General features: G+C 63.3%; 57 protein-coding genes and 1 pseudogene (2 of these 58 running past the window's edge). 24 read left to right on the forward strand and 34 right to left on the reverse strand.

Annotation, left to right across the window (positions count from 1 at the left end):
- The 5 genes from NKH42_RS20085 to NKH42_RS20105 form a co-directional block, all read left to right on the forward strand.
- On the forward strand, nucleotides 1–726 hold the 3' portion of the coding sequence (locus NKH42_RS20085; RefSeq protein WP_352507130.1) for an ABC transporter ATP-binding protein. The gene continues 369 nt to the left of window position 1, outside the view; only the last 726 of its 1095 coding nucleotides appear in the window; its start codon lies off the left edge, out of view; the stop codon is at nucleotides 724–726.
- Between the two features lie 67 nt (nucleotides 727–793).
- A complete protein-coding gene (locus NKH42_RS20090; protein WP_352507129.1) occupies nucleotides 794–1909 on the forward strand; it encodes an ABC transporter substrate-binding protein in 1116 nt (371 codons plus the stop codon).
- Nucleotides 1910–1933: 24 nt separating this feature from the next.
- The gene (locus NKH42_RS20095; protein ID WP_352507128.1) at nucleotides 1934–2767 is read left to right on the forward strand and encodes an ABC transporter permease; all 834 of its coding nucleotides are present in this window, start codon (nucleotides 1934–1936) and stop codon (nucleotides 2765–2767) included.
- Nucleotides 2768–2771: 4 nt separating this feature from the next.
- Nucleotides 2772–3578 (forward strand): ABC transporter permease, encoded by an 807-nt coding sequence (locus tag NKH42_RS20100; protein ID WP_352752716.1) that lies wholly within the window; start codon nucleotides 2772–2774, stop codon nucleotides 3576–3578.
- 88 nt (nucleotides 3579–3666) lie between these two features.
- Nucleotides 3667–3954: a DUF982 domain-containing protein gene (locus NKH42_RS20105; RefSeq protein ID WP_352475640.1), complete on the forward strand. Its 288-nt coding sequence runs from the start codon at nucleotides 3667–3669 to the stop codon at nucleotides 3952–3954.
- A gap of 43 nt (nucleotides 3955–3997) precedes the next feature.
- On the opposite strand, the gene NKH42_RS20110 is transcribed toward NKH42_RS20105, so the two are convergent.
- The 4 genes from NKH42_RS20110 to NKH42_RS20125 form a co-directional block, all read right to left on the reverse strand.
- Nucleotides 3998–4306, reverse strand: a complete 309-nt coding sequence (locus tag NKH42_RS20110; RefSeq protein WP_352507126.1) for a HigA family addiction module antitoxin — start codon at nucleotides 4304–4306, stop codon at nucleotides 3998–4000.
- A gap of 26 nt (nucleotides 4307–4332) precedes the next feature.
- Nucleotides 4333–4611, reverse strand: coding sequence for a type II toxin-antitoxin system RelE/ParE family toxin (locus tag NKH42_RS20115; RefSeq protein WP_352507177.1), 279 nt, complete (start codon nucleotides 4609–4611; stop codon nucleotides 4333–4335).
- 152 nt (nucleotides 4612–4763) lie between these two features.
- Nucleotides 4764–5831 (reverse strand): glycosyltransferase family 2 protein, encoded by a 1068-nt coding sequence (locus tag NKH42_RS20120; protein ID WP_352752718.1) that lies wholly within the window; start codon nucleotides 5829–5831, stop codon nucleotides 4764–4766.
- A 470-nt stretch (nucleotides 5832–6301) separates the two neighbouring features.
- Nucleotides 6302–7633, reverse strand: coding sequence for a dicarboxylate/amino acid:cation symporter (locus NKH42_RS20125; protein WP_254819444.1), 1332 nt, complete (start codon nucleotides 7631–7633; stop codon nucleotides 6302–6304).
- A 236-nt stretch (nucleotides 7634–7869) separates the two neighbouring features.
- On the opposite strand from NKH42_RS20125, the gene NKH42_RS20130 reads away from it, so the two are divergent.
- Nucleotides 7870–9729, forward strand: a complete 1860-nt coding sequence (locus tag NKH42_RS20130; protein ID WP_352507124.1) for a sensor histidine kinase — start codon at nucleotides 7870–7872, stop codon at nucleotides 9727–9729.
- A 6-nt stretch (nucleotides 9730–9735) separates the two neighbouring features.
- Entirely contained in the window at nucleotides 9736–11091 is a 1356-nt protein-coding gene (locus NKH42_RS20135) for a sigma-54-dependent transcriptional regulator (RefSeq protein WP_352690371.1), read from the forward strand.
- 28 nt (nucleotides 11092–11119) lie between these two features.
- Here the strand turns inward: NKH42_RS20135 and NKH42_RS20140 are convergent, their stop codons facing one another.
- Nucleotides 11120–11863, reverse strand: coding sequence for a 2OG-Fe(II) oxygenase (locus tag NKH42_RS20140; protein WP_352507122.1), 744 nt, complete (start codon nucleotides 11861–11863; stop codon nucleotides 11120–11122).
- Nucleotides 11864–12024: 161 nt separating this feature from the next.
- Here NKH42_RS20140 and NKH42_RS20145 point away from each other — a divergent pair, with 161 nt between their 5' ends.
- The 8 genes from NKH42_RS20145 (at nucleotide 12025) to NKH42_RS20180 (ending at nucleotide 19141) form a co-directional block, all read left to right on the forward strand.
- The gene (locus NKH42_RS20145) at nucleotides 12025–12750 is read left to right on the forward strand and encodes a 3-keto-5-aminohexanoate cleavage protein (protein ID WP_352507121.1); all 726 of its coding nucleotides are present in this window, start codon (nucleotides 12025–12027) and stop codon (nucleotides 12748–12750) included.
- Between the two features lie 215 nt (nucleotides 12751–12965).
- Entirely contained in the window at nucleotides 12966–14009 is a 1044-nt protein-coding gene (locus NKH42_RS20150) for an acyltransferase family protein (RefSeq protein WP_352507120.1), read from the forward strand.
- Between the two features lie 317 nt (nucleotides 14010–14326).
- On the forward strand, nucleotides 14327–14830 hold the full coding sequence (locus NKH42_RS20155; protein ID WP_352507119.1) for an Lrp/AsnC family transcriptional regulator: 504 nt from the start codon (nucleotides 14327–14329) through the stop codon (nucleotides 14828–14830).
- Complete coding sequence (locus NKH42_RS20160) at nucleotides 14827–15990, forward strand: saccharopine dehydrogenase family protein (RefSeq protein WP_352507118.1); 1164 nt, start codon at nucleotides 14827–14829, stop codon at nucleotides 15988–15990. The genes NKH42_RS20155 and NKH42_RS20160 overlap by 4 nt, the downstream gene beginning before the upstream one ends.
- A 109-nt stretch (nucleotides 15991–16099) precedes the next feature.
- The gene (locus tag NKH42_RS20165; RefSeq protein ID WP_352507117.1) at nucleotides 16100–16888 is read left to right on the forward strand and encodes an ABC transporter substrate-binding protein; all 789 of its coding nucleotides are present in this window, start codon (nucleotides 16100–16102) and stop codon (nucleotides 16886–16888) included.
- 152 nt (nucleotides 16889–17040) lie between these two features.
- The gene (locus tag NKH42_RS20170) at nucleotides 17041–17712 is read left to right on the forward strand and encodes an amino acid ABC transporter permease (RefSeq protein ID WP_352974371.1); all 672 of its coding nucleotides are present in this window, start codon (nucleotides 17041–17043) and stop codon (nucleotides 17710–17712) included.
- Nucleotides 17709–18383 carry an amino acid ABC transporter permease gene (locus NKH42_RS20175; protein ID WP_352455417.1) on the forward strand — a complete coding sequence of 225 codons (675 nt, stop codon included), beginning with the start codon at nucleotides 17709–17711 and terminating at the stop codon, nucleotides 18381–18383. Before NKH42_RS20170 ends, NKH42_RS20175 begins: the two co-directional genes overlap by 4 nt.
- 29 nt (nucleotides 18384–18412) lie before the next feature.
- Nucleotides 18413–19141, forward strand: a complete 729-nt coding sequence (locus tag NKH42_RS20180) for an amino acid ABC transporter ATP-binding protein (protein WP_352752723.1) — start codon at nucleotides 18413–18415, stop codon at nucleotides 19139–19141.
- A gap of 24 nt (nucleotides 19142–19165) precedes the next feature.
- On the opposite strand, the gene NKH42_RS20185 is transcribed toward NKH42_RS20180, so the two are convergent.
- The 6 genes and pseudogenes from NKH42_RS20185 to NKH42_RS20210 form a co-directional block, all read right to left on the reverse strand.
- Entirely contained in the window at nucleotides 19166–19597 is a 432-nt protein-coding gene (locus NKH42_RS20185) for a DUF6841 family protein (RefSeq protein ID WP_352507115.1), read from the reverse strand.
- A 246-nt stretch (nucleotides 19598–19843) separates the two neighbouring features.
- Nucleotides 19844–20200: a hypothetical protein gene (locus NKH42_RS20190; RefSeq protein ID WP_352507114.1), complete on the reverse strand. Its 357-nt coding sequence runs from the start codon at nucleotides 20198–20200 to the stop codon at nucleotides 19844–19846.
- Between the two features lie 207 nt (nucleotides 20201–20407).
- Nucleotides 20408–21466, reverse strand: a complete 1059-nt coding sequence (locus NKH42_RS20195) for a Gfo/Idh/MocA family protein (protein WP_352752725.1) — start codon at nucleotides 21464–21466, stop codon at nucleotides 20408–20410.
- A 55-nt stretch (nucleotides 21467–21521) separates the two neighbouring features.
- Nucleotides 21522–22307 carry a ThuA domain-containing protein gene (locus tag NKH42_RS20200; protein WP_352752726.1) on the reverse strand — a complete coding sequence of 262 codons (786 nt, stop codon included), beginning with the start codon at nucleotides 22305–22307 and terminating at the stop codon, nucleotides 21522–21524.
- A 359-nt stretch (nucleotides 22308–22666) separates the two neighbouring features.
- Entirely contained in the window at nucleotides 22667–24196 is a 1530-nt protein-coding gene (locus NKH42_RS20205) for a tlde1 domain-containing protein (RefSeq protein ID WP_352752728.1), read from the reverse strand.
- Nucleotides 24197–24765: 569 nt separating this feature from the next.
- Nucleotides 24766–25578: pseudogene (locus NKH42_RS20210) on the reverse strand (class I SAM-dependent methyltransferase).
- 187 nt (nucleotides 25579–25765) lie between these two features.
- On the opposite strand from NKH42_RS20210, the gene NKH42_RS20215 reads away from it, so the two are divergent.
- A complete protein-coding gene (locus tag NKH42_RS20215) occupies nucleotides 25766–26188 on the forward strand; it encodes a hypothetical protein (RefSeq protein ID WP_352507110.1) in 423 nt (140 codons plus the stop codon).
- Between the two features lie 301 nt (nucleotides 26189–26489).
- Here the strand turns inward: NKH42_RS20215 and NKH42_RS20220 are convergent, their stop codons facing one another.
- The 4 genes from NKH42_RS20220 to NKH42_RS20235 form a co-directional block, all read right to left on the reverse strand.
- Nucleotides 26490–27086 (reverse strand): cation efflux transmembrane domain-containing protein, encoded by a 597-nt coding sequence (locus NKH42_RS20220; protein WP_352507109.1) that lies wholly within the window; start codon nucleotides 27084–27086, stop codon nucleotides 26490–26492.
- A gap of 179 nt (nucleotides 27087–27265) precedes the next feature.
- On the reverse strand, nucleotides 27266–28486 hold the full coding sequence (locus tag NKH42_RS20225) for an NAD(P)/FAD-dependent oxidoreductase (protein WP_352752730.1): 1221 nt from the start codon (nucleotides 28484–28486) through the stop codon (nucleotides 27266–27268).
- Entirely contained in the window at nucleotides 28483–29196 is a 714-nt protein-coding gene (locus NKH42_RS20230) for a methyltransferase domain-containing protein (RefSeq protein ID WP_352752732.1), read from the reverse strand. Before NKH42_RS20230 ends, NKH42_RS20225 begins: the two co-directional genes overlap by 4 nt.
- On the reverse strand, nucleotides 29193–30260 hold the full coding sequence (locus NKH42_RS20235; RefSeq protein ID WP_352507106.1) for a type III polyketide synthase: 1068 nt from the start codon (nucleotides 30258–30260) through the stop codon (nucleotides 29193–29195). The genes NKH42_RS20230 and NKH42_RS20235 overlap by 4 nt, the downstream gene beginning before the upstream one ends.
- Nucleotides 30261–30514: 254 nt before the next feature.
- Between NKH42_RS20235 and cueR the strand changes: the two genes are divergently transcribed.
- Nucleotides 30515–30913, forward strand: coding sequence for a Cu(I)-responsive transcriptional regulator (gene cueR, locus NKH42_RS20240; protein WP_352452335.1), 399 nt, complete (start codon nucleotides 30515–30517; stop codon nucleotides 30911–30913).
- A gap of 42 nt (nucleotides 30914–30955) precedes the next feature.
- Here cueR and NKH42_RS20245 read toward each other — a convergent pair whose 3' ends face one another.
- Nucleotides 30956–31438, reverse strand: a complete 483-nt coding sequence (locus tag NKH42_RS20245; RefSeq protein ID WP_352452336.1) for a DUF2127 domain-containing protein — start codon at nucleotides 31436–31438, stop codon at nucleotides 30956–30958.
- Between the two features lie 41 nt (nucleotides 31439–31479).
- On the opposite strand from NKH42_RS20245, the gene NKH42_RS20250 reads away from it, so the two are divergent.
- Nucleotides 31480–32022 (forward strand): phosphatase PAP2 family protein, encoded by a 543-nt coding sequence (locus tag NKH42_RS20250; protein ID WP_352507104.1) that lies wholly within the window; start codon nucleotides 31480–31482, stop codon nucleotides 32020–32022.
- A 17-nt stretch (nucleotides 32023–32039) separates the two neighbouring features.
- A complete protein-coding gene (locus tag NKH42_RS20255) occupies nucleotides 32040–32630 on the forward strand; it encodes a cytochrome c (RefSeq protein WP_352974373.1) in 591 nt (196 codons plus the stop codon).
- On the opposite strand, the gene atzF is transcribed toward NKH42_RS20255, so the two are convergent.
- Genes atzF through NKH42_RS20295 form a run of 8 tightly spaced genes read right to left on the reverse strand, consistent with a single transcriptional unit; the run spans nucleotide 32602 to nucleotide 40869 of the window.
- Complete coding sequence (gene atzF, locus NKH42_RS20260) at nucleotides 32602–34410, reverse strand: allophanate hydrolase (RefSeq protein WP_352507102.1); 1809 nt, start codon at nucleotides 34408–34410, stop codon at nucleotides 32602–32604. The genes NKH42_RS20255 and atzF overlap by 29 nt on opposite strands.
- Nucleotides 34407–34757, reverse strand: a complete 351-nt coding sequence (locus NKH42_RS20265; protein ID WP_352475666.1) for a cupin domain-containing protein — start codon at nucleotides 34755–34757, stop codon at nucleotides 34407–34409. Before NKH42_RS20265 ends, atzF begins: the two co-directional genes overlap by 4 nt.
- The gene (locus NKH42_RS20270) at nucleotides 34750–35418 is read right to left on the reverse strand and encodes a cysteine hydrolase family protein (protein ID WP_352507101.1); all 669 of its coding nucleotides are present in this window, start codon (nucleotides 35416–35418) and stop codon (nucleotides 34750–34752) included. The genes NKH42_RS20265 and NKH42_RS20270 overlap by 8 nt, the downstream gene beginning before the upstream one ends.
- Nucleotides 35418–36902, reverse strand: coding sequence for an ABC transporter ATP-binding protein (locus NKH42_RS20275; RefSeq protein ID WP_352689630.1), 1485 nt, complete (start codon nucleotides 36900–36902; stop codon nucleotides 35418–35420). Before NKH42_RS20275 ends, NKH42_RS20270 begins: the two co-directional genes overlap by 1 nt.
- A gap of 52 nt (nucleotides 36903–36954) precedes the next feature.
- The gene (gene biuH, locus NKH42_RS20280) at nucleotides 36955–37656 is read right to left on the reverse strand and encodes a biuret amidohydrolase (protein ID WP_254819471.1); all 702 of its coding nucleotides are present in this window, start codon (nucleotides 37654–37656) and stop codon (nucleotides 36955–36957) included.
- Nucleotides 37657–37670: 14 nt separating this feature from the next.
- Nucleotides 37671–38597, reverse strand: a complete 927-nt coding sequence (locus tag NKH42_RS20285) for an ABC transporter permease (protein WP_352507100.1) — start codon at nucleotides 38595–38597, stop codon at nucleotides 37671–37673.
- Nucleotides 38597–39721 (reverse strand): ABC transporter permease, encoded by a 1125-nt coding sequence (locus NKH42_RS20290; protein ID WP_352507099.1) that lies wholly within the window; start codon nucleotides 39719–39721, stop codon nucleotides 38597–38599. The genes NKH42_RS20285 and NKH42_RS20290 overlap by 1 nt, the downstream gene beginning before the upstream one ends.
- Nucleotides 39722–39741: 20 nt before the next feature.
- Nucleotides 39742–40869 carry a BMP family ABC transporter substrate-binding protein gene (locus tag NKH42_RS20295; RefSeq protein ID WP_352507098.1) on the reverse strand — a complete coding sequence of 376 codons (1128 nt, stop codon included), beginning with the start codon at nucleotides 40867–40869 and terminating at the stop codon, nucleotides 39742–39744.
- 322 nt (nucleotides 40870–41191) lie between these two features.
- On the opposite strand from NKH42_RS20295, the gene NKH42_RS20300 reads away from it, so the two are divergent.
- Nucleotides 41192–41851, forward strand: coding sequence for a GntR family transcriptional regulator (locus tag NKH42_RS20300; protein ID WP_352507174.1), 660 nt, complete (start codon nucleotides 41192–41194; stop codon nucleotides 41849–41851).
- Between the two features lie 97 nt (nucleotides 41852–41948).
- On the opposite strand, the gene doeB is transcribed toward NKH42_RS20300, so the two are convergent.
- The 10 genes from doeB to ehuR form a co-directional block, all read right to left on the reverse strand.
- Nucleotides 41949–42950, reverse strand: coding sequence for a N(2)-acetyl-L-2,4-diaminobutanoate deacetylase DoeB (gene doeB / locus NKH42_RS20305; protein ID WP_352507097.1), 1002 nt, complete (start codon nucleotides 42948–42950; stop codon nucleotides 41949–41951).
- A gap of 5 nt (nucleotides 42951–42955) precedes the next feature.
- Nucleotides 42956–44134: an ectoine hydrolase DoeA gene (gene doeA / locus NKH42_RS20310; protein ID WP_352507096.1), complete on the reverse strand. Its 1179-nt coding sequence runs from the start codon at nucleotides 44132–44134 to the stop codon at nucleotides 42956–42958.
- A gap of 38 nt (nucleotides 44135–44172) precedes the next feature.
- Nucleotides 44173–45165, reverse strand: a complete 993-nt coding sequence (gene eutC / locus NKH42_RS20315; RefSeq protein WP_352689617.1) for an ectoine utilization protein EutC — start codon at nucleotides 45163–45165, stop codon at nucleotides 44173–44175.
- Complete coding sequence (eutB, locus tag NKH42_RS20320) at nucleotides 45162–46154, reverse strand: hydroxyectoine utilization dehydratase EutB (protein WP_352507094.1); 993 nt, start codon at nucleotides 46152–46154, stop codon at nucleotides 45162–45164. Before eutB ends, eutC begins: the two co-directional genes overlap by 4 nt.
- Before the next feature lie 10 nt (nucleotides 46155–46164).
- Nucleotides 46165–46938, reverse strand: a complete 774-nt coding sequence (eutA, locus tag NKH42_RS20325; protein WP_352507093.1) for an ectoine utilization protein EutA — start codon at nucleotides 46936–46938, stop codon at nucleotides 46165–46167.
- A complete protein-coding gene (gene ehuD / locus NKH42_RS20330) occupies nucleotides 46935–47594 on the reverse strand; it encodes an ectoine/hydroxyectoine ABC transporter permease subunit EhuD (protein ID WP_254819480.1) in 660 nt (219 codons plus the stop codon). The genes eutA and ehuD overlap by 4 nt, the downstream gene beginning before the upstream one ends.
- A gap of 16 nt (nucleotides 47595–47610) precedes the next feature.
- Complete coding sequence (gene ehuC / locus NKH42_RS20335; RefSeq protein WP_254819481.1) at nucleotides 47611–48270, reverse strand: ectoine/hydroxyectoine ABC transporter permease subunit EhuC; 660 nt, start codon at nucleotides 48268–48270, stop codon at nucleotides 47611–47613.
- Nucleotides 48271–48456: 186 nt separating this feature from the next.
- Entirely contained in the window at nucleotides 48457–49308 is an 852-nt protein-coding gene (gene ehuB, locus NKH42_RS20340) for an ectoine/hydroxyectoine ABC transporter substrate-binding protein EhuB (RefSeq protein ID WP_352752735.1), read from the reverse strand.
- A gap of 65 nt (nucleotides 49309–49373) precedes the next feature.
- On the reverse strand, nucleotides 49374–50159 hold the full coding sequence (gene ehuA / locus NKH42_RS20345) for an ectoine/hydroxyectoine ABC transporter ATP-binding protein EhuA (protein ID WP_023677199.1): 786 nt from the start codon (nucleotides 50157–50159) through the stop codon (nucleotides 49374–49376).
- Nucleotides 50160–50281: 122 nt separating this feature from the next.
- Nucleotides 50282–51667: a MocR-like ectoine utilization transcription factor EhuR gene (ehuR, locus tag NKH42_RS20350; RefSeq protein ID WP_352752737.1), complete on the reverse strand. Its 1386-nt coding sequence runs from the start codon at nucleotides 51665–51667 to the stop codon at nucleotides 50282–50284.
- Nucleotides 51668–51749: 82 nt separating this feature from the next.
- Between ehuR and NKH42_RS20355 the strand changes: the two genes are divergently transcribed.
- From NKH42_RS20355 to NKH42_RS20370, 4 genes are all read left to right on the forward strand, one after another.
- Complete coding sequence (locus NKH42_RS20355) at nucleotides 51750–52241, forward strand: Lrp/AsnC family transcriptional regulator (protein WP_254819484.1); 492 nt, start codon at nucleotides 51750–51752, stop codon at nucleotides 52239–52241.
- A gap of 127 nt (nucleotides 52242–52368) precedes the next feature.
- A complete protein-coding gene (locus NKH42_RS20360; protein WP_352752739.1) occupies nucleotides 52369–53862 on the forward strand; it encodes an NAD-dependent succinate-semialdehyde dehydrogenase in 1494 nt (497 codons plus the stop codon).
- Between the two features lie 34 nt (nucleotides 53863–53896).
- Nucleotides 53897–55276, forward strand: coding sequence for an aspartate aminotransferase family protein (locus NKH42_RS20365; protein ID WP_352689619.1), 1380 nt, complete (start codon nucleotides 53897–53899; stop codon nucleotides 55274–55276).
- 9 nt (nucleotides 55277–55285) lie between these two features.
- Nucleotides 55286–55368, forward strand: partial view of an alcohol dehydrogenase family protein gene (locus tag NKH42_RS20370; RefSeq protein ID WP_352507185.1) — the 5' end (the start) only. Its footprint extends 1012 nt past the window's final position; the window shows 83 of its 1095 coding nt (coding positions 1–83); it begins with the start codon at nucleotides 55286–55288; its stop codon lies beyond the right edge, outside the window.

Below are 55368 nucleotides of genomic sequence, written 5' to 3' on the forward strand. Positions count from 1 at the left end.
ATCGAGCGCGTCGGGCTCAAGGGCCACGAAAAGAAACTGCCGTCGCAATTGTCCGGTGGGCAGCAGCAGCGGGTGGCGCTGGCGCGGGCGCTGGTCTTCGAGCCGGGCGTGCTTTTGCTTGACGAGCCGTTTTCGGCGCTCGACAAGGGCCTGCGCGGCCAGATGCAGGCCGAGATGAAGCGGCTGCACCAGGAGACCGGCACCACCTTCGTCTTCGTCACCCATGACCAGAGCGAGGCGCTGGCTTTGTCGTCTCGCGTCGCCATCTTCAACCATGGCAAATTGCTGCAGGTCGGCGCGCCCGACGAGGTCTACGACCGGCCCGACAACCGCTTCGTCGCCGAGTTCCTGGGTGAGATCAACATGCTGCCGTTGAAGGGCGTGCGCCCGGCCGACAATGGCTCGACCGGCCTCTGCGAAGACCGCGCGATCAGCATGCGCTGCAAGGCCGAGAAGGTCCGTGGCGACGCCATCCTGGCGATCCGGCCCGAATACATGTCGATCGCACGCGAGGCGGCAGCGGGCGAGAACGGTATTGCCGCGACTGCCGTCGCCTCGACCTATCTCGGCGCTGCGACGCGGCTCGATCTGACGACGCACCAAGGCGCCAAGGTCACGGTCTCGGTGCCGAACGAGGTTGCCGCTTCCGCGCTCAGCAAGGGCAATTCCGTGTGGCTGACTTGGCCGGCGGAGAAAGGCTTCCTCCTTCCGGACGGAGGACAATGACGATCGGCGTGGCGAATTCGCCAAGCTGACTTTCAGGAAACACCAACAACAAAAAAGGGGAACTGACATGACAAATCAAACCAAGAAAAATTCCATCGAGGCGCTGTCCGCCAGGGCAGTGCGCGGCGAGATTTCGCGCCGGCAGTTCACGCAACTGGCCGCACTGGTGCTGGCCGGCACGCCGATGCTGCTACGCTCGACCGGCGCCTTTGCCGCGGCTAAGGAACTGGTGCTGGTCAACTGGGGCGGCGACGCCATCACCGCCTACGACGCAGCTTATGGCCAAGCCTTCACCAAGGAGACCGGCATCACCGTCAAGATGGACGGCTCCGGCCCGACCGAAGGCGCGATCGCGGCGCAGTTCAAGAGCGGCGCGCCGACCTGGGACCTGGTCGACGTCGATCCGTTCTCGGCCATCACGCTCGGCGCGCAAGGCATGCTCGAGCCGATCGATTATTCGATCGTCGACAAGAAGAAGATGCGGCCGGGATTCGGCTGGGAATACGCGGCCTCGACCTATTTCTTCTCCTATGTCATCGCCTACGATGCCGAGAAATACGGCAGTCAGGCACCGACCGGCATGGCCGACTTCTTCGACGTGGCAAAATTCCCCGGCAAGCGCTCGCTCTACAAATGGGGCGTGTCGAGCTGGGAAGCGGCACTGCTTGCCGACGGCATCGCGCCGGCCTCGCTCTATCCGCTCGACCTCAAGCGCGCGCATGACAAGATCGCTGCCTTCAAGGAGAACGTCGTAGCCTATTGGGGTGGCGGCGCCGAAAGCCAGAGCGTGCTGCTCAATGGCGAGGCCTCGATGGCGATCGTCTGGTCGACCCGGGCTTCGCTCATCGAGCAGGATTCCGGCGGCAAGATCAAGTTCATCTGGGACCAGGGCCTGATCTCGCCCGGCGCGCTCGCCGTGCTCAAGGGCAATCCCGGCGGCAAGGACGCGGCGATGAAGTTCATCGCCAGCACCCAGGACCCGGAGAAGGAACTCATCATGTTCGACAAGCTCGGCCAAGGTCCGGCCAACCCGGCCGCCGACGCGCTGATCCCCGCCGACAAGAAGCGAATCAACCCCGTCGATCCCGAGAACATGAAAAAGCAGATCCCGCTCGACATGGATTGGTACGCCAAGAACTACGGGGCAGCACTCGACGAATACACGAAGATCATCTCCGCCTGACAAGCCGGGATAGCCAGGGGCGAGATGAGAGCACACCTCTCCGACAGGATGGGCGCGGCGCTGCTGATGGCGCCGCTGCTCCTCTTTCTTGTGCTGGCTTACGCCTGGCCATTCCTCGGCGTGGTCAAATGGAGCTTCACCCTGCCTACGCCGGGGCTGGGGCAGTACAATGCGCTGCTCACGGATCAGCTGGTGCAGTCGGTCTTCATCCGCACACTGCGCATCGCCGCGATCGTCACCATCGTTTCGGTTGCCGCCGCCTACGCCATTACCGTTGTCTGGGTGCGCGGCACGCCGGTGCAGCGCGTCGTGGCCGAGTTCTGCATCCTGGTGCCGTTCTGGATCTCGGTGCTGACGCGCGCCTTCGGCTGGGTGGCGCTTTTGTCCAATCGCGGCCTGATCAACACTTGGCTGCAGGCGGTCGGCTTCATCTCGGAGCCGCTGGCTCTGGTGCGCAACGAGTTCGGCGTTATCGTCGGCATGACGCATTTCCTCATCCCCTTCGCGGTGTTTCCACTGGCCTCTTCGATGCGAAGCCTCGACGACCGTGTGCTGCTGGCGGCGCGCGGCCTCGGCTCCAGCCGCATGCGCACCTTCTGGTCGGTGTTCGTGCCGATGACCCGCTCCGGCATCATCGGCTCGGCGCTGATCGTCTTCGTCTTTTCGCTCGGCTTCTTCGTCACGCCGGCGATTCTCGGCGGCGGCCGCAGCGTGATGATCGCCGAGCTGATCTATCTCCGCATCTTCCAGAGCCCGGACTGGGGCCTGGGTGCGGCGATCAGCGTGGTGCTGGTGCTGTTCGTCGGCGCGCTGATGGCGCTGCTTTTCCGCTATATCAGGCCGAAGCAGTTGGTGTAGCGCGATGCCGACCTACCGCCCCGGTCCCGTCTCGCTGATCCTCGCCGCCCTGGTCGCGCTATTCCTGCTGTTGCCGTTGCTCGCCGTGATCCCGGTGTCGCTGACGCCGAGCCGCATGCTGGCGATGCCGTCGGGCGAACTGTCGCTGCGCCATTACCAGGCGCTGATCGAGGATCCGCGCTGGATCAATGCGATCCTGCTCTCGATCAGGATCGGCATAGTCAGCAGCGCCTTTTCCACGGTGCTGGCGCTGGGCTTCAGCCTCGGCGTCTGGATGTTCCAGCCGCGCTTCACCGCCGCTCTCGTCGGCTTCGTGCTGCTGCCGATGGTAGTGCCGCCGGTGGTGTCGGCAATCACGCTCTATTTCCTGCTGACCTCGGTCTCGGGGTTCTCGTCGTTCTTCGGCTATGACACCTGGCTGGGTGTCGCGATGGCGCATGCGGTGATGACGGTGCCCTTCGCCACGGTGCTGATCCTGGTGTCGCTCAGCCAGCTCGACCGCCGCATCGACCTCGCCGCCCGCGGCCTCGGCGCGACCGTATGGGAGCGCGCCACCCGCATCATCATGCCCAATATCAAGTTCGGCATCGTCACCGCAGCACTGCTCTCCTTCGTGCTGTCCTGGGAAGAGATCGGCGTCACCCTGTTCATCACCTCGGTCAACGCCATCACGCTGCCGCGGCTAATGTGGATGGGCCTGCGCGACAACATCGACCCGGCGATCGCAGCGCTCTCGGTGATCCTGATCGTCATCACCGTGCTGGTGCTTGTGGCGCGCAGCGTCGTGGTCAGGCTGCGCGCGGCGCAGTAGACGCGCCTCACGCCGTGGTGACTGGCGCAAATGAAACCTTGCGCTACGATTTTCGTTATAGGTAGTTCAACACGTCGAAGGCTTCGCCATGAACCAAGGATGGTTTTCCAAGCCGGTTGCGGTTGCGGTCGGCATCGTGGGAGATATCCGCAACATTTCCAATGCACGGCAGGCTGTCGAATTGCTGGAAGCCCACTGGCGCGACGCCGGCAGCGCCAAACACGGCTTGGCACTGCGCACATGCCGCCGCGCCATGAGCGACGATCGCTGGACCGAAGCCGCCAGGGACGCGTTCATCGAGGCCGCGCGGGAGGCGCATGTCCTGGTCGAGCGAGCCGTCGAACCGCAGGACCGGTCCAGGCAGGCGGGACCGTGATCGATTTATGAGAGCCTCGGTGGTTCGGCCGATCTATTGCATCTCAGGCAGCATGCAGCCTTGGAATGGCGCTGACGTCGACCTCGCGCTCCGCGTGCCACGCATCGTAAGCGGCCTGCATCCTGAGCCAGATCGCGGCGCCGTCGCCGAACATCTTTCCAAGGCGCGCCGCAACAGCCGGCGACACCGGCTTCTTTTCGCGGATGATGTCGTAAAGCTGCTGGCGCGAGATTCCGAGCAGATTGGCGATTTCCACCTTGGTCTTGCCGGTTGCCGGGATAATGTCGTCGAGCAACGCCCCGGGGTGGGATGGGCAGCGCTCCATCGGATGCATCGGCTCATACACGCTCATAATCGATTTCTCCAATCTAAGCCGTCTCAATGGTACTGTTCGAAATCGACGCGGACAGCATCATTGGCGTCGAATTCAAATGTGATGCACCACGGCCCGTTGACATGCACCGTGTAGCGGGTCGGGCTGAAGCCCTTTAATGCGTGGAAGTCGAAGCCGGGCAGGTCCATGTCGTCAGGTCTTGCCGTGACTTCCAAACGGTCAAGCCGGACAAGGATGCGCTTATGCATCTTGGCGTCGATCTTTCCGGTCTTTCCGGTTTGAAAGAGGTCCGCCAGCGCCTTGTGCTCGAACGACTTGATCATGCAGCATGTAAGCATATCGCTTACACGGGTCAAGCAGGTGTAAGCAAATGATTTACGGAATGGTCCGAGCCCATCGAAGGCAATAATACGCCCGCTGGACGCTGGGCCGGGCCAGCCGAATACCTGGCGGACCGATGTCACGGCATTATCCGCTAACCCATCGCCTGGCGGATTCTCTTGGACAGGCGGCTCAAAAATGCCGGTCTCGACGACGCATCAAGCTTCCACGACAGGACTGCGGTCGCCATTTTCCGCGGCAGCACCCCGACCGACAGGAACCAGGCGGCAAGGATGGCGCGCCGCCGCAGCGATGCGGTCATTTCAAGGCTGGCGACGGCGCCGGCCGCCCCGAGCGCCAGCCGGGAATCGTCGGCCACGGGGTGTCGGTCTCGGTCCGCGCAAAGCGACGCCAGCCGCTCTTCCAGGTGGACCGGATCGTGGCGGACAGCATCCGACGGCACGATGGTCAGGCCGATCCCGGAGGCCTGGTCCGACAGCGCCTGCATGCGGCGGAAATCGTGGGTCACCCGCCAGCGTGCCCGCTCGGCGAGCTTTTCACCGAAGACCGAATGATTGGCGCCGTGGATCCGGTAGGCGCCGAGGCATTCGTCGATGGACTGGACGTGCCCGTACATCGGCGCCAGCGTTGCCAGATAGCCGTCGGCGCCCTGGCGGAACTCCGGCTCCGGTATCGGCATGATCGATTCGAGCGTTGCGCGGTCAAAGGCGAGCCCGCTGGTCACGGTGGTCTGGTAGCGACCCTTGTGCAGGAGTTTCGGCATGACGTCGCCGCTGTCGAAAGGCAGTTCGGGCGGCGGAAAGACATCCTTGATGCGTTGCCCCTCGTAGACGATATGCAGTCTGGACTGGACCTGAGCGGTTGCCTCGTCCCAGGTGTCGACAATGGTGGAGACGGCGGTTGGATAAAGATAATCGTCGGCGTCGAGGAACAGGACGATCTTGCCCGAGCTCGCAGCGAAGCCGGTGTTGAATGCCGCCGCGTGTCCGCCATTTTGCGCTCGCGGGCATGCGAGGATCTCGTCGTGATACGATTCCATGATCGTCGTGGAATTGTCCTGCGATGCATCGTCGACGACGATGACCTCGACATCCGCGTAGTCCTGCTCGAGAGCGCTGTCGATGCTGCGTTTAAGGAACCGCGCATAGTTGTAGTTCGGGATGATGATGGATACCGGAAGCCGGTTTTGGACAGACTGCATCGCGTTTGACCTCGCATCTTGCTTTGGTTCGGCAAAAGCCCTCATGGGCTCGCCCTTCTTCAAGCGCCCCTCTTGACGCGCGACGAGTTCCCCGGAGGAGAAAGCTTGCGCTTTCCACGAGGAGACGGTCACGTTTCGCTTTGCGACTTCGTATTGAGGCCGCCATTGCCTTCAAGGGCTGCTGCCATGCGCAGAGGGTCGGCGGCAGCAAAAGCTCCGACGTTCGGCCAAGGTGATGTCGCAGCCGAGCCCGACGGAAATGTCTCGCCTCGCGATCAGGTCGGGAGCGAAGCGGACGGGTGCCCTGAAGACATGGCGGATAGTGGCCTGCAAATGCGGCTGGAACAAGCCCCGCGTCGAAAACAGGGCCACTTCAGGTTGCGTTTCAGGCGGCATGCCGCGACCGCCGGCGCTTTTGCCCCGGAGCCGGCGAACCGCCTCCGGGGCTTATGGTCATGTGGCCTAAACAGTCAGGCGGCCTGCAAACCCGGCAGCGACAGGTCGACTTCCTCCGGTAAGTCGCCGGCCATGGCGGCGGCGAACTTCGTCTGATCGAGTTCTCCTTCCCAGCGTGCCACCACGACCGTCGCCACCGCATTGCCGATGAAGTTGGTCAGCGCCCGGCATTCCGACATGAAGCGGTCGACGCCGAGGATCAGCGCCATGCCGGCGACCGGCACGGTGGGGACGACCGAAAGCGTCGCCGCCAGGGTGATGAAGCCGGCGCCGGTGATGCCGGCGGCACCCTTGGAGCTCAGCATGGCGACGGCGAGCAGCAGGATCTGGTCGCCGTAGGTGAGTGGCGTGTCGGTCGCCTGTGCGATGAACAGCGCGGCCAGCGTCATATAGATGTTGGTGCCGTCCAGATTGAAGGAATAGCCGGTCGGGATGACCAGGCCGACCACCGAGCGGTTGCAGCCGGCGCGCTCCATCTTGGCCATGAGGCCCGGCAATGCCGCTTCCGAGGACGAGGTGCCGAGCACCAGCAGCAGCTCCTCTTTGATGTAGCGGATCAGCGCCAGGATCGAGAAGCCGTTGTAGCGGGCAACCGCGCCGAGCACCACCAGCACGAACAGCAACGCGGTCAGGTAGAATGTGCCGATCAGCATGGCCAGGTTGGCGATCGAGCCGATGCCGTATTTGCCGATGGTGAAGGCCATGGCGCCAAACGCGCCGATCGGCGCGGCCTTCATCAGGATGGCGACGAGGCGGAAGATCGGCGTGGTCAGCGCCTGCAGGAAATCGACGACCGGACGGCCGCGATCGCCGACCAGCGCCAGGGCGACACCGAACAGCACCGAGAAGAACAGCACCTGCAAAATGTCGCCTTGCGCGAAGGCGCCGGTGATGGTGTCGGGGATGATGTTCATGAGGAAGCCGACGATGGTCGTGTCGTGCGCCTTCTCGGCATAGGCCGTCACCTTGGCGGTATCGAGCGTGGCCGGATTGATGTGCATGCCGGCGCCGGGCTGGACGACATTGGAGACGACCAGGCCGACGACCAGCGCCAGCGTCGAGAACACCAGGAAATAGATCATCGCCTTGCCGGCGACGCGGCCGACCTTCTGCAGGTCGGAAACACCGGCGATACCGGTCGCCACGGTCAGGAAGATCACCGGCGCGATCACCATCTTCACCAGCTTGATGAAGGCGTCGCCGAACGGCTTCATCGCCTCGCCGGTTTCGGGATAGAAATGGCCGAGCAGCACGCCGGCGGCGATCGCCGCGAGCACCTGCACATAAAGATGCCGGTATAAGGGAAGTTTGCCGCGCGGCTCGGCGGCAGCGATTGCTGTCTGCATGACGTCCTCCATGGCGCCCCGATCGAAAGCTCGACTCCCCGGGGCAGTTGTTTTGACCAGCAGCCTCGCGACTGCCGAATTCGTGTTTGCAACAGCCGTGCCAGATACGCAGAAGAGTTATTCATCATTGATTTTGTTGAGCATTCACAAACGGCCGCACTGCCGGACGCATGGTCAAGTGCGACTCTCCGCATAGGTCGAATTGTGTTTTGTGCGAGTTCATGCACAAATGGGCGATGCTGCAACGCCCCGCCGGTGCCTTGTCTTCGACGCCCGAGCAACTCGCCAGGCGGGCGCGCCGAGCCTGGCTGCTGTTTGCGGCCGTCGCGCTTTTGATCGTCACGGCAGCGCTCTACGGCGCCGGCCTTTACGGCCGTACCGCCGAGATCGGGACCCTGGCGGCGCAGGGGCGTACCGACGCCAATCTGAAGGTCGCGCTGCTGCGCGCCGTGCTCGAAAGCCCGCGCGCCCTGCCCCTGCTGTTGTCCGCGGACCAGCAAGTGCGTGATGCGCTGACGCAGAAAAACGCCGCGGCAATAGATGTGCTGAACCGCAAGCTCGAGGGGCTGGTCTCCGGCACCAAGGCGTCGGTGCTCTATGTGATCGGCGCCGACGGACTGGCGATCGCCTCCAGCAACTGGCGCGAGCCGATCAGCTTCGTCGGCAACGACTACCGTTTTCGCGATTATTTCTCCGGCGCGATGCAGGCCGGAACCGCCGAATATTTTGCGCTCGGCAATGTCAGCAAGCGTCCCGGCCTCTACATTTCGCGGCGCGTCGGCGATGCCGCCGCACCGCTCGGCGTCGTCGTCGTCAAGATGGAGTTCGACCAGCTCGAAGCCGACTGGCGCGAGGCCAACCGCCCGGCCTATGTCAGCGACGAGAACGGCGTCGTGCTGATCACCAGCGTGCCGTCCTGGCGCTTCATGACAACCGCGCCGCTGGCCGCACCCAAGCAAGCCGCAATTCGCGACAGCCAACAGTTCGGCGACGCGCCGCTTGTGCCGTTGCCGATCATGCACGCGCAGGCGCTCAGCCCGGATGTGTCGATCGTCCACGCGGTGACGCCCGGCGGCAGCGACGCGCAGTATCTCAGCCTTTCGACGCCGGTTCCTTCGACCCCCTGGCGGCTCGAATATCTGATCCCGGCTGAAGCGCCGATCGCCGCCGCCGTCCGCGAAATGCGGCTTCTGGCACTGGGTGTCGTCGTGCCGCTGCTCGGCCTGGCCGCGTATCTGTTGTGGCGCCGGCAGTCGGCGCAGATGCGGATTGCCGCCGAACAGGCGGCGCGCACCGAACTCGAACGCCGCGTTGTCGAACGCACCGAGGATCTGAGCCGAGCCCGCGACCGGTTGCAGGCCGAGATCACCGGCCACCGCAACACGGAGGCAAAGCTCCAGGTGGTGCAGCAGGACCTGGTCCAGGCCAACCGCCTCGCCATCCTCGGCCAGGTCGCCGCCGGCGTCGCCCACGAGATCAACCAGCCGGTCGCCACCATCCGTGCCTATGCCGACAACGCCCGCACCTTCCTCGACCGCAAGCAGACCGGGCCGGCTGAGGAAAATCTCGGCGCCATTGCAGCCCTTACCGAACGCATCGGCTCAATCACCGAGGAGTTGAAGGCATTTGCCCGCAAGGGCCGCACCGCCGCCGAGCCCGTCGAATTGCGCGGCGTCATCGAAGGCGCCGTCATGCTGTTGAGAAGCCGCTTTGCCGGCCGGCTCGACGCATTGGTCGTCGACCTGCCGCTGCCGAGCCTCAAGGTCATGGGCAATCGGGTGCGGCTCGAACAGGTGCTGATCAATCTCTTCCAGAACGCGCTGGAGGCGCTCGACGGCCGCGACGACGCTCATGTGCAGGTCTCGGTCGAAGAGACCGCGGACGGCGTGACGATCAGCGTATCCGACAACGGGCCCGGCATTCCGCCGGCGATCCTCAAATCGCTGTTCACGCCGTTCAACACCTCCAAGGAAAAAGGCCTTGGCCTCGGCCTCGTCATCTCCAAGGACATCGTCGCCGACTATGGCGGACGCATCGAGGTTTCGAGCGGCGACAGCGGCACCCGCTTCACCATTCATCTCCAGAAAGCAGCGTAAGCCATCATGACGAACGACAATTCCGCACCGGTGGTCCTGATCGATGACGATCGCGATCTCCTCAAGGCCACCGCGCAGACGCTGGAGCTTGCCGGCTTCTCGGTCTCGGCCTTTGCGGTGGCGGCCGAGGCGCTGGCCACGCTCGACGCCGGTTTTGCCGGCGTCGTGGTGTCGGATATCCGCATGCCTCAGATCGACGGCTTGCAGCTTTTCAATCGCATCCTGCGGCTGGATGCCGACATTCCCGTCATCCTCGTCACCGGCCATGGCGACATCGCCATGGCCGTCAAGGCGATCAAGGACGGCGCCTACGACTTCATCACCAAGCCCTTCGCCGCCGACCGGCTGGTGCAGAGCGTGCGCCGCGCAGCGGAAAAGCGCCGCCTGGTAATGGAGAACCGGGCCTTGCGCGAGGCGGCCGGAGAGGCGCAGGACAGCCTGCCGCTGATCGGCCAGACGCCGGCGATGGACAGGCTGCGCCGTACGCTGCGCCAGATCGCCGATACCGACGTCGACGTGCTGGTGACCGGCGAGACCGGCTCCGGCAAGGAGGTGGTGGCAAGTCTTCTGCATCGCTGGAGCCGCCGCGCCAAGGGCAATTTCGTCGCGCTGAATTGCGGCACGCTGCCGGAGACCGTCATCGAGAGCGAGTTGTTCGGCCATGAGGCCGGCGCCTTCACCGGCGCGCAGAAGAAACGGATCGGCCGCATCGAGCACGCCAGCGGCGGCACGCTGTTCCTCGACGAGATCGAAAGCATGCCGGTCTCGACACAGGTGCAGATGCTGCGCGTGCTGGAGATGCGCGAGGTCACGCCGCTCGGCACCAACGAGGTGCGGCCGGTGGATCTGCGCGTCGTCGCCGCCGCCAAGGTCGACCTCGGCGATCCGCGCCAGCGCGGCGCTTTCCGCGAGGATCTCTATTACCGGCTCAACGTGGTGACGATCTCGATCCCGCCGCTGCGCGAGCGCCGCGACGATGTCGCCCTGCTGTTTTTCTATTTTGCGGAGCGCGCCGCCGCCCGCTTCCACCGCCCTGTGCCGGCAGTTCCAGCGACGGTGCATCGCCATCTGAGCGACCATGACTGGCCGGGAAATGTGCGCGAGCTGGCGCATTTCGCCGAGCGGTTCGTGCTTGGATTGGAGGAAGGCGCCGAGACGCAACCCCCTGCCCCGACCCAATCGAACGCCGCCATGAAGCTGCCGGAGCGGCTGGAGCGCTACGAGGCCGACATCATCCGCGAGACGCTTGGCCGCAACGACGGCGATGTCAGGCGCACGATCGAAGCGCTGGGGATTCCGCGCAAGACTTTCTACGACAAGCTCCAGCGCCACGGCATCGTGCGCAGCGATTTTTCCCGGTAATCGCCGGCGGCCTGGACCGGCGGCTCGGTTACTTGGCGTCGTGGAAGATGATGCCCACAGTGTGGCGCATGCCGGAGCGTAGCCGGCTGACGCCATGCCTGAGGTTGACGCGGTAATTGCCCTTGCTGCCCTGGACCGGACGATTGTGGACCGCGAAGGCGACCGCATCGCCCTGGCGCAGCGGCACCACCTCGACGCGGCTCTGCATGCGCGGACGCTGCTCGGTCAGCACGAACTCGCCGCCGGTGAAATCCTTGCCTGGTTCCGACAATAGGATCGCCACCTGCAGCGGGAAGGCAAGATCGCCGTAGAGATCCTGGTGCAGGCAGTTGAAGTCGCCGGGGACATATTGCAGCAGGAGCGGCGTCGGCCGCGTCTGGCCCTGCTCGTGGCATTGCTCGAGGAACGCCGCGTGTTCGTCGGGATAGCGCTGCGCGATACCCATGCGCGCGTTCCAGTCGTTGGCAACCGCGGCCAGGCGCGGATAGAGCGCGGTGCGCAAGCCGCCGATCAAGTCGGGCAAGGGATAGCGGAAATAGCGGTACTCGCCCTTGCCGAAACCATGCCGCGCCATGTGCACATGGCTGCGGAAATGGCTCTCGTCCGGATAGAGCCCGGCGATATGCCGGCACTCCTGCGGCGTCAGCAGCTTTTCCATCACCGCGCAGCCATAGCCGCTCAGCTCATCGGCCAGCGTCCGCCAATCATATCCGGCAACGCGCACCTCCGCCGATTTCACCGCCGCTTTCGCGCCTATCGAATGGATGGTCATGGCTTCGCCTCCTGTGGCTTCTCTGTCAATTGAAATGGGTGAAGCGGCCCGCGCAGACCACCCGTTTCTTGCCGGGTGAGCCTTGCGGGACGGGACGTCATTCAATTTCCGATTTCGTGGTCATGGGCTAAACTTGTTCCACTCAACGGGACCACCACCTCATGATCGTCCAGACCTGCATCAATGGCGCGCGCAGCGCCGATTTCCACCCCCGACTGCCGCTTGATCCCGAAGCCATTGCGCGAGACGGCACGGCCTGCGTGGCCGCAGGTGCGGCCGAGTTGCATGTCCATGCACGCGGGCTCGATGGCCGCGAAAGCCTTGCCCCTGACGCAATGGACCCGACCGTGCTGGCGCTGCGCCGCGCCTGCCCGGGAACGCTGATCGGCGTCTCCACCGGCGCCTGGATCGAGAGCGACGACGAGCGCACGCTTGCCGCGATCGCCCGCTGGAGCGAGCTGCCCGACTATGCCTCGGTCAATCTCAGCGAGAATGCAGCACCGGCAGTCATGGGCCGTCTGCGCCAGCGCGGCATTGGCATCGAGGCGGGGCTTGCCTCCGTAGCCGACGCCGAACGCCTGGTGAGCCTCGACCATGGCAACCGCGTGCTGCGCATCCTGATCGAAATCTCCGAGCAGGAGCCGGACGCTGCGCTTGAGATCAGCGACGATATCGCCGCCGTGCTCGACGGCGCCGGAATGCGCCGGGCAATCCTGCTGCACGGCGCCGACGCCACGGTCTGGCCTTTCGTGCACCGGGCGGCGGAACGCCGTTGGTCGACGCGCGTCGGACTGGAAGACGGCAAGGAGCTTCCTGATGGAACAGTAGCACCCGGTAACGCTGCGCTGACAGCGGCAGCCGTCGCTATCTTCGAGACCAGTCGTTAGCACGGGGAAAGCGTCGATGGCCGCCGATCCCCCTCTTCAGGGGGGAGATAGCAAGTTTTGGCAAATAGGCAGGTCTAAGTCGGCGAACTCAAGCGTGGCAGCACGCTAATGTCAGTAAAATCTATCTAAAACTTTACATATTAATTAAACCAGCAATTAATCAGCACATCAACGACCCCGTATGTTAGTGCTCTCCCGCACCGGGGACCATTTTTATGAAAATCATTCCGCAGAATGATCACGCCGCGCCGCGCCGGATTCAACAGTATACATCGATACAGATCCTGCGGGGGCTGGCAGCCCTCATGGTTGTTACCTATCATCTTCCGGGCGCACTGGGCATGCTCGACCTGCGTATTCCCGTTCTGAACAGTGGCGTCGACTTGTTTTTCGTCATCAGTGGTTTTGTCATGGTTCTCTCGACGGAGAACAGACGCTCAGACCACCGTGCTTTTTTGATGCAGCGGTTCACGCGCGTCGTTCCGTTCTATTGGGTTATGACCTTCCTCATGGTCGCCGCACTTTGGTTGTTTGCCGATCGTGCAGTGTCTCTTGAGCAGATCACCAATAGCCTGCTTTTCATACCCTATCTCGATACGGTCACAGGCTATGTCCAACCGGTGCTGGGCGTGGGTTGGACGCTCAATCTGGAAATCCTGTTTTACATTCTGTTCGCGGCGACTATGCGTGTCGGCACGCTGACGCAAATGGCCATGGTCGGCGTTGTCTTTGCAATCGCCGTAGCGGCGCGCATCGTCTTCAAACCCGCCGCCGACACTGTGCTGTTTTTCTATACCACGCCAATCCTGTTTGAGTTCCTTGCCGGCATGGCGCTCGGCCACCTGGTCGGCAGACTGGCGCGTTTGCCTACCGTCCTGGGTGTCTCGGCGCTCGTGTTCGCCATCGTGTCCATGCTGGTGATGGTACTTGGCTTCAACTTGCCGCGAACCCTTGCTCAGGGAATCCCGGCCTTGATCCTTGTCGCCGGTTGCATCAGCCTGGAAAACTACTTCCGGCTTTTTGCTCCTCGCCTGCTGGCAAGGTTGGGCGATGCCTCCTACTCTCTCTATCTGACGCATCCTATCGTGCTGCTTGCGACCGCTCCTGTCGTTGCAAGCGTCAGCGTATCACCATGGCTTGCTGGCATGGTTATTGTCACCGCCTGCATTGCCGTCTCCCTGGCCAGCTACAGTTTTGTTGAAAAGCCGATTTTGGCCATTTCGCGGATGAGCCTTTCCGCCCGTCACGTGAAGGCATGAACTGCGGCTGCGCTCCGCGGAACCACGCTGTCTCGCCAACCTTAGACCGGCGGCGCTGAACCTTCAAAAGATCCGGAAACAAAAACCCGCCTCGGGAGGATGGGTCGTTGGAGCCAAATTGGCACCATATCCAAATTAATAGCATAGCTGCCGGCACAAAGCAAGAACAAAATGTGGCGTCCTCGACGAAACTGCCGACAGGCATAGGGGCACCGCGCACGACATGCCTCTTGCCATTGTTAAAAATCTCTCATAACGTATTTTCATATCCGAAAGAAAATCCGACCGTTTATTTCCCTTTATGAAAGCCTGAGCGTTTGCGCGAACATCTCGATCAGACCGACCGGCGACTGGTCAAGCTGCTGTCGCAGGACGCGCAGCTTGGCGTCAACCGCCTCGCCGAGAAGATGGCGATCTCGGTGCCGACGGTGCGCATGCGGCTGCGCAACCTGCTCGACCGCAACCTGCTCAAGATCGTCGGGCTGCTCAACCTCACCGAACGCCCCGAGCTGATCTCGGCGATCGTCGGCATCAATGCGCAGGGACGCGGCCGCGCCCGGGAACTGGCGCAGCGCATCTCCGAACTGCCTTTCGTGAACTCGGCAGCCGTCGTCACCGGACGCTTCGACATCATCGTCGACGTGACTGTGGCCGGTGATGTCGCCGATCTCTACCGCGTCACCAGCGAGCTGATCCCCGGCGCCGGTGAGCCGGGCGAAGTCGTGCGCAGCGAGACCTTCGTCGTCATGGCCTCCTGCAACAAATGGGTCAGCCTGCCGGAAGGCTGCTGGTCGGACGAGCCGCGGAAGGAAATGGCATGAAGATCGCGGTTCTCGGCGGCCTCGGCCTGCAAGGCCGGGCGGCGATCGCCGATCTCGTTGCCAGTGACGGCGTCGAGCAAGTGGTCTGTGTCGACACCGCAACCGACGGCGCTGCGCGGCTTGGCGGCCTGACCGACCTTGCCCGGGTGCGTTTCGTCGTGCCGGAGGACGCGATCGGCCCAGCATTGGCCGATGTGATGAAGGACGTCGACGCGGTCATCGACCTGTTGCCGCAACCGCTGATGCGCGAGGCGGTGCAGGCGGCGATCGCGACGCGCACGCCGCTGGTCACCACCAATTACGGCAAGGCCATCGCCGATCTCGCGCCGGAGGCCGAAAAGGCCGGCGTCTCGATCGTCACCGAATGCGGGCTCGACCCCGGCATCGACCTTGTGCTCTACGCGCGCGCCGCAAGCCAGTTCGACACCATCACCGCGATCGATTCCTACTGCGGCGGCATTCCCGAGCCGAAAGCGGTGGTCGAGCCGCTGCGCTACAAGGTGAGCTGGAATTTCGACATGGTTCTGGTCAGCCAGAACCGCGACAGTGTGCTGGTCGAGAATGGCGAACGGGTCGATGTGCCGGCCGCCCGCCAGCACGACAATCGCTTCATCCACGAGATCGAGGTGGCGGGGCTGGGCAGGCTGGAAGCCTTCCCCAATGGCGACGCGCCGCATTATGCCGGCATGCTTGCCGCCGCAAAGGGGCTGCAGCGCTCCGGCCGATATTCGCTGCGCTGGCTTGGCTGGTCGGCGTTCTGGGCGCCGCTGAAGCAGCTCGGCTTCCTGTCCGAGGAAAAGGTATCCGGCACCGGTGTCAGCCCACGCGAATTCCTCGGCCGGCTGCTTGGCCCGCAACTGCAATATGGCGCGGACGAAAAGGACCTTTGCGTCATGCGCAACGTGTTTGTCGGCAGCGAAGGCGGCCGCCGCAAGACGGTGACCTCGGAGCTGGTCATCGAACGCGACCTCGCCTCCGGCCTGTTCGGCATGAGCCTTGGCGTCGGCTATCCCGCCAGCATCGTGGCGCAGATGCTGGCACGGCGCGAGATCGCCACGCCCGGCCTGCTCAACCCACTGCTGCATGTGCCCGATGGCCGCTTCCTCGACGAGCTGGCCAGGCGCGGCATCAAGGTCGCCGAAACGGTGAGCTGGGATTGAAGATTTTCGAACGGTGGTTGCCGCCGGCAACGGCGCTGCCGCTCAAAAAGCACCCGATGGGGTGAAACAACAAGTGGAACAACAAACGACAACAAGGAGGAATGCCCAAATGAAGATTGCCAAGCTTTTCATCGCCGGACTTGCGCTCGTCGGCCTCACCGCTGCCGCCAGTGCCGGAACCCTCGACGAGATTACCAAGCGCGGTGAGTTGCGCGTTGCGGTGCAGACGCAAGGCCCGCCCTTTTCGCTGGTGGGTGCTGCCGGCGAACGCACCGGCAGTTCGGTCGAACTCGCCGAACTGATGGCCAAGGAAATGGGCGTCAAGATCACCTTCCTCGACTTCGACTGGGACGGCCTGATCCCGGCGCTGCTGTCGGGCAAGGCCGATCTTCTGGTCGCCGACATGACGCCGACGCTGGCGCGCGGCATGAAGGTCGCCTTTACCAAGCCTTACATGTACACGGGCAGCACCGTCTTCACCAAGGCTGGGACCGCCTTCAAGTCCACCGAGGACTGCAAGGCCAAAGGCACCAAGATCGCGGTGCTGCTCGGCGCCACCGGCGAGAAGGAAGCCAAGGCCGCCTTCCCCGATGCCGACATCAAGAGCTACAAGGGCGGCGGCCCGCTGCTGCTCGACGCCGTCAATAACGGCCAGGCCGATTGCGGCGTCAACGACGTCTCGGCGGTCAAGGGGCAGTCGACCGCTTACCCAGCCGGCAGCTTCACCATCATGCCGGATATGCTGTCGAAGGAGCCGCTGGCCTTCGCCACGCGCTATGACGAGCAGGACCTGCTGGTCTGGATGAACCTGTTCCTCGACCAGGTCAGCCTCGACGGCCGCCTGCAAAAGAACCTCGATTACTGGGTGAATTCCGACGCCTGGAAGAAAGACCACTAACGGATAGGGAGTAGGGAGTAGGGAGTAGGAAGTAGGAAGTAGGAAGTAGGGATGGCCATTCCGGACACCTTCACTACTCACTACTCACTACTCACTACTCACTACTCACTACTCACTACTCACTACTGCCTACTCACTACTGCCCACTCACCATGCTCGAAAACTTCAGCTTCCGCACCATCGTCCAATATCTGCCCCTGTTCGGGCGGGGCCTCGTCACGACCGTGTGGCTGTCTGTCCTGTCCTTTGCCGGCGCGCTCGCCGTCGGCATCGTGCTCGCCGCGATGAATTTGCAGCGCGGCCGGCTGTTCCGCGTCCCGGCCAAGGCCTATATCGACGCGGTGCGCGCCACGCCCTTACTGGCGCAGCTCTATTTCCTCTATTTCGGCCTGCCGCGGCTCGGCTTTATCCTGCCCGAGTTCGTCGTCGGCATCCTCGCTTTGTCGCTGAACAGCGGCGCCTATGTCGCCGAGATCATCCGTGCCGGCATCCTGTCGATCCCGCGCGGCCAGGTCGAGGCCGGCGTCGCTTCGGGCATGACCTATGTCCAGCGCATGCGTCTCGTCATCCTGCCGCAGGCGTTCAAGGTGACGATCCCGCCGCTGCTCGGCCAGGCGATCGTGCTGGTCAAGGATTCCGCCCTGTTGTCGCTGATCTCGGTTGCCGAGCTGACGCGCGCCGGACAATTGCTCGCCTCCGACCGCTTCATGCCGGCGGAAGGTTTCATCACCATCGCCGCCTTCTACCTCCTGCTCTATTACGGGCTGAAGGGACTGGCGGCGCTCTCCGGGCGCTGGCTCGGCCTCGCGGGGGCACGGATATGATCTGGCAGCAGCTGCAAAGCGTCGCCGGCAGCTATCCCCTGGCGCTGCGCGGCCTCGGCATGACCGTGGTGCTGTCGCTGATCAGCCTGGTGCTGGGCACGCTGCTCGGCTTCGGCCTCGGCATCCTGCGCACCGGCGGCAACCGGCTGATCAGCGGCGCGATCGGCGCCTGGGTCGACCTGATCCGCGGCACACCGTTCCTGGTGCAGATCTTCCTGATCTTCTTCATCCTGCCGGAACTCGGCATCGAGCTCGACGCCTTCACCGCCGGCATCATCGCGCTGACCAATCTGGCCGCCTGCTTCATCTGCGAGATCGTCGTCGCCGGCATCCGCTCGGTGCCGACCGGCCAGGTCGAGGCGGCGCTGGCGTCCGGCCTGTCGCGCTGGCAGCGCATGCGCCAGGTGGTGCTGCCGCAGGCGATGCGCATCGTGCTGCCGCCGCTGGTCGGGCAATATGTGCTGCTGATCAAGGATTCCTCGGTCGTCTCGGCCATCGGCCTGACCGACCTCACCCGCGTCGGCTGGCTGGTGGTGCAGCGTGTACCCAATGGGCTGCTGGTCTTCTTCCTCGTCGGGCTCGGTTACTTCATCGTCTGCTACCCCCTGATCATGCTGGCCCGCCGGCTGGAGCAACGCATGGGCGCGGCGCATGGCGAGGTGCAGTTGTGATGTCGAACCTTAGCAAAAATGGCACTGGCATGATCGAATTTCGCGGCGTCAACAAATGGTTCGGCCAGCTCAACGTGCTCAGGGATATCACGCTGAGCGTCGAGCCGCGCGAAGTGGTCGTCGTCTGCGGCCCTAGCGGCTCGGGCAAGAGCACCCTGATCCGTTGCATCAACGGGCTGGAGACGATCCGCGACGGCGACCTGACGGTCGACGGCCAGCGCCTCGGCGACGCCGCCACCAACATGACGCGGCTGCGCACCGAGATCGGCTTCGTCTTCCAGTCGTTCAATCTCTACCCGCACAAGACCGCGCTCGAAAACGTGACGCTGGCGCCGATCCATGTCCGCAAGATCCCGCGCGCCGAAGCCGAAAAGGCCGGACGCGAGCTGCTCGCCAAGGTCGGCCTTGCCCACAAGGTGAATGCCTATCCGGCGCAACTCTCAGGCGGCCAGCAGCAGCGCGTGGCGATCGCGCGCTGCCTCGGCATGCGCCCCAAGATCATGCTGTTCGACGAGCCGACCTCGGCCCTCGATCCCGAGATGATCTCGGAAGTGCTCGACGTCATGGTCGCGGTGGCCGAGGAAGGCATGACCATGATGGTGGTGACGCACGAGATGGGCTTTGCCCGCAAGGTCGCGCAGCGGGTGGTGTTCATGGACGCCGGCGCCATCGTCGAGAGCGGCACGCCGGACGAGTTCTTCTCGCATCCGAAGACCGACCGCAGCCGCGCTTTTCTGAGCAAGATCCTGCGGCATTAGGGGGGCATCAGGAGAAAGCGGACCTCAGACGATGCCGTGCTTTCTCAACAGCGCCTGCTCGTCGTCCGATATCCAGCCGAAAACCTTCGGCTCGCCGTCCAACTTCTGCACGAGGTAGTGGACGTCAAAATCTATCGCCACCTTCGATTGATCCTTGCGGGCATAGGTTGCTGTCCAGGCGACATGAGCCACGCAATGATGTTCGTCTATCGGCGAGAGCCGGACATTGCGTATCCGCATTTCCTTCGTCCCTATCGCGCGATAGTGCGCATGGCCTTGCGCCATGACCTGCTTGAATTGCTTATCGTTCTTTCCAGTCATGACCCCGGCGGGCGAAGCCGCTATGAAGTCCGAAGCATACAGCGATGCGACCTCATCCATGTCCATGTCGCCGCCGAGGGACTGGTTGAAAAAGCGCTCATATCGCTCGAATAGCTTCCTTACGCTGGTCTCCATAGTTTCATCTCCCAGGTGCGGCTATGTTGGGTGGGACCAGGAAACGCTCCGCCGATCTCCGACATCCGCGATTGCCCCTCAGCCAATCATGACTTCGTCCCAGGGCGGAGCAAGATCCTGCGGCATTGAGGCTTAGATTCAGTCAGTTGGTTGCCACCGATGGCCCAGATGGGTGGTTGGACTTATCCGGAGGTGCGGATCTATCGGCAAAGATTTGACGTCCTATTGGAGAGACCGATCGTGCGCTCAATTGCCTTTATCTGACTCAACACTGCGGTTGGCCGACGCGAGGAAGCGTGCAGATAACAAGTGAATGGATCTCGTCGCAATAGACCATGTTGTAATAAGAAAAAATAGCGTTGCGACAAAGGCAACTAGGGAAAGGCTGACGACGCCAAGAACAGCAAATGGGTCACTTTCCACGGTCGCGATGAAATTGTCAGACGGCCGAAAAGCCCCGGCAATGGCTGATCGGAGCTCAGGATTGTAATGGAAGAAGGCGAGAATCGCAGCGAAGAGACATAAAACTAGAATAGCCGCTAAAACCGATTCTGCGCTTTCAAAGGACGTGCGTTCTTTAAATTTATGGGAAGATTGGATCATCTAAATACCTATGCAAAGAAGAATTTAGCGATCTGGTTTGCTCATTTATCCATCGGTTTTCTAGCGATTCGATAGAGTCGCGATGCCTTGTCCGCACATTATGAGCAGCGTCGAGGCATATGCAAGCGATGCAGCCAGATGCTTCCGCTGCTTGTGCCGTTGAACAGCATCGGTCGACCGCCCCGCCCTACGGCGAGGAACCCAAGCCTATTGCGCGTCCGCGTGAGTGCTCAATTCTGCCCTCTTCTCATCCGACACCACGGCGAGGTCGAGCACCTTCTGCAATTCAGCAGCATGGCGGAAAGACGGTTCGGCCTGGATGCCGTTGCGGGCTGCATCGACAAAGCGCTGGTAGTTGGTCGCCACCGTTCCGGCGTCCAGAACCTGCCATTTGGCGTTCTCGATGTCCTCGCCGATGCAGGCTTTCAGCTCCGAGCTGGTCAGATTGTGCACGACTTCGATGCCACCCTTGTCGCCGTAGATGCGCAGGCGGAGTTCGTTCAAATGGCCCGTCGCCCAGCGGCTGGCATGAACGACACCGAAAGCGCCATTGCTGAAATCCAGCGCCATGGTGAAACTGTCATTGGCGTCGAGCTCGTACTCGCCGATGCGGTTGCCCGGCGCCTTGTCGAAGGACCGCAGGCGACAGAACACATGGTCGATGTCGAGTGCGGCGCCATAGCTGGCGAAATCGAGGATGTGGATGCCGACGTCACCCAGCACGCCGTTGGAGCCATGGCCGCGCGACAGGCGCCACAGCCATTTCGAATCGGTGCGCCAGTCGCCCCAGAATTTGGACACCAGCCAGCTCTGCAGATAGGAGGCCTCGACATGCCTGACCGTGCCGATGTCGCCGGCCAGCACCATGGCGCGCGCTCTCTGCAGCGGCGCGACATTGCGATAGGTCAGGTTGACCATGTTGATGATGCCGGCTCGCTCGGCGGCATCGGCCATGTCACTGGCCTTCTCGAAGTTTTCGGCCAGCGGCTTTTCGCAAAGCACCGGCTTGCCCGCCGCGATCAGCATCATGGTGGTCGGATGGTGGATGCGATCGGGCGTCACGTTCGCCACCGCGTCGAACTTGCCCCAGGCCAGCGCCTCGTCCAGCGACGCGAAGCGGTTGGGGATGCCATAGATGTCCGAAAACTTGTCGACACGCGTACGGTCGAGATCGACGGCGCCGATCAGTTCGACGCCCTCGATCTTGCCGAACTGCCTGGCATGCTCCTCCGCCATCCAGCCGGTACCGAGTATCAACAGACGCATGATTCTTATCCTTAGGATAGGGCTTTATCTTCTTGTTCAATCATGGATTTGTCGTCTAGCGAAAGCCGGCTTCGCCGGCGGAATGAAGCTTTCCGCCGCGCTCGACGATCGGCTCGAGCGCCTTTTCCACCGGCACGTTCGGCGCATCGAGGATGGCCGGATTGGAGCTTTGCGGGTTGTGCGCCCATCTCACCGCATTGCGCAGCACCTTGTGGACGTTGGCGTCGTGATAGGTCGGATAGGTCTCGTGGCCGGGCCTGAAATAGAAGATGTTGCCGGCGCCGCGGCGATAGGTCAGCCCCGACCGGAACACTTCGCCGCCTTGGAACCAGGAGATGAACACGGTCTCGAGCGGCTCCGGCACGGCGAACTGCTCGCCATACATCTCCTCGTTCTCGAGCTCGAAATACTCGCCGATCCCGGCAGCGATCGGGTGGCTTGCGCTGGTCACCCAGAGCCGTTCGCGCTCGCCCGCCTCGCGCCATTTCAGCGTGCAGGGAGTGCCCATCAGCTTCTTGAAGATCTTCGAGAAATGGCCGGAATGGAGAACGATCAGCCCCATGCCTTCCCAGACGCGGCGCGCCACGCGCTCGACCACTTCGTCGGCGACGGCGCCATGGTCCTTGTGCCCCCACCACAGCAAGACATCGGTCTCGGCCAGACGGTCGGCCGGCAGCCCATGCTCCTTCTGCTCCAGCGTCGCCCACGACACCGAAATCTCCGGGTCGAGCTTCAGCGCATTGGCGATCGTCGCGTGCATGCCCTCAGGATAGATGCCGGCGACCACCTCATTGGTCCGCTCATGGATATTCTCGCCCCAGACGACAGCGCGTATTGTCATGATGTCCTCGTGATTGTTTGAAGCTGCAGCCGCCCCGGCCGGTCATTCATAATATCCTCGGCCGGGAATGAAAACCTCGAGATTGGCCCAAACGTCCCCAGCGTCGTCATCCCAGGGCGAAGCAGGAGCGAAGCGACGTCGCGAAGACCCTGGGATCCATGCCGTGACTTCTACGCGCTGCGACGGTGCAGAACCTCGATGCAGGAGGGATAAGAGGTGAAAGGATTGCGACAGAACGGCGTCAAATCTGCATCGTTGCATTCTTCGGCTGATGCAACGGCATGGATCCCAGGGTCTGCGCTTCCGCTTCGCGTCCGCTCCGCCCTGGGATGACGAAGCCGTAAAGGACCGCCGCGAACCTAAGCCCCTCGCCCCTCTTGGGCGACGCGTGTCAGCGGCTTCGACAGGCGCGGCACGACGACAAGGCGCTTGATCTTGCCTTTCTTGTAGGCGGCGAGGAAGCGGGCATAGTCCTTGAAGACGACGCAGCCATTGGATTCGGCGCGCCCGCCGCGCAGCATGTAGGTGTGGGCGAGCAGGCCGTCGCGGCCATATTTGTTGCTGCCGCTGGCCGGCGTCAGACGGATCGCCTCGACACCGTGGAAGCGCGATTCGCGCATCGTCAGATTGTAGGTGTCCGGCGGCGTCGGGCCGACATTCTTCTTGTGGACGTAGCGTGGCTGGTCGACCATCGCGCCCAGTCCCGAATGTGCCTCCAGCCGCGAGCCGTCGGGCATATAGACGGTCTTGGCCGAGATGTCGTAGACGGCGACGCCAGTACCCATGTTGGGCGTGGTGAACAGGTTCCTGAAGGCTCCGCCGAGTCCACCGGAAGGCATGTCGGGCTTGGCATAGGCCAGCATGTCGCCGCCCTGGGTCTTCGACCGTTTGCCCGGCTTGCCCGACACCGCCGGCACTGCCGCTTGTGACGAATTGCGAGGCGACAGGCTGCCGGGTTGCGTCTCGACCGGCGGAGCGTCGGCCGTCTGCACCTTGCTCGCCTTGGCGGTCCTGGAGGCCTGCGCCTTGGGCGGCTCCGTTTTCGATGCCTGATCCTTTTGCGCCTGGGCCTTTGGCGCCTGGTCTTTTGGCGCCTGATCTCTTGATGCTTGAGCCCGCGGCGCCTCGGCCGGCTTATCGATGTCCGCCCGCGGACGCAGCGTCGGCAGCGGAATGCTGTCGGGCATGTCGTCTTGCGGCGGCAGCGAGGCCAGCTGGATCTCGGGTTCTTGCGGCTCTCGTGAAGCTGCGGGCTCGCTTGCCGCGGCGGGTGCCGGGAGCACGTCGATCATCTGCTCCGGCAACGTATTCGCCAGCGCCAGTGCCAGGCGCGACGAGCGTTCGATCTCCGCCACCGCCGGCCCGAAGCGCACCGACGCCGGGCCGTTCGGGTCGGGTATGCGTACCGGCTCGGCGAACCGGGCGTCGGCCGGCAGGCTTGCGAGCATGACGGGTGAGCCGGCACGGGCAAAGGCGGCGGCAAGCTTTTGCGGCGACAGCCCTGCTTTGGCTACCACGTCGTCGAAGCTCGATTGCCGCGATGCATCGGCGACAAGCGGCACGGTATTGCGCTTGAGACGCGCCGATTTTCCCTGGTGAACGAAGTTCGACGCCGACCGCAGGCAGTTGGCATCGCACCCGTGCTGCAGCAGCTTGGCCGACAGCGCCGCGTTTGCTGCGGCCCACGTCGGGGCCTGCGCCTTTGCAAGGCTGCGGCGAGGATCGGCGAGCGCGATGGTGCGCGGCGCGAGCAGGCTTTGCGGGAGACCGTTGGAAGCGGCGCTGAGCGAGGTTCCCACTGAATAAAGGCCGGCCAAGGTCGCCACCGACCATAAAGCAATGGCTGCGCCGACGGCCGGAACCGCGACCCAGCGCAGGCCGGGCCTCATCGAAGTCAATCCAGTTGCAGGACTGTCACCCCGGGTTTTCGCACTTACAAACGCCATTCAACCACTCTCAATCGGCCGATGCCGGCTAGCGGATTTCGCAGCCGTGACATTCACAGTTCGCCTGGTGCCCCCAGCACGCTTTGCGTCTGTTGCCGATTGATTCAAAAGATGGACAAAGTTGGTTAACCAATCCCTCTACCGACCGCCGATTGGGCGACGGTCACACCGAAAAACGCCCTCCAAAACCTGCATAGTTGGCAAAACTGCCCTCCAATGATGACTTTGCTGCCCGTTTTTGTCGGCCGAGTCAAGAAAGCGAAATGACTAGACCTTGCTGGGCGGAGTCGGCCATGGCTGCCAAAGTGAAGCCGGGCCGACCAGAATCTTGCGGCCGGCAGCCGCCGCCATCAAGCCCCGGCAATCGGTCAAACCGGCGATTATCGACCTGGCACTTGTCGACCTGCCACTCGGGCGAATGAACGTTAACATCTGAGAATTCGGGATAGCGGCAAGATGTTTGCCGCACAGCAGCTGAATGTCGCCAAGTGCCGGAGCGGGATATCCAACACCTAGGCCACAGCCACCACTATGTGAGCCTGGATTTTGGCAGCAACCTCGCCGCTGCCATGCCTGTCTGCAATGGCGGCTGCGGCGTAGTCGGTTGCAGCGTCCAGTTTTCCCGCCTCTCTGGTCTCGATTTCATTGCGAAGGAGAGTGCCCTGGCAATAAGCAACGGCCGGAACGCGGGGCGAGGAGGCACGGCTTTGTTCGGCTCTCGTCTCGATCACCACACCGGAAAAACCTGCGTCCTCCACCTCGCTACGGATCAGTGCCGTATCGTGGTAGCCATGCGGCGTGCGTGCCAGAAAGCGCGGCGGATCGTTCGGAAAAATCCTTGCGAGAGCGTTCGTCACATCGTCGGCAAACACGTTCTCCTCGATGCGATCCCATACGCTGAATAGAAAATGTCCTCCGGGCTTCAGGACTCGCCGGGCTTCGCGGTAGGCAGATGAGCGGTTGGGAAAGAACATCGCGCCGAACTAACAACAAACGAGATCGAAGGCCGCATTTTCAAACGGTAGCGCCAGAGCATCCGCCTGACGCCATTTGATGCGATCGTCGGGAGCTTGCCGCGAAGCAGCGTAGTCGAGCATCGGCTGGTTGAGGTCGGTTACGACATAGCTTGCACCGGGCGACAGTTTTGGCGCCAATGCGCGGGTGACAACGCCGGTGCCCGCGGCGGTTTCCAAAACGGCGCTTGGCGACAAGGACGCTGCCCGTCGTGCAAGATCTGCGGCGAACGGCTCGAAAATTAACGGCACCATATAGCGGTCGTAGTTTTCCGGAATTGAGCCGGCGAATACCTTGTCCGTTTCCAACATTGCTATCCCCGCCGTCCGTTTGATGGCTCGTCAGCATAGCATGGAATTGTTTGCTATTCGGTCGCATTCGACCGGGAGGCGGTTCGCTCCCGGAAGCTCCGAAACGCCGTGCTGCAATTACCTGCATATGTGCTAATGTATTGTGGTCATGCGCATTGGTGCGTGGCCAATATAATGGGAGGATGCCATGAAAACCCTAAATCGCAGGTCTGCAATTGCGCTCGGCGTGACGGCGGCAGCGGTAACGCCTTTGTTCACGCTGGCGGCTGCTGCAAAGGTCAAGAAATACGGCCCGAAGGAAGGCAAGGAGATAGCCCCCGGCGTCAGGGTGGTCGAGGTCGGCACCGGCAATTCCGACATCCCCGCCTATAAGAGCATCTCAATTGTCGATGTGGTCTTCCAGCCGGGAGCAGCCGCCCCTGCAATGGTGATGGACAACGACATGGTGTGCACCATTGCCGCCGGTGAATTCACGATCAAGAAAGCCGACAAGGAATTCAAGCTCAAGGAAGGTGACGTATATACCTGCTCCAAGGGCAAGACCGACGCGGCAGCCAACACCAGCAAGGTGGTCGGCATCCACCGCATCGCCGTCTTGATACCTGCCTAGCGCATGCCGACGAAAACCGGCCCGCGTCCTTTTCGGAGCGCGGGCCTTTTGATGACGTGCGTGGCCTAGAGCGGTTCATCGTTTCACCGCTTCGACCCGGTCGACTTCGTCCAAGTGTGGTGAGGCTCATGCTGTTCATGGTTTTTCCGCCCGATTTTTACGTATGAGCGGTTCTCCCTCCGACCGCTTTGAAAGGGTGCGATTATATTAGAGATCGCGCAAGTTTCTGGCTGACTGCTGGCCGGTATAGGGGCCCGCATTGGCGGATTGGCAATCCGGCAGCGCGCTGGGCGTTTGGGCTTCACGAACCGGCTCGGTGCTCCTCCCGCGCTGCCTCCCAGACCTCGCGCGCCGCGTCTGCGTTCAGCGCCGCAATTCCGAGGCCGACGATCAAATCCGGCCATGCCGAGCGCCATAGGAAGGCAGTTATCAACCCGGCCAGTATGATCGCGATGTTGGCGACGGCGTCGTTGCGGGCCGAAAGGAATGCCGCCCTGGTAAGACTGCCGCTGTGACGGCGGTAGCGCGCCAGCATGTAGGCGCACGACAGGTTGACCGCCAAGGCGCCCAACCCCGCCAGCGTCAGCGCTGCCGGCTGCGGCGGCACCGGCATGTTGAACTTTTCCCACGCGGTCCACAGCGTCGCCAGGCCGGGCACCAGAAGGATAAGCGCCAGCGCCATGCCGACCCGCGAGCGGGCACGCAGCGACCAGCCCATGGCGAGCAGTATCAGGAGATTGACCGAGGCATCTTCCAGAAAATCGACGCTGTCGGCGAACAGCGACACCGAGCCGATCGCCAGCGCCACGGCGAATTCGATGCCGAAGTAACCGAGGTTCAGCAGCGCGACGACAAGCACCACCCGGCGAAGGCCGTCCGACGTAATGGCTTGCTGCATAGTCTGCCCCGATGTGATGGCGTTAATGTTATTGCTGGGCGTCCCGTTCCTCGACCGTCTCGATCTCGCAGGCTTTGAGGCCAGCCTAGGCCGAACATGGCACGTCTGTCACCAAAACACCTGCGAGCCAAAACAGGATGGTCACCCTGTTTTGGGCGTGCCCTCATGCGCGCCGCTCGTCAGGCAAAGCCGGGAACCGGCTTGGTCTTGCCGCTCAGTTGCGCGCCCAATGTCAGCGCCTGCGGGAAATTCCGGACGATCGCCGCCATCGCGGTGGCGCTGCCGGGGCGAAGGGCAATTCCGGCAATAGCAGCGGCAGCGTAGACCCGGGTCGAAAACAGTCTTTTCCAGGCCGCCTCGTAGCGTCTGGCGGCGGCCTCGCGCCCCGCTTGGCCACTTGGCGCGGATGCGAGTTCGCTAGCCAGCAGCCAGCCGGACTGAAGCGCCATCGAGATGCCCTCGGCGATAACGGGATGAGACTCTCCGGCTGCATTGCCGACCCGGAAGATGTCCTGTTCGTAGCAGGAGCGAATTCCCGGCCGGATCGGACCCGCGGCAAGCCACGGGCCGTCGAGGTGCGCCGGTTCCAGGGCGCCTCGCACGCCCCGGCATGAATTCATGACATGGCGTGAGACGACATCGGCGGCCGACACATGGCCCAGGTATTCGGGATCATGTTGTTTACGCAGCCGCGCGAGCACATCGCGGCGAATGCAGCACGAGATCGACAACCGTCCATGATCCGCCGAGACCATGCCGCCATAGCCGCCGGGAAAAGCCAGCAGAGGCATCAAATCCGGTGCGAGCGACGACCCGGTGAAATGCGCCTTGAAGCCGAGCAAGTCCGACGGCCGATTGGTCTTTGCGAGCTGGCTGGGTAATGGTCCCGGCTCCCAGGAGCCGTGTGCGGCGACAATCACCGGCGCACGCAACATCACCGCTTCATCCCCGGCCTGAACTCGTACACGTTGCATCTCACCATCCCGGTCGATGGCGACGGCGCGGCAGGGCTGGAAGATTTCGACGCCCGCCGATCGCGCCGCCTGTAGAAGCAGAGAGTCGAGAATGTCCCGGCCAAGCGCCCGGCCGAAGCCGTGTTTCGCACGAGACCCAGCTCCTGCACCAGGCATTGCCGCCTCGACGCAGGTCTCGCCGGAAAACAAACCGACGCGGCGGATTTCGGGGCCGGCATTGGCACGCCAGGCATCGCCGATCTCCAGCTGGTCGAGAAGCGCAAGATTGCTTGCCGAGATGTATTCGCCGCAGACCTTGCGGCGCGGAAATGCGGCCTTTTCCACAATGGCCGCGGCCCATCCGCGCCGGGCCAGCGTGAGCGCGACAGATGTGCCCGCCGGGCCGGCGCCTATGATGATCGCATCATGGGTCGACAATTTCGTCATGGCTCGTCACTGGCGCTGGCGCCGACGAAGATGTGGGAAAACGGGCCAGCGCGCCGTTCCTCGACCGGTCTGCCGTTGGCCGCAAGCCAGAGGCCGGAAAGCTCGCTGCCGCGAAAGCCGGCACGCACGCTCTGCGCCGCGTCGTTTCGTGTGACGTTGTTGGCGCCGATTGCCGGGAGAAGACGGGTCGCGGCCAGCGCCAGTTTCGCCCGCAGCGGCTCTGTCGCGATGAGCAACGGGGCTTTCGGCCTGATCAGCGAAAACAGACGCACGAGCTGCGCATCGTCGAGATGATGCAGAAACAGATTGACGGTCATGGCGTCGAACCGCACGCCCTCGATCTTTCCTGCCCAATCGAAGATATCGGCGGTGACGCCTTCGGCCTTCCATCCCAGCCTGTCGAAATCACCGCGCAGTTGCGCCGTGACAAGGTCGACGCGGTCGAGCATTACCAGTTCGACCCCGGGCCAATGCCTGGCCATGCGCCGCGCCACCGCCAGCATGAAGGAGCCATCGCCGGCGCCGATCTCCAGGATGCGGCGTGGCGGTTTTGGCACGAACCTCCTGAGCAACGACGTCATGATCGGCGCCTGAAACATCAGCATATTGATGCGACGAAGGTCGCGGCGCGCGACAAGCGCTCGCGGATCGTCGGCAGCAAGTCCGTCGAGGATTTCCGGCGCAAGCTGCCGACGCTCCAGGCCGCTCATGACACCGTTCGAAAGAGCATGGTTTCCGCCGTCAATCCTGGTCCGAACGACATGCCGCAGCCGAGCAGGCCGGGTGGCGCCTTCAACATCTCCTTCATCACGAACATGACGGTCGCGGACGACATGTTCCCATACCGGCGCAACACCTCGCGCGATGGGTCCAGCGCGGTGGACACCAGTTTCAGGGCCCTTTCGACGGCGTCGAGAACCGAACGTCCACCCGGGTGCACGGCCCAAAGGTCGATGTCTTCCGCCGATCGACCGCCGAGGATGGCGGCCTGGTTGCTCCGCAACGCTTCATGAATGGCTGCCGGAACCTGGCCGGAAAGAACCATTTCGAAGCCGTGGTCGCGAATGTTCCAGCGCATCAGCTCCCGCCGCTCCCTCGCCACCAGACAGTGAAAGCTATCGAGCTCGATGCCGGCCGGCTCGGCGGTCACGAGCGCGGCCGCGCAGCCGTCACCCCAAAGGCAGAACGACAGCAGTTTTTCGAGTTCAGTGGTTTCGCGCAGATGCATCGTGCAGAGCTCGATATTGACCAGCAGGACCTTGGCCTGTGGGTCGGAGCGGACGATGTGGTGGGCCAGCTTGAGGCCGTTGATTGCCGCGTAGCAACCCATGAACCCGATCATCGTGCGTTCGACACTATCCGGCAGCCCACACCGGGCAACCAGTTCGAGATCGATGCCCGGCGCCGAAAAACCGGTGCAGGTGGTGACGATCAAATGGGTGATGCGGGAGGCGTCGTCGCCAAGCTGCAATCCGTCGATGCCCTTTTGCGCCAGAACAGGTGCTGCATCGTCGAACATTGCCATTCTCATCGCCGTTCCGGGAAACGCACCGCGGATGAACGTCCCCGCTAGGTCGGCGGACGGTCCCTCGGGGTCGGACGCCGGCGCAAAGCAGGAATAGCGGTGCTCGATGCCGGCAAGATCGGCCATGCGTTCGAAGATCCTCCGGCGATCGGCCGCGAGCATCGAGGCCGCAAAACGCAGGTAGAATTGATGAACCTCGTGCTCCGGCACCGCTGTCGCGATCCGGTTGATATAGGCTTTGACGGACATATTCTGTCTCCTCGGCGTATGCACGGTGTGCCGCCGGAGGGTCTTTGGTTATTGACACCGATGTCGAACACCGGATTGAGCTGTTCGATAAACGTTTCCGAAAACTGATTTCTTCCCGAAGGTTCAGCACGTGCTGTTGGCAGGCAAACGGTTGGAGCCGGTGGGCGGTTGCGTCGGGCATCCAAAATCGCCACATCATGTTGACCTTCCATCTACTGGAAGGTCTATTTCCTCTGACAAAGGAGATTTCCGCCATGAACATCGGTATCGCATCCGAAAAATCCGGCCTGCCGTCCAAGACGATCCGTTATTACGAGGACATCGGGCTCTTGCATCCGGCCCGGACAGACAATGGCTATCGCGATTACTCGACGGCCGATATTCACCGGCTGCGCTTCCTGCAGCGCTCGCGAAGCCTGGGGTTTTCGGTCGACGAATGCCGCCAGTTGCTCTCGCTGTACCAGGACAGGGAACGTGACAGCGCCGACGTGAAGGCGATCGCGAAAGCCAAGCTGGTGGAGATCGACAGGAAGATCGCCGAACTGGTCGGATTGCGCGGCTTGCTCCACCATCTGGTCAGTCACTGCCACGGCGACGAGCGGCCGGATTGCCCGATCATCGACGAGCTGGCAGGACAAGGCGTCGCCCAGTGAGGTGGATTGAAAATCGGAGCGGCTGACGTGCGAACTTCGCTGTCATGCCGGCTTGTGCTGCCGCACGACCTTCCATTCATGCCAGATCAGCACCATGACGACAGCATCGAATACGGTCAGGACAAGCAGGCCGAACGAATGGGTGTAGGAGTAGCGGTAGACTTGATAGAACATAAATGCGCCCAGCGCCGCAAGCGATGCCGGATACGACCACAGCTTGCCTCTCAAAAGCCCGACAACGAGCAGCAGTTTTATCAGGCCGTGGCTAAGCAGGTAGAAGGCATAAAACTCCTTGCTGGCGACGGAAAAGTGGCTTGCCATCTGCGACAGATAGCCAGCTATGAAATCGTTCGGATCTTCGATCAATTCCTCTTGGGTGAATGTATTGACCCAGGAGGCAATGGCGTCGGTGGTGACGACATAAAGCAGGATCCCGCCCACGCATTCGATCAGGGCATGCGCCCCTTTAAGCCAGATGCTGAGCTCGAAAATCTGATGGATGCGGCGTTCGTCTACTGCTTTCACAAAATTCACCTTGCGATCGACAACAGCGGAAACGAGAAACGATGGATGCAGCCCTAACCCACTGGATCAACGCGGCAGCCGGGATCAGCCCTTTTCTTGATAAGGCAATGATCGCCGTCTCACAAATCGGCGTTCCGCTGATGGTGCTGGCTGTTGCCCTGCAATGGTGGGCAAAGGCCGACCGCTACCATGTGCGCCATGCTGCCTTGTCCGCCGGCTTGGCGTTCCTGCTCGGTCTGGCGATCAATCAGTTCATTTTGCTATTCGTCCACCGGCTGCGGCCCTACGATGCCGGCGTGACGCATCTGCTGATTGCGCCCAGCGCCGACTGGTCGTTTCCCTCCGACCACGCGACAGCCAGCTTTGCGGTTGTTGCGGCTCTTGCAATGCAAGGTCTGCCGCGCCGGACGCTGGCCCTCTCCATCATGGCATTGCTGATCTGCTGGTCGAGAATTTATATCGGCACCCACTATCTCACCGACGTGATAGGCGGTGCCATCACTGGCGTCTTAGGTGCCGTTGTGGTCCGATTGGCCTATCGCGAGAACTCCCGACTGGACAGTCTGGTCACAAGAATTCTCTAGCTCCTTATGTGCCAACGATGAGACGAGCAGCTATCATAGCGGTCCTGTCGCTTGCCTGCGTCTCTGTCGTGCTCGCCGCCGCCCATTCGGGTCGTGATGCGGTCATCGAGGCTCGCCAGGCCTCGATGAAGGAAATGGCCGCGGCGGCAAAGGCGATCGCTGGGATGTTCGACGGCAAGCAGGCGTACGACGCCGCAGCCTTCAAGGCGGCGGCCGAGACCATCCGCGCCCGCACCGGCCGTGCCCTGATTGCCGAATTCCCCAGCGCGACATTGGGCGCGCCTTCAGGCGCCAAGCCGGATATCGACCCCGCCCGCGCGGAGTTCGAAGAGCTGGCTCGCCACATCGGGACGCTGGCCAGCGCCTTGGCCTCCGACGCCGAGCGGGCGCCGCCGCGCATCACCGACGACATGAGAATGGGTTCCGGCCTGGCGATGGGCGGTGGCAGCCTGCTTGGCAAGCGACCATCACTCGCGGAAGCCGATCCCACTAAATTGCCGGCGGAGCACCTCCTGCATCTCATCTTGCAGGATTGCTCGAGCTGCATTCGAAATTCCGGCAAAAGGTCGAGTGATAGCGTCAGCTCCGCTGCAGCTGACCCGCCATGAAATTGCGCCAGCCGCCGAAATGCGAAATCTCCTTTGCATCGGTGAGGCCGGCACTTTCGACGAGGAAGCCTTTCGGCGAAGTTCCGTCATCAAGCAGAAGCGTCCCGATGCCGAGCGGCGGCGGGATCGCGGCGACGAAGCGCCCGAACGCTTGTGGCGAGAGCCGCCAGACTTCGACCTCGATCGCTGCCCCCTTGCCATTGCAGATCCGTTCGAGCCCCGGTCGCGGCACCGACTGGCCGGCAAGCGCGTAAAGCCGGTAGAGCGGCGCCGTTCTTGCCCCCCGGGCGAAAATCGCGCCGAGCTGCTGCAACTGGCCGTTCAGCGCCATCCCCGATAGATGCGCGCCGACCACGGCCAGCTCGATCGTGCCCTCGTCCACGTCGACGCGAACATCGCCACGCGGCGGCAGCGGCCAGCCTGTAGCGCCCAGCGCAAGGCCGCTTGCCGCATGGACATCCTGCGCAAGCGACGCCGTCAGATGGTCCTTGCCCGCCGCGGCAAGCAAGGTGACGCTCATCGGCAAACCGTCGCTGCGTGTTCCGGTCGGCACGGCGATGCCGCACATGTCGAGCAGATTGACGAAGTTGGTGTAGGTGCCGAGCCGGCTGTTGGTGACGATCGGATCGGCGAGAACCGCCTCGACTGTGTAGTGGGTCGGCGCGGTCGGCACACAGAATAGGTCGACCGAGGCGATGACCGGCGCAAGCCTGGCCTTGTAGCCTTGCAAGGCATAGAGCCCGTTGAAGGCGTCCGCGGCGGAAAGTTTTCGCGCACCGCCGATGATCTGCCGCGTCACCGGATGCATGGCCGCCTCGTTGGCTTCCATGAAGTCCTTGATCGCGGCGTAACGCTCCGCCACCCAGGCGCCCTCGTAAAGCAGATTGGCGGTGGCGTAGAAATCGCCGAACGGGATTTCGACCAGCCTGCAGCCCAGCTCTTCCAGCGCGGCAAGAGCGGCCTCGAAGCCCGCCTGCATCGCCTGGTCGCCGAAGAACGTCCAGTCGGCCCCGGCCGGCACGCCGACCGTCAGCACCGGCGGGCGCGCGGCAAGGGCCTGAATGGCGAAGTCGCGCGAATAGGGATCGGCGTTGTCCTTTGCCGCCGCGATCTCGAACACCCTGTAGGCGTCGTCGACGGTGAGCGCGAACACCGAGACGCAGTCTAGTGTCCGGCAGGCCGGCACGACGCCGGCGGCCGACAGCGCGCCGACGCTCGGCTTCAGCCCGATAATGTTGTTGAGGCCGGCGGGTATGCGCCCCGAGCCGGCGGTGTCGGTGCCGAGCGCGAACGAGACGATGCCGCGTGCCGTCGCCACGGCCGAGCCGCAAGACGAGCCGCCTGGCACCAGTTTTGGATCAATCGCGTTCCTCGGGATCGGATAGGGCGTGCGCACGCCGACGAGGCCGGTGGCGAACTGGTCGAGATTGCTCTTGCCGACGACCAGCGCGCCGGCGGCCTTGAGGCGTGCGACGACGTTGGCGTCTCTTACCGGCAAGTAGGCATATTCCGCACATGCTGCCGTCGTCGGCATGCCGGCGACATCGATGTTGTCCTTGACCGCGAATGGTACGCCCCACAGCGGCTTTGACACGGGGTCGAACGGGCCGAGCTTTTCTGCTTCGGCAAGCATCTCCGCCCTGCTCGCCAGATGAATGAAGATGCCCGGATCGTCGGCTGTCGCGAGCCGCGCATGGATCGTATCGATCACCTCGCCGACGGCGGCGCCGGCCTGATAGGCGGCGTGCAAGCTCGCTATATCGAAGCGGATGTCGCTCATTTGGCCTCGTCCAGAATGACTACCGGCAGGTTCCACTGGATGAGTACGACGCAGCCGTCTTTTGTCCACACCGAATGCTCGGTTCCGACCGGGTTCAGGATCACGCTGCCCGCGGCATAATCGCCGTTCTCGTCGCTCTGTGTGCCTTCCAGCACGATGATCGTTTCCAGCCCGGCATGGCGATGACGCGGCACGCCGGCGCCCGCCCGGTAGTTCAGGATCGCCACCGACGGTTCCGTCGGTCCGCCCTTGAGCAGCCAATGCACCGTAATGCCATCGCGGAAATGCTCGAACGGCAGGTCGCGCCAGCCCCCTTGAATGAGAGCCCGGTATGCAATGTTAGGCATTGGAAATTCCCTCGAGCACCTGATCGGTCGTTGCGGTCCAGCCGACGATGGCGCCCTGCGCCCTGATCATGGCCAGCGCTGCCGCCTTGAACTCGGGAAAATAGCTCTCCGTCGCATCGTCGGCGAGCAGGCAATCATAGCCGCGGTCGTTGGCCTCGCGCATCGTCGTCTGCACGCAGACCTCCGTCGTCACTCCGGCAAAGACCAATTGCTGTGCGCCGAGCCGCTTTAGGTCGTCGCCGAAGGTGGTGGCATAGAATGCGCCCTTGCCGGGTTTTTCGATGACGATCTCGCCAGGCAGTGGCGCAAGTTCATCGAGGATCGCCGTTCCCGGCTCGCCCACGATCAGCAGGCGACCCATCGGCCCGACGTCGCCGATCCGTATCGATGGGTTGCCGCGGTTGCGCTTGGCCGGCGGCAGATCCGAAAGGTCTGCCTTGTGGCACTCCATCGTGTGGATCACCGGCAGGCCGGCGGTGCGGAACCCCTCGATCAGCCTCTTCACCGTCGGCACAATCGCCGTGACCCGGCTGACGTCGTTGCCGAGGCTGGCGCCGAAGCCGCCCGGCTCGGCGAAATCGCGCTGCATGTCGATGACGACCAGCGCCATCGTCTCAGGCTTGAAGGCAAACGGAAACGGCAGCGCCTCGATCTCCGCCATCAATGATGTCCCGCCATGTGCTCGCCAATCGTCTGCACGCTCGCCTGCGCGATCGGCGTCTCGTAGACCAGCGCACCGTCGGACATGACGAAGATGCGGTCCGAAAGTTCAAGCAGTTCGTCGAGGTCCTCCGACATCAGAAGCACCGCGGCGCCGGCATTGCGCGCCTTCATGATACGGGCGCGGATTTCGGCCACGGCGGAGAAGTCGAGGCCGAAACACGGGTTGGAGACGATCAGAAGATCGACTTCGCCGGTCAGCTCGCGCGCCAGCACCGCGCGCTGCACATTGCCGCCCGACAGCGACGAAATCGGCGAAGCGAGCGAGGCGGTCTTGACCTTGAACTGTTCAACCAGACGCGCCGCGTAGTCCCTGATCGCGCTCATCCTGATCCAGCTGACCGGCTTGCCGGCCTCGTCGAGGTCGAAGGTCCGGAAGGCCATGTTTTCCGCGACCGTCATCTTCGGTGCGCAGGCATTGCGCAACGGTTCCTCCGGAATGAAGCGGACATTGAGCGTGCGCGCCTCGCTGCGGCTGGCGCCATAGGGCGAGCCCTTCACCAGAATGTCGCCGGCATTGCGCGCCCGCTGTCCGGCAAGGACTTCGAGAAACTCCTTCTGGCCGTTGCCGGAAATGCCGGCAACGCCGACGATCTCGCCGGACTTAACATCGAGTTCGCCGATGTCGATGGTTTTCAAGCCGGTGCGGTCGGGCGCCTTTAGCGACTTCACCGTAAGCACCTGCCGGGCTCCAGCCGGCACCGGAGCACGACTGTCGAGCGCTGAAATCGGCTGGTCGCCGATCATCATCGCCGCCATCTGCTTGTGGGAAAGGTCGGAGACCTTCCCGGTTCCGGTCAGTCTGCCCTTGCGCAGCACTGTGATGTCGTCGGCAAACGCCGTCACCTCGTGGAATTTATGCGAGATCATCAGCACCGTAAGGTCGCCGCTCCTTGTCATGTCGCGCACCAGCCCAAGCACCTCCTGCGCTTCGCCGGGAGTGAGCACCGAGGTCGGCTCGTCGAGCACCAGGAAACTGCGGCCGAGATAGAGCTGCTTGATGATTTCGAGCTTCTGCTTCTCGCCGGCCGCGAGTTCGGCCACCTTGACGTCGAGCGGCAGCTTGAACGGCATACGCTGCATGAATTGCGCAAGTGCGGCGCGCTCTTTGCGCCAGTCGATGACCCCGGGCACCTTCTCACGCGAAATAACCAGATTCTCCGCGCCGGTCAGCGACGGGACGAGCGTGAAATGCTGATAGACCATGCCGAGCCCTAGCGCCGAAGCGTCCTTGGGACTGGCGATCGCGACCTCGCGGCCTTCGACCAGCATGTCGCCGGCGGTCGGGTGATAAAAACCCATCATGCATTTGACCAGCGTCGACTTGCCGGCGCCGTTTTCGCCGAGCAGCGCATGGAACGATCCCGCCGGCACCTTTATCGAGACGTCGTCCAGCGCGGTGAAGGCGCCGAAGCGCATGGTCATGCCGATGGTCTCGACGCCGACGGCTTTCTTGGCTCCGCTCAAGATCGTGTCCTCACGGCAGCTGCGCGACGAAGGATGCCGAGTTCGACACCGCGCCGAACACGCCGCCCTGCATCTTGATCATCTTGATCGCGGCAAGATGGTTGCCGTAATCGGTCGCGCCGCAGCAATCCTCCAGCATCACGCATTCGAAGCCGCGATCGTTGGCCTCGCGCATCGTCGTGTGGACGCAGACATCGGTGGTGATGCCGGTCAGCACGATGTTTTCGATGCCGCGCTGGTGCAGGATCAGTTCGAGGTCGGTGGCGCAGAACGAGCCCTTGCCCGGCTTGTCGATGATCGGTTCGCCCACCGCCGGATAGAGGTCGGGGATGATGTCCCAGCCGGGTTCGCCGCGCACCAGGATGCGCCCGCATGGTCCGGGGTCGCCGATGCCGGCATTGATGCGGCGCGAGCGCCAGCGCTTGTTGGCCGGCAGGTCGGCGAGATCGGGCCGGTGGCCCTCGCGCGTGTGGATGATGGTGTAGCCCTTGGCCCGCATGGCTGCGAGCACCGACTTGATCGGCTCGATCGGCGCCCGCACCAGCGAAAGATCGTAGCCCATATGATCGACATAGCCGCCCGGCCCGCAGAAATCGGTCTGCATGTCGATGATGATCAGCGCCGTATTGTCTGGCCGCAGCTCGCCATTATAGGGCCATGGATAGGGATCGGCATCGATGTAGCGCTGGGTGATCTCGGCTCTGGCGTTCATCGGAAAAACTCCAGTTATTTGGTGATCGACAATTCGCCCGGCGCGCCGGCAAGCGAGCGGCTCGGCGACGAGGTGGCGATCATGATGATGAGCGTGAGGATGTAAGGCGCGGCGTAGAAGAGATAGTAGCCCTGCGTCACCCCGACCGATTGCAGTGCCGGGCCCAGCGCGCCCGCACCGCCGAACAATAGTGCCGCGGCAAAGCAGCCGAGCGGATTCCAGCGCGCGAAGATGACCAGCGCCACCGCCATCAGCCCCTGCCCCGACGAGATGCGTTCGGTCCAGCTGCCGGGATAGTAGAGCGACAGATAGGCGCCGCCGATGCCGGCGAGCGCACCGCCGACACCTGTCGCAAGCAGGCGCACGGTGTTGGGATTGAGGCCCATGGCGCGCGCCGCATCGGAGCTGTCGCCGACGACGCGCACGATCAGGCCGGCACGCGTGTTGCGGAAGGCCCACCACAGGAACACGGCAAGTGCCGCACCGATCAGGAACAGGATGTTGACGTTGAGCGCCGCCTGCACCTGCGGAATATCCGACCAGCCACCGAAGGCGATGGCCGGCAGGTCTGGTGCCGAGGGCTGGATGAACGGCTTGCCGAAGAAGAAGGCGAGACCGGAGCCGAACAGCATCAGCGCGATACCGATGGCGATGTCGTTCACCCCGCGGAATTTGCAGATCCAGCCGTGGAACAAGCCGAAGCAAAGACCGGCACCTGCGGCGGCCAACAGGCCGAGCCATGGCGAGCCGGTCATCACCGCGACGGCGTAGGCGGTCATGGCACCGAAGACCAGCGTGCCTTCGAGGCCGAGATTGATGCGGCCGGAGCGCTCGGTGATGGCTTCGCCAAGCGAGACGAAGACGAAGGGCGTCGAAACGCGGATGGCGCCGCCGAGAATGGCGAGCGGCACGCCCCACAGGCCGATCTCGGTCGCGTCCATCAGGAGCCCCTCTTCCACAGATCGGGATTGAAGACCTTGAAGCGGCCGTAAAAAGTTTCACTGAACAGGATGACGACGAAGAGCATGCCTTGCAGCACCAGCACGGTGGCGTCGGGCAGGTCCATGCGGCGCTGGATCAGCCCGCCGGAAGCGCCGATGCCGCCGAGCAGGAAAGCGACCGGGATGATGGCGAGCGGATTGTGGCGGGCGAGGAAGGCGACGAGGATGCCGGTATAACCATAGCCGGCGGCGAGCGAGGCGTTGGCGCTGCCTTGCGCGGCGCCGACCTCCAGCATGCCGGCCAGCCCGGCAAAGCCGCCGGCGAGCCCGGTGAAGCCGACGATCAGCGGCCCGACGGCAAGCCCCTGCACCTGGGCCGCCCTGACATTGCCGCCGGCAATGCGGGCGGCAAATCCCCAGCGCGTCTTTTCGATCAGCAGCCAGGACAGGACGCAGGCGACGATACCGAGCATAAGGCCCCAGTGCACGTCCATGCCTGGAATGTTGCCGATGCGGTAGGCATCCGCCAGCGGCTCGGTCGAGGGTTTGTTGAGCGAGGCCGGATCGCGCAGCGGCCCTTCGACCAGATGGTTCATCACCGCGATGGCGATATAGGCCATCAGCAGGCTGGAGATGGTTTCGTTGACGGCGCGGTAGTGGCGGAGTGCGCCGACGGCACCGACCCAGATGCCGCCGGCGACCACGCCCGCCGCGCCCATCAGCAGGATGACCAGAAAAGCCGGCGCGCCATTCACTGCCACGCCGATGGCGGCGGCGGCAACACCGCCCAGCACGATCGCGCCTTCGCCGCCGATGACGACAAGGCCAAGTCGTGCCGGCAGCGCCACGCAGAGCGCTGCCAATAAAAGCGGTGCTGCCCGCGACAGCGAGTTCTGGATCGAGAACCACGAGCCGAAGCCGCCACGCCACATCGTCTCGAAGAGTTGCACCGGCGATTTGCCGACCAGCGCGATGAACACGCTGAACAGCGCCATGCCGACGATCAGCGCCGCGAGCGGTATGACGAAGGCTTCCGCCCGCCGCGCCGCCCATTCGAGCGCCGCCGGATAATTCCTGGCGCCAAACAGCGCCGGTGCGCCCGCAGTGCCGACCGTGTCTGCCATAGCCCCGTCTCCGATCCGGTTCAGGCGGTCGAACCGACGACGCCCTCGACCAGGTAGTCCATGCTTTCGAGTTCGAGCGCGGTCTCGACGAAGGCTTGGCCCTCGGTCGCGACGACGACGCCCTTGTTGCTCTTCAGCGGACCCTTGATGACGGAAAATCCGCCTTTCATCATTTCGGCCAGCGTGCCGTCGAACTGCTTGCGGGCGGCGTCACCGACGGCGGGGCCGAGCGGGCTCATCTTGACGAAGCCGTCGGCCAGGCCGCCGCGCGTGAAATTGGGCAGCGGCGTGCCGGCCACCAGATCGTCGACGAACATCTTGTAGACCTTGGCCCAGTTCCATTCCGCGCCGGTCAGGTATTTTTCCGGCGCCAGCGGGCTCTGGTTGGCATGATAGCCGCAGACGAAGGCGCCACGCCCGGCCGCCGTCTCGACCACCACCTTGGGGCTGTCGACATGACAGGTGATGACGTCGGCACCCTGGTCGACCAGCGCATTGGCGGCCTCCGCCTCCTTGACCGCCAGCGACCACTCGCCGGTGAAGATCACCTGGCAGGTGATGGTCGGGTCGACCGAGCGCGCGCCGAGCAGGAAGGAATTGATGTTGAGCAGCACCTGCGGGATCGGCTTTGCCGCGACGAAGCCGAGCTTCTTGGTCTTGCTGGTGTGGCCGGCGACGACGCCGTTCAGATACTGGCCCATGCCGATATAGCCGAAATAGGAGCCGGCATTCATCGGATGCTTGTCCTTGCTCCACATGCCTCCGCAATGGCGGAACTGCACGTCGGGGAATTTCGCGCACATGGCCAGCATGTGCGGATCGAAATAGCCGAACGAGGTCGGGAAGATCAGCGACGCACCGTCGAGATTGATCATCGATTCCATCGTCTTCTGGACGTCGACGGTCTCAGGCACGTTCTCCTCTTCGACCACGGAAATGCCTTCAATCCTCTTCAGCGTGGCGGCGCCTTCGGCATGCGCCTGGTTATAGCCGTAATCGTCCTTTGGCCCGACATAGATGAAGCCGACGGTGGCCGTCGCGGCGAAGGCCCTGCTGATCGGAAACGATGCGGACGCAAGGCCGAGCGCCGCTCCGACGGCGGACGTCTTGAGCAGCTCGCGACGGCTAAGCATGAATCTCTCGGACATTGAATGCTCCCTCTATGGGGCCTTTTGGGGCCGGTTAACACCTCAATGAGAGAAGTGTATGCAATCAGCGTGCCAGTTTCAGAAATTGGATTTATTCAGCAATATCAATGAGTGCATGGATGTGGACTGCACAAAGCCAGAGCAATTGCATACACTTTTTGCCTCCAAAGTCGTCAATTTGACATGAAGGCTAAAACATAGGCATACAGAGCAGCGAGGAATCGAAGCCGGTGAGTGGCTCACGGCTCTAGCGAAAAGACTGGACGGAGGAGACGTGTCGGGAAAGCGCAATTTGATCAGGTCGGGCACGACCGTCGATCAGATGGTGAGGGCGATCAGCGACCGGATCGTCACCGGTTTCCTGCGTCCCGGCGAAAAACTCGACGAAGCCTCGCTCGCCGCCCGCTTCGACGTTTCACGCACGCCGATCAGGGAAGCGCTAAGCCGGCTCAGTGCTATGGGACTGGTCGAAAGGCGGCCGAACCGCGGCGCCACCGTCGCCGTGGTGACGCAGGAGCACCTCGCCTCGATGTTCGAGAGCATGGCCGAGCTTGAAGCGATCTGCGCGCGCTTCTCGGCCGAGCGCATGACGGCGGGCGAGCGCCACACGCTGGAGGCCGAGCACCAGGCCTCGGCGCGCTTGGTGCAGCTCGGAGCCGAAGAAGAGTATGAGCTTTTCAACACCCAATTCCACACCCGGCTCTATCGCGGCGCCCACAGCAAGCACATTTATGAACTGACCGTCATGACGCGCGGCCGCCTGGCGCCGTTCCGGCGCGCGCAATTCATGCTGCCCGGCCGGCTGGCCCAGTCGTGGCAGGAGCATGACGCCATCGTCACCGCAATCATGCGCGGCGACAGTACGGCCGCCGGAATAGCCGCCAAGGATCATGTCTCGATCGTCAGCGAGGCGAGCGCCGTCTTTGCCATCGGCGATCGCCCCAAAGGCAAGGCCGAGCCGGTCCCGACATCGGCTTCCTAGAGCATTTTGCAGCCAAGTGAATCACTTGGCGTCGCAGAAATGCGGCTAAACAAACAGATAGAGCGGGATGGCCGTTGAACGCATCCCGCTCTAGCCCTCAATCGACCAGCACGGCGACCACGGCAGCGCAGTCGCCGGCCTTGACCAGCCCCGGAAAATGCCGCGCGGCCAACAGACCGGACATTTTGGCCCGGATCTCCTGCGGAGCGCCGCCGGTGCGGCCTATGGAATGGATGCGTGCCATCACCTGGTTTTCTACCACCGGCTCGCCGAGATCGATCATCGTTTCGATCATCCCGTCGTCCTCGGCGAACGAGAAGCAATCGCCGGACGGCATGTCGAGCCAGCGGGTTGGCTGCATCTCGACCGCGCCGGCGACGATGCCGGCATGGCGCAGCACGTTGAGCACGCCGCGCCGCGCGATCCGCACCGTTTCGGCGCGCGAAGTCCCACCGCCGCCGAGCTCGGTGGTGATGAACAGCTTGCCCATCTCTTCGGCGGCAGTGTCGAACATGCCGACCGCATCGATCTCCAGCATCTTCATCGACCAAGGCGCGGAGAACGCTTCGACCGCCGCGAACCCCTTCGCTTCCAGCACCTTGTCAGGCCGGATGTGGGCAGCGCAGAACGGCACGAAGTCGAGCGTCTTGCCGCCGGAGTGGAAATCGAGCGCGATGTCGGTGCGGGGCAGAAGCTCGCGCTGGAAATAATCGGCGATCTTCTCGGTCACCGTGCCGTCGGGCCGGCCGGGAAAGCTGCGGTTTAGATTGCCCTTGTCGATCGGCGAGGTGCGGGTGCCGGCGCGGAACGCCGGATAATTCATCGCCGGCACGATGATGACCGTGCCGCTGACTTGCTTCGGGTCGAGCGTACGGGCGAGGTCATAGAGCGCCAGCGGCCCCTCGTACTCGTCGCCATGATTGCCGCCGGTCAGCAATGCGCTCGGCCCCTTGCCGTTGCGGATGACGCAGATCGGGATCATGACCGATCCCCAGGCGGAATCGTCGCGGCTGTAAGGCAGGCGCAGGAAACCGTGCTGAACCCCGTCGCGCTCGAAATCGACGGTCGGCGTGATCGGTGACGGGCGAAGGCTGGACATCGGGCTCAATTCTTCACCACCAGTTTGCGCGGCACATTTGCCAGGCACTCGACGCCCGTCTCGGTGATCAGGATGGATTCGGTGATTTCCAAGCCCATCGTCTCGAGCCACAAGCCGGTCATGAAATGGAAGGTCATACCGGGCTTCAACTCGGTGCGGTCGCCCGGACGCAGGCTCATCGTGCGCTCGCCCCAGTCAGGCGGATAGGAAAGCCCGATCGGGTAGCCGGTGCGGTTGTCCTTGACGATGCCGTATCTCTTCAGCACCGCGAAGAAGGCGTTGGCGATGTCCTCGCATGTGTTGCCGGGCTTGGCGGCGGCAAGTCCCGCCTCCATGCCTTCCAGCGTCGCCTTTTCGGCGTCGAGGAACTCCTGCGTCGGCTTGCCGAGGAAAACGGTGCGCGACAGCGGGCAGTGATAGCGGTTGTAGCAGCCGGCGATCTCGAAGAAGGTACCCTCGCCCGATTTCATCGGCCGGTCGTCCCAGGTCAGGTGCGGCGCCGATGCGTCGGCGCCCGACGGCAGCAGCGGCACGATCGCCGGATAGTCGCCGCCGACGCCGTCGACGCCGCGCGTGCCGGCATCGTAGATCTCGGCGACCAGGTCGCATTTGCGCATGCCGACTTCGATCTTGTCGACGATGCGCTGGTGCATCGCTTCGACGATGCGGGCGGCTTTGCGCATGTAATCGATTTCGGTCGGGCTCTTCACCGCGCGCTGCCAGTTGACCAGCGCCGTGGCATCGACGAAGCGGGCATTGGGCAAGTGCTTCTGCAGCGATGCGAAGGCAGCGGCGGAGAACCAGTAATTATCCATCTCGACACCGATGCGGAGCTTCCCCCAGCCGCGATCGGAAAGCACGCCGGACAGAAAATCCATCGGATGGCGCTCGGTCGACTGCACGTAGTTGTCGGCATAGCCGACGATGTTGTCGTGCGCGAGATAGGCGGTGCGCTTGGCGCCGTTGGCGTCCTGGCCGCGCCCGTACCACACCGGCTCGCCCGACGGCGGCACGATGACGGCCTGGTGCACATAGAACGACCAGCCGTCATAGCCGGTCAGCCAGGCCATGTTGGACGGATCGCTGACAATCAGCAGATCGACGCCCTTGGCCTCCATCGCCTTCCGCGTCTTGGCGAGGCGCTCCGCATATTCGCCGCGCGAGAATTTCAAATTTGGCTGCATTGTTCTTGGTCCTCGTTTGTTGGGCCTTGCGGCCAGCATCAGCTTTCGAAAATCGTACCGGTCTTGGCCGCACGCGCCCGGTCGCGGGCGAGCGTGGCGATTGCCGTGTCCTGCACGCCTGTGCCCGTCAGATCGGCAATGGTGATGTCGCTGTCCGAGCGCCGGCCATACCTTTCGCCGGCGATGATATGGCCAAGCTCGGTGATCTCGGCATCGGCCGCCATCACGCCCGCCGCGATGGCATGGTGCAGTTCGCCCAGGCGCCGCGTCTGCTTGGCGCTGTCAGCAACGTAGAGATCGGCCATGCGCAGGATCGCCGGCGCGATCTCGTTCTTGTGCTCGGCATCCGAGCCCATGGCAGTGATATGCTGGCCGGCGGAGACGAAGCCGGGCTTGATCAGCGGCTCGGTCGACGGCGTCGTGGTGACGATGATGTCGGCATCGGCCGCAGCCTTTGCCGCGTCGGGCTCGGCGTGAACGGCGATGCCCAGTCTTTCGGACAATGCGTCTGCCGCGGCTTCGGCCTTGGCGGCATCCCTTGCCCAGATGCGGGCTTCCGTGATCGGCCGCACCAGCATCAGCGCCTCGAGCTGCAGTCCGGCCTGAACACCGGCGCCGAAGATCGCGGCGACGGAGGAGTCCGCCCGCGACAGATGTTTGGCGGCGACCGCACCGGCGGCGGCGGTGCGGATGTCGGTGAGATAGCCATTGTCGAGCAGCAGCGCCTCGATCAATCCGGTTTTGGACGACAGCAGCACCATCATGCCGTTGACGCTGGGCAGGCCGAGCTTCGGATTGTCGAAGAAACCTGGGCTGATCTTGATCGCAAAACCGTCGATGCCCGGCACATAGGCGGTCTTGACGTCGACCTCGCCGCGATGCTCTGGAATGTCCAGCCGCAAGATAGACGGCATCGCCACCGGCAAGGTAGCGAGCGCCCGAAACGCGTTCTCGACGCAGGCGACGGCATCAAGATCGAGCTTCACGATTTTGCGCAATTCAGCTTCGGTGAGGATCGTCATACGGCTCATGCTGCGCTCTCCGCAATTGCTTCGCCGCAGATGATCTTGCGGTGCAGTGCCATGTCGATGTTGCGGCCGGACAGAATGAGCACCGTCGGGCCGCTCACCCTGACCTTGCCGGCAAGCACGGCTGCGATGCCGACCGCGCCGGCGCCTTCGACGATCTCGCGCTCCTGTTCATAGGCATGGCGGATGCCGGTGGCGATCTCGTCCTCGCTGAGCAGGATCACATCATCGAGCAGGTCACGACACATCGAGAAGGTCAGCCGGTTGTCGAGGCCGATGCCGCCGCCGAGCGAGTCCGCCAGCGTCGGCAGTTCCTCGACCAGCACCGGGTGCCCGGCGTCGAGGCTCGCCTTCATCGCCGCACCGCGCGCCATCGAGATGCCGACGACCTTCGTCGCCGGGCTGACGCCCTTGACGGCAGCGGCAACGCCAGCCGCCAGCCCACCGCCAGACAGCGGCACCAGCACAAGGGCGGCATCAGGAACCTGTTCGATGATCTCCAGCCCGAGCGTGCCTTGCCCGGCGACAATGGCAGGATGGTCGAAGGGCGGCAGCATGATCAGCCCGTCTTCCGCGACCAGCCGTTCGACCTCCCGCTGCGCATCGTCCTGGCTGTTGCCGACGATGCGGATCTCGGCGCCGAGCCGGCGGATCTCGTCGAGCTTGTTCTGCGGCACCAGCCGCGACATGCAGATCGTCGCGTGGATGCCTTGCAGTTGTGCGGCATAGGCAAGCGCCCGACCGTGGTTGCCGGTCGAGGCGGCGACGACGCCACGCGCCTTCTCCTCTTCTGTCAGCGAAGCGATAGCGTTCGAGGCACCGCGCAGCTTGAAGGCGCCGGTGGTCTGCCGATGTTCGAGCTTGAGATAAACAGGAGCGTCCAAGTGCTGAGAAAGACTCCGGGAAGGAACGGTCGGCGTACGCTCGATCTTGCCTGCGATGCGCTCGCGCGCGGCGCGGATATCGGGGAGGCTTATCTGGGAAGCGGTCATGGCTCATCAATCAGTTCAGCGGCAGCGTCATCAGGCGGCCGAATTCAGGGCGCGGCTCGTCGTCGTCGCAAAGGCGCAGGCAATTCCAGGCCGTTGCCTGGTTGCTGGTGACGACGGGGCGGCCGATAGCCTCTTCCATGCCGACAACTGCCGCCGCCGACCGCAGCGCCGTGCAGGACACGAACAGCGCGTCGGCCTGCGAGGCCATCGCATCACGGGCCAGATCGACCAAGGATTTCGGCGCAATCCGCGCCATCTCGCGATCATCCTCGAAGCCGAGGCAAGTAAAACTGGCGATCTCGAATCCATGCTCGGTGAAATAGGTCGCCATCGGCCGGCTGGTCTCGACCGTGTAAGGGGTGAGGATGCTGACCGTCCTGGCGCCCAGCGCCTTCAGGCCGCGCACGCCGGCCATCGGCGGCGTGACCACCGGCACGCCGGGCTTGGCGGCCTGCACCGCCGCCTCGATTTCGGCATCGCCGATCACGACGGAGGCCGAGGTGCAGGAATAGCAGATCGCATCGAGCGGCTCGTCGGGCAGGATGAGGGCCGCCCCCGCCGTCAGTGACGGCTGCATCTTGCGCAAATTGTCCGGCGTCGTCGGATTGGCGTAGGGGATGCGCGCGACATAGACGCCGATACGATCGCTTGCCACCATGCGGTGAAAATCCGGTTCGCTGGTATGGTCGGTGGCAAGGATGATCAGGCCGACCCGCTTTTCCAGCGGACGCGCATCGAGCGGCGGCCGGACCGAGCGCAGGCGGATATCGGGTGCAGCGCTCATCGTTCGATCCGCCCATAACGGTGTTCCAGCCAGCGCAGCAACACCACCGAGAACAGGCTGATGGCGAGGAAGAAAGCGCCGACCAAGGTGATCGGTTCGATATACCGATAATAGGTGTTGGCGACGCTCTTGGCCTGGTTCATCAGTTCCAGCACGGTGATCGCCGACAGCAGCGGCGTCTCTTTGAACATGGCGATGAAATAATTGGCAAGCGCCGGGATCATCGGCGGGATCGCCTGCGGAATGATGATGTGCGTCCAGGTCTGCGTGGCATTCAGATTGCAGGCCTTGGCCGCTTCCCATTGGCCGCGCGGCACATTGTCGATGCCGGCGCGGTAGACCTCGGCCGTGTAAGTGCCGTAATGCAGTCCGAGACCGATGACGCCCGCCACCAACGGCGGCAACAGGACGCCGAAATCCGGCAGCACGTAGAAGATGAAATAGAGCTGCACCAACAGCGGCGTGCCACGGATGAACTCGGCAACGAAACCGACGGTGCGCGACAGGGCCCGGTTCGGCGAACGGCGCGCCAACGCAATGCCCAGCCCGACGACGGCCGCCAGCACCGAGCCGAGCAGCGTCGCCAGGATGGTGATCTTCACCCCCTCGATCAGCGTCGGCAGGATCTGCCGGACAAAATCCCAATCCCATTCCATTAGCAGGCCCGATCGATCATACGCGCACCCCGTCGAGGCCACGAGCCATGCGGCGTTCCAGCGACCGCACGCCCCAGGAGATGAGCAGCGCCAGGACGAAATAGATGACGAGGATGGTGCTGAACGGCACCAGTGTATTGCCGGTCTGCGAGCGGACCACCTGCGCCTGGAAGGTCAGGTCTGCAAGCGAGATCAACGAAACGACGGCGGTGGCCTTGAGCAGCTCGATGGCGTTGTTGCCGAAGGTCGGCAGCATCACCAAAAGCGCTTGCGGCAGGATGATATGGCGCATGGCTTGCCAGCGGCCGAGATTGAGCGCGGTGCAGGCCTCATATTGTTCGCGGCCGATCGACTTGATGGCGCCGCGCACGACTTCCGCCGCATAAGCGCCGACATTGAGGCCTAGCGCCAGCACGCCGGCCTGCAGCGGCGTCAGCGAAATGCCGGCGAAAGGCAGCACGAAATAGGCCCAGAACAGCTGCACGAAGATCGAGGTGCCGCGGAAGAACTCGATATAGGCGGTGGCCAGCGCGCGCAGCACGAAAAACCGCGACAGCCGCCCCAGCCCGGCAAGAAAGGCCATGACCAAGGCCAGCACCGACCCCATCAGCGTCAACTCGATGGTGACGAGTGCTCCTTGCAATATCAGGCCGAAATAGCCGGACCATTGGGTCATTGGGTCGAGAGTTTCCGCGTTGAATGTCCAGCGAGACGTTGGCTTCAGCCTCCTTCTCCCCGTTCACGGGAAAAAGATGCCGGCAGGCAGATGAGGGGCAGAGCCAGCTTGGCAGAACTTTGTGCTGCCCCTCATCCGGCCCTTCGGGCCTCCTTCTCTCCGTGAACGGGGAGAAGGAAGACCCGCCTATTTCGCCGAGCAGAGCTTGTCGCGGCTCGTCGACATTGCCGCCGCCGCCGAGAAACCGTAAGGCTCGATGATCTTGGCGAACTCGCCGGACTTCTTCAGTTTCGCCAGCTCGACATCATAGGCGTCGCGCAGCGCTTCGTCGCCCTTCTTGAAGGCTGCGCCGTCGCAATAGACCGGCGCACCGACCACCGGCGCGATGACTTCGAGGTTCGGATCATTGGCTTTCTTGACCAGGTCGTTGATCGACAGCACGGGCAGTGAATAAGCATCGATGCGGCCGTCCTGCAGCATCTTCAGGCCGCTCTGGCCGTCCGGCACGACGATGACGCGCTCGCGCGGCACACCTGCGGTTAGCGCCAGCTTTTCCTCGGTGCCGCCACCCGGTGCGCCGATCGTCGCGCTGGTGTCCTTGGCGACGTCCTCGTAGCTCTTGAAGCCTTTCGGGTTGCCCTTCTTCACCAGCATCGCCTCGGCGTCGCACAGCACCGGTTCCGAATAGGCGACCGCAGCGCAACGTTCCGGCTTCATGAACAGGCCGGCGGTGACGACGTCGAAACGGCCGGCCTGCAAGCCGGGGATCATGGCGCCATATTCCGAGATCGAGGCGACGATATCGTTGACGCCAAGACGTTTGAAGATTTCACGGGCAACGTCAGGCGCCGCACCCGAAACCTTGCCGTCGGCAGCGACCGCCGTATAGGGCGGCTCGTTGGCGATAGCGACGCGGGCAAAGCCTTGCGCCTTGAGCTCTTCGAGCTTGCTGTCATCGGCCGAGCCGGACGTCGAGGCGGCCAGCACCGCCGCCAGCGCAATACCGGCGACGCCGGCCAAAATGGCAAATTTCTTCATTGTTCCCAACTCCTTGTTTGTCTGTCTTCTTGGCTTGCTTGAGGCGTCGCCGCCTCGCATGGCAGTCAGACCCGATGTCCGGCCGCAATGATCTTCTTCAGGAAACCTTGCGTACGCTCCTGTTTGGGATGGCGGAAAATCTCGTCGGGCTTGCCTTCCTCGACTATTCTGCCGCGATCGAAGAACAGCACCCGGTCGGCGAAGTCATGGGCGAAACCCATCTCGTGGGTGACCAGCAGCATGGTCATGTCGGTCTCGGCGGCGAGCTTGCGCATGACGTTGAGGACCTCGTCGACGAGCTCCGGGTCGAGCGCCGAGGTGACCTCGTCGAACAGCATGATCTTCGGCGACAGCGCCAGCGCCCGGGCAATCGCGACGCGCTGCTTCTGTCCGCCGGAAAGCTGCGCCGGCATCGCTTTGGCCTTGTCGACCATGCCGACCATGTCGAGCAGTTCCATCGCCCGCTTTTCGGCGGCGGCCCGCGGCACGCCTTTGGTCAGCATCGGTGCCAGCGTCACATTGTCGATGACGCATTTGTGCGGAAACAGATTGAACAGTTGGAAGACCATGCCGATCTTCTGGCGCATCTTTGCCAAATGCCGTTCATCGGCCGTCAGCAGCCGGCCGTTACGCTCCATGTGGTACAGCTGTTCGCCATCGACCTGGATGTGGCCGCTGTCGATACGCTCTAGCGTCATCAGGATACGCAGGATCGTCGTCTTGCCCGAACCCGATGGGCCGATCAGCGCCAGCTTCTCGCCGGGCATGACTTGCATCGAGAGGCCGTCCAGCACCTTGAAGGTGCCGAAGCTTTTCGAAATGCCGTCGATCTTGATGATGGGCGCCGACAATGAATTTCCCGTGCTGGAGAAGCTATGCCTTTAACGATGCGGATCGCGGCAAATCATGTCAATCAAGAAAATAATATCATGACAATATTTCGAACTCCGCACAATTCCCCGCCATTTGTTGCCTAGATGGCAAGCAGGAGATGCTCCGGATTGCCGAGCAGAAGCTTTGTGACAACGCCGAGACCGGCACGCAGTTCCCCCTCCGTGGTCGAACCCAGCGAAATCCGGACAGCTGGATGCCAAGGCATCTGCGAAATGCGAAACGACGTGCCGGGCGCAATCGCCACGCCCTGCAGGCGCGCCTGGGACACAAAGCTTTCCTCGCCGCGATCCTCGGGCAGCCGCAGCCAGACGTGAAGCCCGTCGCGATGAGCGCGATAATCCACTCCGGCAAGCACCTCGGCGGCGATGTCCAGACGCCGCCGCAAAGCCAGGCGCTGCCATCGAACGAGTTCCATCGCGGTGCCGTCGGTCACCCATTTGCTGGCGATCTCGGCCACCATCGGAGTCGCCATCCAGTTCGAGACCAGGTGGCGGTTGGCAACCGCGGCGACATAACGATCGGGTGCCGCGAGATAGCCGATGCGCAGGCCGGGCACCACGATCTTGGTGAAGGAGGTGACATAGAGCGTGCGCTCGGGGGCAAACGCCGCGACCGGCGGCGGCCGGTCCTCGACCAGCGGGCCGAGCACATCGTTCTCGATGATGGCGATGTCGTGCCTGCGCGCCACCGCCGCGATCTGCTCGCGCCGGGCGGCATCCATCAGCGTTGCCGTCGGGTTGATCACCGAGGGCTGCACGAACACGGCGCGGATGTCGGACAGCCGGCAGGCCTCGTCGAGCGCTTCCGGGATCAGCCCATTGTCGTCGATCGGCAGACCCTCGAGATTGAAGCCGAGATAGCGCGCCAGCGGGATCAGCGTGTGATGGCCGATCGCTTCGGTGGCAACGGTCGAACCGGGCGGCGCCACGCTCATCAGCGCTACCGTCATCCCGGCCGTGGCGCCGTTGGTCAGGCTGATGTTCTGCGGCGACGCGTCGAGGCCGCAGAGCCGCAGCCACTCGACGCCCACCGCGCGGTGGCGCGGGAACACCATGTTCGGCCTGAACGACAGCGCCGAGCTCGACGGCAGGTTTTCGGCGAGCCAGCCCAGTGCCTGCCTCAGCCGCTCCAGATGCATCGGTTCGCAGACCGGCTTCAGGATGGAGAGGTCGATGACCTCGCCCAGCCGCTCCGGCAGATAGGGCGGCTCCGGCTCGCGGCGCTGCGTCTGCACGAAGCTGCCGCGGCCGACCTCGCCGGAAACCAGCCCGCGGCGGATCAATTCCTCGTAGGCGCGGCTGACCGTCTGCACGGAAAGTTTCAGATCGTCGGCCAGTTGCCGGTGCGTCGGCAGGCGCGCCCCAGTGGCCAGACGCCCGTCATGGATGGCCCGCGCGAACTGGTCGGCGAGCGATTGATACGCCGGCCGCCGGATAAGAGCGGGATCTGGTCGCCAAAATGTCATGACTTATTAGAGATCGAAATCAGTGCAATTGACAATCGAAATAATGCGCCGTCATGGTGTCGGGCACTGGAAGTGGGTGATCATGGCTGCAGCGAAACTCGATCCGATCGATCTCAAGATCCTCGACGCCATCCAGCGCGACGGGCGCATCACCAAGCTGGCGCTGGCCGAGAAAGTCGGCCTGTCGCCGACGCCGTGCTGGATGCGGCTGCGCAAACTGGAAAAGGCCGGCATCGTCTCGGGCTACCATGCCAGGATCGCCGTGCGCGCCATCTCGCCGGTCGCTACCGTGCTGATGGAGGTGACGCTGGCTAGCCACCGCCAGGCCGATTTCGACCGTTTCGAGCGCGTCATCCGCGACATCCCCGAGATCGTCGCCTGCTGGTCTGTCGGCGGCGGCGTCGATTACCTGCTGAAGGTGATGGCGCGCGACATCGACGCCTATCAGCGGCTGGTCGACACTCTGCTCGAACGCGAGATCGGCATCGACCGCTATTTCACCTACATCGTCACCAAGACGGTGAAGGAGGAGAGTGTGCTGCCAGTGGCGGATCTGTTGCCGGCATCTTCCTGATGCCGGAGAGATCGTCTGGCTGGGCAGGGCAATAGAGACAATCTCTCTACGTGCAGGCACGCAAACAGCCTCTCTGTTTGCGCGGCAGAGATAGTCTTCCGGCATTACCCGAACCGGGAGCCCGATGATGTCCGCACATTTTGCCCGCTCGCACCGCCATGAAGCACTTGATCGCCTCGCCGACCGACGGCTGCTGCGCGAACTCGCCTATGTCGCTGGCCACTGGACGGCGAGCGAGACCGCGGAGAGTTTCGAGGTGACCGATCCGGCCACCGGATCGACCGTCGCTTTTGTTGCCGCGCTCGATCCCCGGCAGACGACATTGGCGATCGATGCGGCATCGCGCGCCTTTCCTGCTTGGCGCGCATTGCTGCCGCAGGAAAGGTCGAAAATCTTGCGAAAATGGTTCGATCTGATCGTCGCCGCCAAGAATGACCTGGCTCTGCTGATGACGCTCGAACAAGGCAAGCCGCTGAAGGAATCGCTCGGCGAGATCGACTATGCCGCCTCTTTTGTCGAATGGTATGCCGAGGAGGCCAAACGCCTCAACGCCGAAAGCGTCACCAGCCATCTGCCTGATACCGAGATGATGGTGCGGCGCGAGCCGCTCGGCGTCGTCGGCGTCGTCACGCCGTGGAATTTTCCAGCGGCCATGCTGACCCGCAAGGCGGCTGCCGCCCTTGCCGCCGGTTGCACCATCGTCGCGCATCCTTCCTCGGAAACGCCGCTGTCGGCACTTGCGCTGGCCGAGCTTGGCGAACGCGCCGGCCTGCCGGCCGGCGTGTTCAACGTCCTCACCGGCAGGGCTTCGACTATCGTTGGGCGGATGTGCGAAGACCCGCGCGTTCGCGCCATGAGCTTCACCGGCTCGACCGAGATCGGCAGGCTGATCGCCGCACAGAGTGCGCCGACGATGAAGCGTCTGGTGATGGAACTCGGCGGTCATGCGCCGCTGATCGTCTTCGCCGACGCCGATCTCGACAAGGCTGTCGCCATTGCGGTCGACGCCAAATTCGCGACCTCCGGCCAGGACTGCCTCGCCGCCAACCGCATCTATGTCCAGCGTCCGCTCTACGATCGGTTCTGCGCTGCCTTCGCCAAACGCGTCGAGGCATTGCGGACCGGCAATGGCCTGGCTGACGACACCGAAATCGGACCCTTGATGCACGAACGCGCCGTCAAGAAGGTCGAGGAGCAGGTGGCCGATGCGCTCGCCAAAGGCGCGCGCTGCCTGACCGGCGGCAAGCGCCATTCCGCCGGGCCGCTGTTCTACCAGCCGACCCTGCTTGCCGACGTGGGAGACGACGCTTTGATCATGCGCGAGGAGACCTTCGGTCCGGTTGCGGCCGTGACGCCCTTCGACAGCGAAGAGGAAGTCGTCGCCCGCGCCAACGCCACCGAATACGGCCTCGTCGCTTATGTCGTCACCGAAAACGGCGGTAGGCAATTGCGCATTGGCCGCGCGCTCGACTATGGCATGGTCGCCATCAACCGCGTCAAGATCACCGGCGCGCCGATCCCTTTCGGCGGCGTCAAGCAGTCCGGCATCGGCCGCGAGGGCTCGCGTCACGGGCTCGAAGCCTTTACCGATCTCAAATATCTCTGCCTCGACGTGGCGTGAGCCGCGCCCGACACTTTCCCTCAGGAGTAGAAAAATGCTCGACCAGTCAAACGAACTCGCCGCCTGGGACCGCGATCACTTCTTCCATCCCTCGACCCATATGGGCACCCACGCGCGTGGCGAGAGCCCGACCCGTGTGATCGCCGGCGGCGAAGGCGTCACCATCTGGGACAACAACGGGCGCAAGAGCATCGATGCCTTCGCCGGACTCTACTGCGTCAATGTCGGTTATGGCCGCCAGAAGATCGCCGACGCCATCGCCGCGCAGGCCAAGAATCTCGCTTATTACCATGCCTATGTCGGGCACGGCACCGAGGCGTCGATCACGCTCTCCAAGATGATCATCGACCGAGCGCCGCAAGGCATGTCGAGGGTCTATTTCGGGCTCTCCGGTTCAGACGCCAATGAAACCAACATCAAGCTGATCTGGTACTACAACAACGTGCTCGGCCGGTCCGAGAAGAAGAAGATCATCTCGCGCTGGCGCGGTTATCACGGCTCCGGCATCATGACCGGATCGCTGACCGGCCTCGACCTGTTCCATAACGCCTTCGACCTGCCGCGTGCGCCGGTCATGCACACCGAGGCGCCCTACTATTTCCGCCGCGCCGACCGCTCGCTGAGTGAAGAGCAGTTTTCGCAATACTGCGCCGACAAGCTCGAGGAGATGATCCTCGCCGAAGGGCCGGAAACGGTCGCCGCCTTCATCGGCGAGCCGATCCTCGGCACCGGCGGCATCGTGCCGCCGCCGGCCGGCTATTGGGAAAAAATCCAGGCGGTGCTGAAGAAATACGACGTGCTGCTGGTCGCCGACGAGGTCGTCACCGGCTTTGGCCGGCTTGGCACCATGTTCGGCTCCGACCACTACGGCATCAAGCCCGACCTGATCACCATCGCCAAGGGCCTGACCTCGGCCTATGCGCCGCTCTCCGGCGTCATCGTCTCCGACAAGGTGTGGCAGGTGCTCGTCCAAGGCTCCGACAAGCTCGGCTCGCTCGGCCATGGCTGGACCTATTCGGCGCATCCGATCTGCGTGGCCGCCGGCGTCGCCAACCTGGAACTGATCGACGAGATGGACCTGGTGCGGAACGCCGGCGAGACCGGCGCCTATTTCCGCGCCGAGCTGACGAAAGCCGTCGGCGGCCACAAAAACGTTGGCGAGGTGCGCGGCGACGGCATGCTGGCGGCAATCGAGTTCGTCGCCGACCGGGACGACCGCGTGTTCTTCGACGCCTCGCAAAAGATCGGACCGCAGGTCGCGACCACCCTTGCGGCAAGCGGCGTCATCGGCCGCGCCATGCCGCAGGGCGACATTCTCGGTTTCGCGCCGCCGCTCTGCCTGACACGGCAAGAGGCCGACATCGTCGTCTCCAAGACGGCCGACGCGGTGAAGAGCGTGTTTGCCAGCATCTGAAGAACCGACATGAATGCCATGACCAAAACCCTCCCCACCACCATGGCCGCCGTGCAGCTGATCGGGCACGGCGGGCCGGAAAAGCTCGTCTA

Source organism: Mesorhizobium sp. M1142 (assembly GCF_040318565.1).
In the GTDB taxonomy this organism is placed as follows: domain Bacteria; phylum Pseudomonadota; class Alphaproteobacteria; order Rhizobiales; family Rhizobiaceae; genus Mesorhizobium.

Coding starts and splice junctions, on each gene's coding strand:
- ehuR (WP_352752737.1), bottom strand. CDS start 51,667: ATGACATTTTGGCGACCAGATCCCGCTCTTATCCGGCGGCCGGCGTAT.
- NKH42_RS20120 (WP_352752718.1), bottom strand. CDS start 5,831: ATGCAGTCTGTCCAAAACCGGCTTCCGGTATCCATCATCATCCCGAAC.
- NKH42_RS20140 (WP_352507122.1), bottom strand. CDS start 11,863: ATGACCATCCATTCGATAGGCGCGAAAGCGGCGGTGAAATCGGCGGAG.
- NKH42_RS20130 (WP_352507124.1), top strand. CDS start 7,870: ATGCTGCAACGCCCCGCCGGTGCCTTGTCTTCGACGCCCGAGCAACTC.
- NKH42_RS20175 (WP_352455417.1), top strand. CDS start 17,709: ATGATCTGGCAGCAGCTGCAAAGCGTCGCCGGCAGCTATCCCCTGGCG.
- NKH42_RS20360 (WP_352752739.1), top strand. CDS start 52,369: ATGTCCGCACATTTTGCCCGCTCGCACCGCCATGAAGCACTTGATCGC.
- NKH42_RS20160 (WP_352507118.1), top strand. CDS start 14,827: ATGAAGATCGCGGTTCTCGGCGGCCTCGGCCTGCAAGGCCGGGCGGCG.
- biuH (WP_254819471.1), bottom strand. CDS start 37,656: ATGAACGCCAGAGCCGAGATCACCCAGCGCTACATCGATGCCGATCCC.
- NKH42_RS20270 (WP_352507101.1), bottom strand. CDS start 35,418: ATGGCGGAGATCGAGGCGCTGCCGTTTCCGTTTGCCTTCAAGCCTGAG.
- NKH42_RS20150 (WP_352507120.1), top strand. CDS start 12,966: ATGAAAATCATTCCGCAGAATGATCACGCCGCGCCGCGCCGGATTCAA.
- NKH42_RS20115 (WP_352507177.1), bottom strand. CDS start 4,611: ATGATCAAGTCGTTCGAGCACAAGGCGCTGGCGGACCTCTTTCAAACC.
- NKH42_RS20100 (WP_352752716.1), top strand. CDS start 2,772: ATGCCGACCTACCGCCCCGGTCCCGTCTCGCTGATCCTCGCCGCCCTG.
- NKH42_RS20195 (WP_352752725.1), bottom strand. CDS start 21,466: ATGCGTCTGTTGATACTCGGTACCGGCTGGATGGCGGAGGAGCATGCC.
- NKH42_RS20250 (WP_352507104.1), top strand. CDS start 31,480: ATGGATGCAGCCCTAACCCACTGGATCAACGCGGCAGCCGGGATCAGC.
- cueR (WP_352452335.1), top strand. CDS start 30,515: ATGAACATCGGTATCGCATCCGAAAAATCCGGCCTGCCGTCCAAGACG.
- NKH42_RS20165 (WP_352507117.1), top strand. CDS start 16,100: ATGAAGATTGCCAAGCTTTTCATCGCCGGACTTGCGCTCGTCGGCCTC.
- NKH42_RS20185 (WP_352507115.1), bottom strand. CDS start 19,597: ATGGAGACCAGCGTAAGGAAGCTATTCGAGCGATATGAGCGCTTTTTC.
- NKH42_RS20290 (WP_352507099.1), bottom strand. CDS start 39,721: ATGGCAGACACGGTCGGCACTGCGGGCGCACCGGCGCTGTTTGGCGCC.
- eutC (WP_352689617.1), bottom strand. CDS start 45,165: ATGAGCCGTATGACGATCCTCACCGAAGCTGAATTGCGCAAAATCGTG.
- NKH42_RS20285 (WP_352507100.1), bottom strand. CDS start 38,597: ATGGACGCGACCGAGATCGGCCTGTGGGGCGTGCCGCTCGCCATTCTC.
- ehuC (WP_254819481.1), bottom strand. CDS start 48,270: ATGACCCAATGGTCCGGCTATTTCGGCCTGATATTGCAAGGAGCACTC.
- atzF (WP_352507102.1), bottom strand. CDS start 34,410: ATGAGCGACATCCGCTTCGATATAGCGAGCTTGCACGCCGCCTATCAG.
- NKH42_RS20215 (WP_352507110.1), top strand. CDS start 25,766: ATGAAAACCCTAAATCGCAGGTCTGCAATTGCGCTCGGCGTGACGGCG.
- NKH42_RS20230 (WP_352752732.1), bottom strand. CDS start 29,196: ATGAGCGGCCTGGAGCGTCGGCAGCTTGCGCCGGAAATCCTCGACGGA.
- NKH42_RS20110 (WP_352507126.1), bottom strand. CDS start 4,306: ATGAGCGTGTATGAGCCGATGCATCCGATGGAGCGCTGCCCATCCCAC.
- NKH42_RS20235 (WP_352507106.1), bottom strand. CDS start 30,260: ATGTCCGTCAAAGCCTATATCAACCGGATCGCGACAGCGGTGCCGGAG.
- NKH42_RS20265 (WP_352475666.1), bottom strand. CDS start 34,757: ATGCCTAACATTGCATACCGGGCTCTCATTCAAGGGGGCTGGCGCGAC.
- NKH42_RS20090 (WP_352507129.1), top strand. CDS start 794: ATGACAAATCAAACCAAGAAAAATTCCATCGAGGCGCTGTCCGCCAGG.
- NKH42_RS20170 (WP_352974371.1), top strand. CDS start 17,041: ATGCTCGAAAACTTCAGCTTCCGCACCATCGTCCAATATCTGCCCCTG.
- NKH42_RS20225 (WP_352752730.1), bottom strand. CDS start 28,486: ATGACGAAATTGTCGACCCATGATGCGATCATCATAGGCGCCGGCCCG.
- doeB (WP_352507097.1), bottom strand. CDS start 42,950: ATGTCCAGCCTTCGCCCGTCACCGATCACGCCGACCGTCGATTTCGAG.
- NKH42_RS20275 (WP_352689630.1), bottom strand. CDS start 36,902: ATGACCATGCGCTTCGGCGCCTTCACCGCGCTGGACGACGTCTCGATA.
- NKH42_RS20220 (WP_352507109.1), bottom strand. CDS start 27,086: ATGCAGCAAGCCATTACGTCGGACGGCCTTCGCCGGGTGGTGCTTGTC.
- NKH42_RS20180 (WP_352752723.1), top strand. CDS start 18,413: ATGATCGAATTTCGCGGCGTCAACAAATGGTTCGGCCAGCTCAACGTG.
- NKH42_RS20205 (WP_352752728.1), bottom strand. CDS start 24,196: ATGAGGCCCGGCCTGCGCTGGGTCGCGGTTCCGGCCGTCGGCGCAGCC.
- eutB (WP_352507094.1), bottom strand. CDS start 46,154: ATGACCGCTTCCCAGATAAGCCTCCCCGATATCCGCGCCGCGCGCGAG.
- NKH42_RS20200 (WP_352752726.1), bottom strand. CDS start 22,307: ATGACAATACGCGCTGTCGTCTGGGGCGAGAATATCCATGAGCGGACC.
- NKH42_RS20295 (WP_352507098.1), bottom strand. CDS start 40,869: ATGTCCGAGAGATTCATGCTTAGCCGTCGCGAGCTGCTCAAGACGTCC.
- NKH42_RS20105 (WP_352475640.1), top strand. CDS start 3,667: ATGAACCAAGGATGGTTTTCCAAGCCGGTTGCGGTTGCGGTCGGCATC.
- eutA (WP_352507093.1), bottom strand. CDS start 46,938: ATGAGCGCTGCACCCGATATCCGCCTGCGCTCGGTCCGGCCGCCGCTC.
- NKH42_RS20095 (WP_352507128.1), top strand. CDS start 1,934: ATGAGAGCACACCTCTCCGACAGGATGGGCGCGGCGCTGCTGATGGCG.
- NKH42_RS20365 (WP_352689619.1), top strand. CDS start 53,897: ATGCTCGACCAGTCAAACGAACTCGCCGCCTGGGACCGCGATCACTTC.
- NKH42_RS20135 (WP_352690371.1), top strand. CDS start 9,736: ATGACGAACGACAATTCCGCACCGGTGGTCCTGATCGATGACGATCGC.
- NKH42_RS20190 (WP_352507114.1), bottom strand. CDS start 20,200: ATGATCCAATCTTCCCATAAATTTAAAGAACGCACGTCCTTTGAAAGC.
- ehuD (WP_254819480.1), bottom strand. CDS start 47,594: ATGGAATGGGATTGGGATTTTGTCCGGCAGATCCTGCCGACGCTGATC.
- NKH42_RS20255 (WP_352974373.1), top strand. CDS start 32,040: ATGAGACGAGCAGCTATCATAGCGGTCCTGTCGCTTGCCTGCGTCTCT.
- NKH42_RS20300 (WP_352507174.1), top strand. CDS start 41,192: ATGGTGAGGGCGATCAGCGACCGGATCGTCACCGGTTTCCTGCGTCCC.
- doeA (WP_352507096.1), bottom strand. CDS start 44,134: ATGCAGCCAAATTTGAAATTCTCGCGCGGCGAATATGCGGAGCGCCTC.
- ehuB (WP_352752735.1), bottom strand. CDS start 49,308: ATGAAGAAATTTGCCATTTTGGCCGGCGTCGCCGGTATTGCGCTGGCG.
- NKH42_RS20355 (WP_254819484.1), top strand. CDS start 51,750: ATGGCTGCAGCGAAACTCGATCCGATCGATCTCAAGATCCTCGACGCC.
- NKH42_RS20125 (WP_254819444.1), bottom strand. CDS start 7,633: ATGCAGACAGCAATCGCTGCCGCCGAGCCGCGCGGCAAACTTCCCTTA.
- NKH42_RS20145 (WP_352507121.1), top strand. CDS start 12,025: ATGATCGTCCAGACCTGCATCAATGGCGCGCGCAGCGCCGATTTCCAC.